Annotated in this window: 54 protein-coding genes, 1 tRNA gene and 1 pseudogene (2 of these 56 cut by a window edge); 31 read left to right on the top strand and 25 right to left on the bottom strand. The window is 48.3% G+C overall.

What is annotated here, in order from left to right; genetic code table 11:
• From flgC to FMS18_RS02540, 7 genes are all read left to right on the top strand, one after another.
• Nucleotides 1–368: the 3' portion of a flagellar basal body rod protein FlgC gene (gene flgC / locus FMS18_RS02570; protein WP_163292188.1), read on the top strand. Its footprint begins 76 nt before the window's first position; the window shows 368 of its 444 coding nt (coding positions 77–444); the start codon falls outside the window, past its left edge; it ends in the stop codon at nt 366–368.
• Nucleotides 369–421: 53 nt separating this feature from the next.
• Nucleotides 422–748 (top strand): flagellar hook-basal body complex protein FliE, encoded by a 327-nt coding sequence (fliE, locus tag FMS18_RS02565; RefSeq protein ID WP_163292187.1) that lies wholly within the window; start codon nt 422–424, stop codon nt 746–748.
• A 241-nt stretch (nt 749–989) separates the two neighbouring features.
• The gene (gene fliF, locus FMS18_RS02560; RefSeq protein ID WP_163292186.1) at nt 990–2,597 is read left to right on the top strand and encodes a flagellar basal-body MS-ring/collar protein FliF; all 1,608 of its coding nucleotides are present in this window, start codon (nt 990–992) and stop codon (nt 2,595–2,597) included.
• 1 nt (nt 2,598) lies between these two features.
• Nucleotides 2,599–3,600, top strand: a complete 1,002-nt coding sequence (gene fliG, locus FMS18_RS02555) for a flagellar motor switch protein FliG (protein WP_163292185.1) — start codon at nt 2,599–2,601, stop codon at nt 3,598–3,600.
• Nucleotides 3,587–4,324: a FliH/SctL family protein gene (locus FMS18_RS02550; protein WP_163292184.1), complete on the top strand. Its 738-nt coding sequence runs from the start codon at nt 3,587–3,589 to the stop codon at nt 4,322–4,324. Before fliG ends, FMS18_RS02550 begins: the two co-directional genes overlap by 14 nt.
• Before the next feature lie 2 nt (nt 4,325–4,326).
• Nucleotides 4,327–5,640 (top strand): FliI/YscN family ATPase, encoded by a 1,314-nt coding sequence (locus FMS18_RS02545; RefSeq protein WP_163292183.1) that lies wholly within the window; start codon nt 4,327–4,329, stop codon nt 5,638–5,640.
• A 155-nt stretch (nt 5,641–5,795) separates the two neighbouring features.
• On the top strand, nt 5,796–6,665 hold the full coding sequence (locus FMS18_RS02540) for a transporter substrate-binding domain-containing protein (protein WP_163292182.1): 870 nt from the start codon (nt 5,796–5,798) through the stop codon (nt 6,663–6,665).
• Here the strand turns inward: FMS18_RS02540 and FMS18_RS02535 are convergent.
• From FMS18_RS02535 to FMS18_RS02525, 3 genes are all read right to left on the bottom strand, one after another.
• A complete protein-coding gene (locus FMS18_RS02535) occupies nt 6,662–7,855 on the bottom strand; it encodes a fused response regulator/phosphatase (RefSeq protein ID WP_163292181.1) in 1,194 nt (397 codons plus the stop codon). The genes FMS18_RS02540 and FMS18_RS02535 overlap by 4 nt on opposite strands.
• Before the next feature lie 144 nt (nt 7,856–7,999).
• Nucleotides 8,000–8,230, bottom strand: coding sequence for a hypothetical protein (locus FMS18_RS02530; protein ID WP_163292180.1), 231 nt, complete (start codon nt 8,228–8,230; stop codon nt 8,000–8,002).
• 514 nt (nt 8,231–8,744) lie between these two features.
• Entirely contained in the window at nt 8,745–9,587 is an 843-nt protein-coding gene (locus FMS18_RS02525; protein WP_163292179.1) for a ThiF family adenylyltransferase, read from the bottom strand.
• A gap of 124 nt (nt 9,588–9,711) precedes the next feature.
• Here FMS18_RS02525 and cysQ point away from each other — a divergent pair, with 124 nt between their 5' ends.
• From cysQ to FMS18_RS02510, 3 genes are read left to right on the top strand one after another with little or no spacing between them, the layout of a single operon-like run.
• Nucleotides 9,712–10,458 carry a 3'(2'),5'-bisphosphate nucleotidase CysQ gene (gene cysQ, locus FMS18_RS02520; protein ID WP_239060919.1) on the top strand — a complete coding sequence of 249 codons (747 nt, stop codon included), beginning with the start codon at nt 9,712–9,714 and terminating at the stop codon, nt 10,456–10,458.
• A gap of 12 nt (nt 10,459–10,470) precedes the next feature.
• Nucleotides 10,471–10,734, top strand: a complete 264-nt coding sequence (locus FMS18_RS02515; protein WP_163292177.1) for a hypothetical protein — start codon at nt 10,471–10,473, stop codon at nt 10,732–10,734.
• 9 nt (nt 10,735–10,743) lie between these two features.
• Nucleotides 10,744–11,169 carry a hypothetical protein gene (locus tag FMS18_RS02510; RefSeq protein WP_163292176.1) on the top strand — a complete coding sequence of 142 codons (426 nt, stop codon included), beginning with the start codon at nt 10,744–10,746 and terminating at the stop codon, nt 11,167–11,169.
• 25 nt (nt 11,170–11,194) lie between these two features.
• Here FMS18_RS02510 and FMS18_RS02505 read toward each other — a convergent pair whose 3' ends face one another.
• Nucleotides 11,195–12,679 carry an ATP-binding cassette domain-containing protein gene (locus FMS18_RS02505; protein ID WP_163292175.1) on the bottom strand — a complete coding sequence of 495 codons (1,485 nt, stop codon included), beginning with the start codon at nt 12,677–12,679 and terminating at the stop codon, nt 11,195–11,197.
• A gap of 233 nt (nt 12,680–12,912) precedes the next feature.
• Here FMS18_RS02505 and FMS18_RS02500 point away from each other — a divergent pair, with 233 nt between their 5' ends.
• The 4 genes from FMS18_RS02500 to hypF are packed head-to-tail and all read left to right on the top strand — an operon-like array spanning nt 12,913 to nt 19,041.
• Nucleotides 12,913–14,388 carry a sulfite exporter TauE/SafE family protein gene (locus FMS18_RS02500; protein WP_163292174.1) on the top strand — a complete coding sequence of 492 codons (1,476 nt, stop codon included), beginning with the start codon at nt 12,913–12,915 and terminating at the stop codon, nt 14,386–14,388.
• Nucleotides 14,385–15,728, top strand: coding sequence for a hypothetical protein (locus FMS18_RS02495; RefSeq protein WP_163292173.1), 1,344 nt, complete (start codon nt 14,385–14,387; stop codon nt 15,726–15,728). Before FMS18_RS02500 ends, FMS18_RS02495 begins: the two co-directional genes overlap by 4 nt.
• Nucleotides 15,718–16,650: a DUF362 domain-containing protein gene (locus FMS18_RS02490; protein WP_163292172.1), complete on the top strand. Its 933-nt coding sequence runs from the start codon at nt 15,718–15,720 to the stop codon at nt 16,648–16,650. The genes FMS18_RS02495 and FMS18_RS02490 overlap by 11 nt, the downstream gene beginning before the upstream one ends.
• Before the next feature lie 39 nt (nt 16,651–16,689).
• Nucleotides 16,690–19,041: a carbamoyltransferase HypF gene (gene hypF, locus FMS18_RS02485; protein WP_163292171.1), complete on the top strand. Its 2,352-nt coding sequence runs from the start codon at nt 16,690–16,692 to the stop codon at nt 19,039–19,041.
• A gap of 156 nt (nt 19,042–19,197) precedes the next feature.
• Here hypF and FMS18_RS02480 read toward each other — a convergent pair whose 3' ends face one another.
• The 11 genes from FMS18_RS02480 to FMS18_RS02430 all read right to left on the bottom strand — a co-directional run bounded on the left by FMS18_RS02480 (nt 19,198) and on the right by FMS18_RS02430 (nt 29,943).
• Nucleotides 19,198–19,386, bottom strand: coding sequence for a hypothetical protein (locus FMS18_RS02480; protein WP_163292170.1), 189 nt, complete (start codon nt 19,384–19,386; stop codon nt 19,198–19,200).
• On the bottom strand, nt 19,383–20,177 hold the full coding sequence (locus tag FMS18_RS02475; protein ID WP_163292169.1) for a hypothetical protein: 795 nt from the start codon (nt 20,175–20,177) through the stop codon (nt 19,383–19,385). Before FMS18_RS02475 ends, FMS18_RS02480 begins: the two co-directional genes overlap by 4 nt.
• 405 nt (nt 20,178–20,582) lie before the next feature.
• Entirely contained in the window at nt 20,583–21,011 is a 429-nt protein-coding gene (locus FMS18_RS02470) for a response regulator (RefSeq protein ID WP_163292168.1), read from the bottom strand.
• Nucleotides 21,012–21,047: 36 nt separating this feature from the next.
• Complete coding sequence (locus FMS18_RS02465; protein ID WP_163292167.1) at nt 21,048–21,680, bottom strand: HAMP domain-containing histidine kinase; 633 nt, start codon at nt 21,678–21,680, stop codon at nt 21,048–21,050.
• 23 nt (nt 21,681–21,703) lie between these two features.
• Entirely contained in the window at nt 21,704–22,057 is a 354-nt protein-coding gene (locus tag FMS18_RS02460; RefSeq protein WP_163292166.1) for a response regulator, read from the bottom strand.
• A gap of 3 nt (nt 22,058–22,060) precedes the next feature.
• Nucleotides 22,061–23,797 (bottom strand): sensor histidine kinase, encoded by a 1,737-nt coding sequence (locus FMS18_RS02455; protein WP_163292165.1) that lies wholly within the window; start codon nt 23,795–23,797, stop codon nt 22,061–22,063.
• 24 nt (nt 23,798–23,821) lie between these two features.
• Nucleotides 23,822–25,036, bottom strand: coding sequence for a response regulator (locus tag FMS18_RS02450; RefSeq protein WP_163292164.1), 1,215 nt, complete (start codon nt 25,034–25,036; stop codon nt 23,822–23,824).
• Between the two features lie 12 nt (nt 25,037–25,048).
• Complete coding sequence (locus tag FMS18_RS02445; RefSeq protein WP_163292163.1) at nt 25,049–27,184, bottom strand: SulP family inorganic anion transporter; 2,136 nt, start codon at nt 27,182–27,184, stop codon at nt 25,049–25,051.
• 13 nt (nt 27,185–27,197) lie between these two features.
• Entirely contained in the window at nt 27,198–27,791 is a 594-nt protein-coding gene (locus FMS18_RS02440; RefSeq protein WP_163292162.1) for a TetR/AcrR family transcriptional regulator, read from the bottom strand.
• A gap of 362 nt (nt 27,792–28,153) precedes the next feature.
• A complete protein-coding gene (locus FMS18_RS02435; RefSeq protein WP_163292161.1) occupies nt 28,154–28,612 on the bottom strand; it encodes a hypothetical protein in 459 nt (152 codons plus the stop codon).
• A gap of 191 nt (nt 28,613–28,803) precedes the next feature.
• Nucleotides 28,804–29,943, bottom strand: coding sequence for an alanine--glyoxylate aminotransferase family protein (locus FMS18_RS02430; protein ID WP_163292160.1), 1,140 nt, complete (start codon nt 29,941–29,943; stop codon nt 28,804–28,806).
• Nucleotides 29,944–30,415: 472 nt separating this feature from the next.
• Here FMS18_RS02430 and FMS18_RS02425 point away from each other — a divergent pair, with 472 nt between their 5' ends.
• The 3 genes from FMS18_RS02425 (at nt 30,416) to mltG (ending at nt 35,639) form a co-directional block, all read left to right on the top strand.
• A complete protein-coding gene (locus tag FMS18_RS02425) occupies nt 30,416–33,958 on the top strand; it encodes an FAD-binding and (Fe-S)-binding domain-containing protein (RefSeq protein WP_163292159.1) in 3,543 nt (1,180 codons plus the stop codon).
• Between the two features lie 230 nt (nt 33,959–34,188).
• The gene (ruvX, locus tag FMS18_RS02420) at nt 34,189–34,596 is read left to right on the top strand and encodes a Holliday junction resolvase RuvX (protein WP_163292158.1); all 408 of its coding nucleotides are present in this window, start codon (nt 34,189–34,191) and stop codon (nt 34,594–34,596) included.
• A gap of 14 nt (nt 34,597–34,610) precedes the next feature.
• Nucleotides 34,611–35,639 carry an endolytic transglycosylase MltG gene (gene mltG / locus FMS18_RS02415; RefSeq protein WP_163292263.1) on the top strand — a complete coding sequence of 343 codons (1,029 nt, stop codon included), beginning with the start codon at nt 34,611–34,613 and terminating at the stop codon, nt 35,637–35,639.
• A gap of 76 nt (nt 35,640–35,715) precedes the next feature.
• On the opposite strand, the gene FMS18_RS02410 is transcribed toward mltG, so the two are convergent.
• Genes FMS18_RS02410 through FMS18_RS02395 form a run of 4 tightly spaced genes read right to left on the bottom strand, consistent with a single transcriptional unit; the run spans nt 35,716 to nt 40,777 of the window.
• On the bottom strand, nt 35,716–36,435 hold the full coding sequence (locus FMS18_RS02410) for a response regulator (RefSeq protein WP_163292157.1): 720 nt from the start codon (nt 36,433–36,435) through the stop codon (nt 35,716–35,718).
• Nucleotides 36,436–36,472: 37 nt separating this feature from the next.
• Nucleotides 36,473–38,503 (bottom strand): ATP-binding protein, encoded by a 2,031-nt coding sequence (locus FMS18_RS02405; RefSeq protein ID WP_163292156.1) that lies wholly within the window; start codon nt 38,501–38,503, stop codon nt 36,473–36,475.
• Nucleotides 38,500–39,705, bottom strand: a complete 1,206-nt coding sequence (locus tag FMS18_RS02400) for an ABC transporter substrate-binding protein (RefSeq protein ID WP_163292155.1) — start codon at nt 39,703–39,705, stop codon at nt 38,500–38,502. Before FMS18_RS02400 ends, FMS18_RS02405 begins: the two co-directional genes overlap by 4 nt.
• Nucleotides 39,706–39,712: 7 nt before the next feature.
• Nucleotides 39,713–40,777, bottom strand: a complete 1,065-nt coding sequence (locus FMS18_RS02395; RefSeq protein WP_163292154.1) for a hypothetical protein — start codon at nt 40,775–40,777, stop codon at nt 39,713–39,715.
• A gap of 247 nt (nt 40,778–41,024) precedes the next feature.
• Between FMS18_RS02395 and FMS18_RS02390 the strand changes: the two genes are divergently transcribed.
• From FMS18_RS02390 to FMS18_RS02370, 5 genes are all read left to right on the top strand, one after another.
• Entirely contained in the window at nt 41,025–41,411 is a 387-nt protein-coding gene (locus tag FMS18_RS02390) for a response regulator transcription factor (protein ID WP_163292153.1), read from the top strand.
• Nucleotides 41,412–41,421: 10 nt separating this feature from the next.
• On the top strand, nt 41,422–43,188 hold the full coding sequence (locus FMS18_RS02385; RefSeq protein ID WP_163292152.1) for an HD domain-containing phosphohydrolase: 1,767 nt from the start codon (nt 41,422–41,424) through the stop codon (nt 43,186–43,188).
• Nucleotides 43,189–43,249: 61 nt separating this feature from the next.
• Nucleotides 43,250–44,488 (top strand): ABC transporter substrate-binding protein, encoded by a 1,239-nt coding sequence (locus FMS18_RS02380; protein WP_163292151.1) that lies wholly within the window; start codon nt 43,250–43,252, stop codon nt 44,486–44,488.
• Entirely contained in the window at nt 44,485–46,986 is a 2,502-nt protein-coding gene (locus FMS18_RS02375) for an ATP-binding protein (RefSeq protein WP_163292150.1), read from the top strand. The genes FMS18_RS02380 and FMS18_RS02375 overlap by 4 nt, the downstream gene beginning before the upstream one ends.
• Before the next feature lie 211 nt (nt 46,987–47,197).
• Nucleotides 47,198–47,635: a putative molybdenum carrier protein gene (locus FMS18_RS02370; protein ID WP_163292149.1), complete on the top strand. Its 438-nt coding sequence runs from the start codon at nt 47,198–47,200 to the stop codon at nt 47,633–47,635.
• Here FMS18_RS02370 and FMS18_RS02365 read toward each other — a convergent pair whose 3' ends face one another.
• Nucleotides 47,636–47,947 carry a hypothetical protein gene (locus tag FMS18_RS02365; protein WP_163292148.1) on the bottom strand — a complete coding sequence of 104 codons (312 nt, stop codon included), beginning with the start codon at nt 47,945–47,947 and terminating at the stop codon, nt 47,636–47,638. It abuts the gene before it with no gap.
• Nucleotides 47,948–48,167: 220 nt separating this feature from the next.
• Here FMS18_RS02365 and FMS18_RS02360 point away from each other — a divergent pair, with 220 nt between their 5' ends.
• The 5 genes and pseudogenes from FMS18_RS02360 to FMS18_RS02340 all read left to right on the top strand — a co-directional run.
• Nucleotides 48,168–48,554 (top strand): metalloregulator ArsR/SmtB family transcription factor, encoded by a 387-nt coding sequence (locus tag FMS18_RS02360; RefSeq protein WP_163292147.1) that lies wholly within the window; start codon nt 48,168–48,170, stop codon nt 48,552–48,554.
• A complete protein-coding gene (locus FMS18_RS02355; protein WP_163292146.1) occupies nt 48,555–49,730 on the top strand; it encodes an SO_0444 family Cu/Zn efflux transporter in 1,176 nt (391 codons plus the stop codon).
• 28 nt (nt 49,731–49,758) lie between these two features.
• Nucleotides 49,759–49,911, top strand: a complete 153-nt coding sequence (locus FMS18_RS02350) for a hypothetical protein (RefSeq protein ID WP_163292145.1) — start codon at nt 49,759–49,761, stop codon at nt 49,909–49,911.
• Nucleotides 49,904–50,437, top strand: a complete 534-nt coding sequence (locus FMS18_RS02345) for a hypothetical protein (protein WP_163292144.1) — start codon at nt 49,904–49,906, stop codon at nt 50,435–50,437. The genes FMS18_RS02350 and FMS18_RS02345 overlap by 8 nt, the downstream gene beginning before the upstream one ends.
• Before the next feature lie 12 nt (nt 50,438–50,449).
• Nucleotides 50,450–50,602, top strand: a pseudogene (locus FMS18_RS02340) ((2Fe-2S)-binding protein); the annotation flags it as partial.
• A gap of 161 nt (nt 50,603–50,763) precedes the next feature.
• On the opposite strand, the gene trpS reads toward FMS18_RS02340, so the two are convergent.
• From trpS to FMS18_RS02320, 4 genes are all read right to left on the bottom strand, one after another.
• The gene (trpS, locus tag FMS18_RS02335; protein WP_163292142.1) at nt 50,764–51,759 is read right to left on the bottom strand and encodes a tryptophan--tRNA ligase; all 996 of its coding nucleotides are present in this window, start codon (nt 51,757–51,759) and stop codon (nt 50,764–50,766) included.
• A gap of 27 nt (nt 51,760–51,786) precedes the next feature.
• The gene (locus FMS18_RS02330; RefSeq protein ID WP_163292141.1) at nt 51,787–52,425 is read right to left on the bottom strand and encodes a site-2 protease family protein; all 639 of its coding nucleotides are present in this window, start codon (nt 52,423–52,425) and stop codon (nt 51,787–51,789) included.
• Nucleotides 52,426–52,461: 36 nt separating this feature from the next.
• Nucleotides 52,462–52,538: transfer RNA gene (locus FMS18_RS02325), tRNA-Trp, on the bottom strand.
• Nucleotides 52,539–52,691: 153 nt separating this feature from the next.
• Nucleotides 52,692–53,051 carry a response regulator gene (locus tag FMS18_RS02320; protein WP_163292140.1) on the bottom strand — a complete coding sequence of 120 codons (360 nt, stop codon included), beginning with the start codon at nt 53,049–53,051 and terminating at the stop codon, nt 52,692–52,694.
• A gap of 321 nt (nt 53,052–53,372) precedes the next feature.
• On the opposite strand from FMS18_RS02320, the gene FMS18_RS02315 reads away from it, so the two are divergent.
• From FMS18_RS02315 to FMS18_RS02300, 4 genes are all read left to right on the top strand, one after another.
• Nucleotides 53,373–53,570 (top strand): MoaD/ThiS family protein, encoded by a 198-nt coding sequence (locus FMS18_RS02315; RefSeq protein ID WP_136674482.1) that lies wholly within the window; start codon nt 53,373–53,375, stop codon nt 53,568–53,570.
• Nucleotides 53,571–53,574: 4 nt separating this feature from the next.
• On the top strand, nt 53,575–54,513 hold the full coding sequence (locus FMS18_RS02310; RefSeq protein WP_163292139.1) for an ATP-binding protein: 939 nt from the start codon (nt 53,575–53,577) through the stop codon (nt 54,511–54,513).
• Nucleotides 54,510–55,529, top strand: a complete 1,020-nt coding sequence (locus FMS18_RS02305; protein ID WP_163292138.1) for a glycosyltransferase — start codon at nt 54,510–54,512, stop codon at nt 55,527–55,529. Before FMS18_RS02310 ends, FMS18_RS02305 begins: the two co-directional genes overlap by 4 nt.
• Nucleotides 55,530–55,702: 173 nt before the next feature.
• On the top strand, nt 55,703–56,968 hold the full coding sequence (locus tag FMS18_RS02300; RefSeq protein ID WP_163292137.1) for a phosphatidylserine decarboxylase family protein: 1,266 nt from the start codon (nt 55,703–55,705) through the stop codon (nt 56,966–56,968).
• 86 nt (nt 56,969–57,054) lie between these two features.
• On the opposite strand, the gene FMS18_RS02295 is transcribed toward FMS18_RS02300, so the two are convergent.
• Nucleotides 57,055–57,671, bottom strand: partial view of an aminotransferase class IV gene (locus tag FMS18_RS02295; protein WP_163292136.1) — the 3' portion only. Its footprint extends 145 nt past the window's final position; the window shows 617 of its 762 coding nt (coding positions 146–762); its start codon lies off the right edge, out of view — the gene reads right to left on this strand; the stop codon is at nt 57,055–57,057.

Here is a 57,671-nt window from a genome sequence, read left to right as displayed (position 1 = left end):
TGAACATGGCTAACGCCAGGACTACACGGACAGCCGAAGGCGGCGCTTACCGCCGCAAAAGTGTTGCCATGGAGTCCAGCCCCGTACTCTCACCTTTTGAAACCGCCATGGATCAACAGCTCAACCAGCAGCTTCGGGGCGTAACAGTCAGAGGCGTAGTCTCCGACACCCGTCCTTTTAAAGAAGTGTATGAGCCGAACCATCCTGACGCCAACTCAAAAGGAATCGTCAAATATCCGGACATTAACGTTGTCGAGGAAATGGTCAACATGATCACCATCAGCAGATCTTACGAAGCCAACGCGCAATCAGTAGACTCCGCCAAGAGGATGTTCAACCGCGCACTGAGAATCGGAATGGGACAGTAAGACCCGGCTGATTACAACCGACGGATTTCCGACACACGAAAAAGGAGCAAAACATGTCCATCAGAAACGTAGCAATGAATGCATACAGCAATGCAATCCAGAACCAGCAGAAGTTCGATAAAAAGTTCGACAAGACAATGGATCTTCATAAGGCCGAACCGAACTCTTTTTCCGAAACCCTCACGGACTCCATCAAAGGCGTCAACGAGCTGCAAGGTCAGAAAAAAGCTATGATCGAGGAATTTGCTTCCGGAAAAAACCAGAACGTCCATGAGTTGATGATCTCATTACAGAAGGCCAGTGTTGCCATGACCATGACCAGTACTGTGCGTACCAAAGTTATGACTGCTTATCAGGAAGTCATGAAAATGCCTTTCTAATCAGGTAGATCAATTTGCTCCGACTACCATCTTAGAAAATACAGCTGCCATAAGAGGGTCCTAAACAGGCTTCTTTTATGGCGGCTTTTACTCGTCTTAAGTCCGGACATTTTTTTGTCACCTGCTCTCGCCGCCTAAGACCTCTCTCAAAACAACCGCGATAAACTACTAATTTCAATAAACAACTTTACGTTGGACTGCATATTGCTTAAACAAATGAAAAATCGTCAGGAGTTTTAGTATGCCAAATTTCATCGTTGAGTATCTGGGTAAATTTCAAGGTTTCTGGTCTGACCGCACAGTTTCACAGCGGATCATGATCGGCGGACTTGCGGCCACAGTCGTAATCGCATTCATTCTCATGGTATTCTGGCTCAACCAGACTGAGTACAGAGTTCTTTACACCAAACTTTACGCAGAAGACGCATCCCGCGTTGTTTCCATCCTGCAATCTACCAAGGAGCCTTACAAAATTGAGGACAACGGTTCTACAATTCTGGTTCCCGCAGATAAAGTCTACGACCTGCGCCTGAAAATAGCCGGGGAAGGAGCTCTTCACGGACAGGGAATCGGCTATGAAATTTTCGACGAGGTTCAAATCGGACAAACTGACTTCATTCAGCGCATCAACTACCAGCGTGCCCTACAGGGTGAACTAGCACGTACAATCACCGAATTTCCGCAGGTTGACCGCGCCAGAGTCCATCTGGTGATGCCTTCCAAGTCCCTGTTTATTGAAGAGCAAATTGACCCTTCAGCTTCCGTAGTCCTTAAGCTCAAAGAAGGGGAAAAGCTTTCCGATAAGCAGATCAAAGGTGTATTAAATCTCGTAGTCATGTCTGTTGAAGGTTTGAAACCTGGGCACGTCACTATTACTGATATGCGCGGACAGGTCCTCTACCAGCCCGAAGATGACGGCGGACTGGGACTGAACATCACCAACAGCCAGCTCGAATACAAATCCGGCCTCGAATCCAAGATTGAACAGCGCATCCAGCGTCTGCTCATGCCCATCGTCGGACCGGATAAAGTCATCGCCAAAGTTAACGCAGATCTCGACTTCAGACAGCGCACCATCAAGACAGAAGCATACGACCCTGACGGTCAGGTGGCACGCTCCGAACAGACCAGTGAAGAAACAACACGCGGTACCGCCAATGTTGACGGCGGCGTACCCGAGGCAAACTTTCGCGGCGACGGTTTCACCGGAACAGCCACTACTCAGGACTCCACCCGTGAAACCCGCACCACCAACTATGAAATCAATAAAGAAGAACAGCAGATCATCGTTCCTGTAGGCGAGCTCAAACGCCTCAGCGTAGCGGTTATCGTTGACGGAACCTACACCAAAGACCCTGACACCGGCGAAATGACCTACGTCCCCCGCTCTGAAGAAGAAATGCAGCGCATCCGGGAACTGGTAAGCTCCGCAGTCGGTTATGACGAAGTACGCGGCGATATAGTTGAAGTCTCCAATATGTCCTTCGGCATGCAGGATATGTTCGGTGACGAAGGCCTCATGCGCACCATGCTCGAATACGCACAGCGCCTTGGCAAGCCTTTCCTCAACGGCCTCCTGATCTTCCTCTTCCTGATTCTGGTTGTACGTCCGGTAGTCATGGCTCTGATCAAACCCCGTGTTACTGAAGATGAAATTGACGAAGTTGCAGGACTGCCCGAAGCAGGTGAAAGACTCGCAATTGATGAAAGCGACCTTGACGAAGAGGCTCTTGATACGGCACGTAGACTGGAGAACGCCAAGGCTCAGGCTCTGCAACTCTCGGAAAAGAACATGGATCAGGCTGTGCAGGTGCTAAAGAGCTGGCTGAAGCAGCAGGAGGCAGCTTAAATTGTCAACGCCGTTCACCGGTAACCAAAAAACAGCAATCGTACTTCTCGCCCTCGGGGACAAGTTTACCGCTGAAACCTTCAAACGCATGAATCGTCAAGAAATTGCCGAAGTATCAAAAGCCATGCTGGAGATGGATTCAGTCCCCAAGGAACAGGTTTTGGAAGTACTTAAAGAGTTCAACGAAACTCTGGCTTACGGTGCTGAACTTCTCATGGGCGGAGCTGATCAGGTCAAAAGGCTGCTCAGTAAATCCCTTGATGAAGAAACCGCAAAATACATTCTGGATAAACTCGACCTTGAAAGCGGCCCAGCTCCTTTTCAGGAACTCCAGAACGTCAGTCCCAAGATTCTGGCCCAGATTCTCAGGAACGAACATCCGCAGACACTGGCCCTTATCATTGGTCACCTGCACCCGGATCAGGCAGCGGATCTTATATCCAACCTGCCCGGCGGCGTAAGAGCCGAAGTGCTCATGAGACTGGCCAAACTGGAAGCGGTTGCGGAAGAAATGCTCATGGAAGTGGATCGGGTGCTTCAAAGCCAGCTGATCGCCATGGGCGGCAAGGAAGGAAAGAAAGTGGGCGGCGTCCCCGCAGTAGCGGAAATCCTCAACGCCGTGGACCGCTCAACAGAAGAGGAAGTTCTTTCAGAAATCGAGGAAGAATCCACCCAGATGGCCGAAGAAATCAGGAACCTCATGTTCGTTTTCGAAGACATCAAAGGGCTGGACGATCGCGCGATCCGCGAACTGCTCAAGGAAGTTTCAAACGAAGAGCTCACCACCGCACTCAAGGGTGCATCTGACGATTTACAGGAGCTTTTCTTCAAGAACATGTCCGAACGAGCTTCCAATATGATCCGCGAAGACCTCGAAATCATGGGACCTGTGAAACTTTCCGATGTGGAAGGTGCACAGCAGAATATTGTAAAGAATATCCGCCGCCTCGAAGACGAAGGCCGGATAATGATCAGCAGAGGTTCAGGAGATGTCTTTGTCTAAGGCTGAAGAAGACAAGTTCTACACCGGTAGGGTCATCATGGGTCTTGATTCCAACAACAAGACTCAGGAGATGACGATACAGGAAATGGAAGGCAAAAAGAAGCCGACCTGGAACGACGACACTGACCGCGAATATTATGAGCGGGTCAAGGCTAAAGCCCAGAACATGGCCAAGGAGATAATTGCCAAAGCCATGACTGACGCGGAAGCCATCAAGGCCAATGCGCAGGCGGAAGGATATGCCGCCGGACAGGCTCAAGCCGCTCAGGACGCTGAACAGCAGATGATAGGCTTCAGCCAGCATCTCGGCCAGACCTTGCAGGCAATTCAAGACCAGTCACACAATGTGATGATGGCCCAGTCAGCCGATGCCATCTCACTGGTCTTCATGGTCATAGAGAAAACATTGGCCGTGGAAATGGAAAGCCGCAGACAGGAAATCCTTGCAGCCCTGCTTGACGATGCCCTGAACCGCATAGATTCCATGACCCAGCTGGTGATTAAAGTATCCCCGGATGACAGCGGAATCATAGGCCCCCTGCTTGAGCAGGCCCAGACCGAACACCCCGACCTTGCCAAATGGCGGATCAAGGCTGATCCCGCCATCGACAACGGAGGAGTTATTGTCGAAGCCGCCGATGCTATGATCGAGAATACCGTCACTTCCCGCTGGGAAGGCGTACAGGCAATTCTCGGACAGCTCGCGCCAGGAACGGGAGAATAACCATGGCCGACATGAAAGGCTGCACACAACTCCTTTCCGCACTGGACCCCTGCCGCAGCTACGGCCGGGTAAGCAAGGTTGTCGGGCTGATTGCCGAAGGAAAGGGCATCAAAGCCCCCTTGGGTTCAGTCTGTCAACTCATACCCGAAGAAGCAGAATCCCCCATCGCCGCTGAAGTCGTCGGCTTCAGGGATGGTGCCTGCCTGTTCATGCCTTACGGGGAAATGCATGGCATCAGTCCCGGCAGCCTGATTGAAAACTCCAGAACTCCGCCCAAGGTTCCTGTAGGCATGAACCTGCTGGGACGTGCTGTTGACGCCTTTGGCGAACCAATTGACGGCAAAGGCCCTATCATACCCGAAGCTTACAACCCCCTGCATCGCGACCCTCCCAACCCGCTGGAACGTCCACGCATCAATGAACCGCTTGACGTCGGTGTCAAATCTATCAACGGCCTGCTGACCATCGGCAAAGGCCAGCGCATGGGTATTATGGCCGGATCAGGGGTCGGAAAATCGACACTGCTCTCCATGATGGCCCGCTACACTGTGGCAGATATCAACGTTATCGCTCTGGTCGGCGAGCGTGGTCGTGAGGTTGTCGAATTCATAGAACGTGATCTCGGACCGGAAGGACTGGCCCGTTCAGTGCTGGTCATCGCCACTTCCGACAAAAGCCCGCTTATCCGTATGCGCGCAGCATATACTGCCACCGCCATTGCCGAATATTTCCGTGACCTGAACAAAGACGTCCTTTTGATGATGGACTCGGTAACCCGCTTTGCCATGGCCGGCCGAGAAGTGGGCCTAGCCGCTGGCGAACCGCCGACCCGTGGAGGTTACACACCTTCAGTGTTCGCCCAGTTACCCAAACTGCTGGAGCGCGCAGGAAAGAATCAGCACGGGTCCATCACCGGAATTTACACAGTACTGGTTGACGGTGACGACTTTACCGAACCCATTGCCGATGCCGTGCGTTCAATTCTTGACGGACACATTGTACTCACCCGCGACCTTGCCGACCAGGGACACTACCCCTGCATCGACGTACTCAAAAGCGTCAGCCGTGTACGCGGAGATATTGTACAGGGTGATATTGTAGCCGCCGGACGCAAGGTCCTCGGCCAGTTGGCTACCTTCCGAAAAGTTGAAGACATGGTTAACATCGGAGCTTACCAAAAAGGTGCCAACCCGGAAATTGACACCGCCATAAAAATGGTTCCGGTCATCAACGATTTTCTGCAACAGCTGGTCGAAGACAAGCAAACCATTGAGGAAAGCTTTGCCAAATTAATGGAACTTGCCGCAGCAAGTTAACCCACCTGCGTAATGGCCTTCTGCACGCCTCACCGAGAATTATTTCTATACTAATTTACAGTTATAAATATTTATATGGATTACCCCAGCTCTTGCTGCTAATAATATATTTTGCAAGCAACACATCAAGACACAAAAAGATAGCTGTGGCAAAAATGACAACATCCATAAAACACATCTTCGCCACCATTGCCGCGGTATCAATTATATTAACGGCAGAAGTTGCTACTTCTTCCCCCCTTATCGTAACTCACTCCTCAAGCATGCCTCCGCTCGCTTTTATAAATAATAAAGGTAAGCCGGACGGGGTACTTATTGATTTATGGAAAGAATGGTCCGAGCAGTCCGGGACGGAAATCAAATTCAGGCTTCAGCCCTGGAAAACTGCCGTGCAAGATACAATAAGCGGTAAAGCCAGCATTAACGGAGGCATGTTTTATTCAAAAAGCCGCGCAGAAAAAATGCTCTACGGAGATTACATTTTTCATTTCAAAGGCGGACTTTTTGCTGCCCGGAACATTAATGAAAAAACGATATTAAACGGAGGTGAAAGCTGCGGAGTAATCAAAGAAGGCTACGCGAAAATTTTCATGGAACACCACCACCCATACACCCCGCTTATGCTTTTTGATTCGGCGCATGCAATGTACACAGCCGCAGCTGAAGGGCGGCTAAAAATATTCGTAGCCGACTGCCCGGTGGCTCTCTATCAGATGAATAAATTTGGGATAACGGACTTATTCAAAAACGTTCAGGAACTTTATACCAGAGAGCTTTACCCCACAGTAAGCAAAAATAATCCTGGGCTGGTCAAACTTATCAATAAGAATATGGCTGCCATTCCTCCGGAAAGAAAACGAACCATTATAAACAAATGGCTTGATCTGCCGGACAGAGAACAAAATCATCACAAAACAGCAGACATCACTGTAACCCTTGTTCTCCTGCTCATGTCGTATTTATATCGCAACGAAATAAAAGCAGTGCTAAATGCCTTCAAGAACAAAATTACAAAACAGACCTAGGATGCCGTAGAGCCAACCCAATCGATTGAGAGTGCGGTTACATCATCATCAAAAACCGGCCGGAACCCGGTTTTCTCCTCAAGTATATCTTCAATTGAATCAAGATGCAGGGAATTATCGAGCATTAGCCCTTCAGCTATTTCCACAAAAGGCTCAAGGCTGAAAAAGTCATCATTCATGCGCCATTCATAACATCCGTCAGTAAACAGAAACAGACGCAGAGAAGATGAAAACCGACATTCCGAAAGAACACTGTCCACCGGAAAAAAACCTAAAGGAGGAACTTCCGCCACCAGCGGATCACTCATTTTTCCATCCAGCATAACCAAAGCCGGACAATGCCCCGCGCTCATGTATTTCATTACGCCCTGATTAAAATCAATGTCAGCGGCAAACAAGGTAACAAAATAACTGTCTTTGCCGATCAGGTCGAGAAGATGCTCGTTGATTTGCCCGAGACTGTCGGCAAGATCATTATGATTCTCCCCGTCTGCCTTGAAAAGAGTACGCACGATAGCCATGATGAATGCCGCCTGCGGGCCATGCCCGGAAACATCAGCCATAATTACCCGGACGACCCCTTCTTCCAGCCCGAAAACATCGTAATAATCTCCACTGGCTCGACCGGACGGGCGGTACATACTTTTAATATCAAGCCCGTCAATAACCGGAACAACAGTGGGCAGCAATTTATCCTGAAGCCGGGCCACAAGCTTAACTTCATCATCAATTATGTCGTAAGCACGTTGCAGACTTGAGTTAGCTGCCTGCAATTCCCGGGTAAGCATAACCTGTCTGATAGCGACACCGACCCTAGCCTTCAACTCTACAACATGAAAGGGCTTGGTCAGATAGTCGTTGGCTCCGCTATTAAGGGCGCGGGCTTTAATTTCCTGTTCGTCCTGACCGGTAAGAACGATAATGATGACTTCCTGATCGTTGATCACATTACGAACTTTTTCAATAACATCAAAACCGTCCATTCCGGGCATAAGTAAATCAAGCAAGATGACACTAGGCCGAACCTTCATGTATTGAGTAATGCACTCAACTCCGTCGGAGGCTGTTTCAACATCATAATCATCTTCAAGTACACGGGTTAAAAAATTCCTCATGGTAGCAGAGTCATCTACCACCAGAATTTTAGGAATCTCTTCACCCGACTTAACATCAAGATCACTTTCACTCACCTGAAAACCTCCGGAAACATTCACGCTGCTGCGAATTCAGCCGACCAATACAGGACAATAAACCTTCATTGCGAAGTTGTTTTTACTTTTCGCTCTCACATTACCACAACTCAGATCCATTATGTAGTATAAACAGGCCCATAATTAAGAATCACACGACTCGCTACTTCCTGAGCACGGTTCTGAACCGATTCCCCAGCAGGATTCAGCAACACCGGAAGACTTTCGACCCAATAATCTTGTCAAATATGCCAATCCGCATGCGTTAACAGATTTTCCCTCCGCAGAAAGACACTCGATAGATTCACTTATAAATTCAAGAGCAGCAGAAACATTGTTAATTTCTACGACAACATCCTCAAAATGCTTATTCATATGTCCTCCTTTGATACAAAACAGGATCGGCACTCACCGACACAAATGCAGGATTATATATAAAAACACATTTTGTCTACATAAATATGATATTTTCCCAATAGATTCACCTATTTGCATTGCTATTTTCATTTTTATATTTTAAAAAGATTTATCTGAATAAAAACCAAAACAATAATATTATAAAACAACAAACCATCCATTGTTTAAAAAAACAAATTTTAAATACAATCGATATAAAATATTAAGTACAATTTTTCACATAAGCACTTAACAATAAAATTCCCCTCATACAAATAAAATTATATACGAATATCATTGCAATCAAAACGTTATACAACATGAGACGCAAGCCAAATTCACTAACAGAAACTATGCTGCCACTTTTTAATTCTTTCTAAGTCTTCCGCACAAAAAAAACCGAGGCATTTTTTTATTATGCCCCGGCTTCCTATATAATATATTTATCAACTCAGACTAAAACGAATCTCCAAACAATGTATCCATACTCACATCAAATAGACACCGTATCAAAATATAACTTGGAAAGATCAAACATAAGAGCCTTTCCAGCAAGAGCGGGGTCTTTTCCGCTAAGTACCTTTAAAATTTCACCGCTTTGAATCCCCACAGCAGTGGATATAGCTGGAACAGGAGTTCCCAGCTCTTCTTCAAGGCCGTTGTCGGAACCGAAAAAATCAGCCGGAGAATTGTTACCCGGATAGACAGTAGAAACGATCCCGGACCAACCTGCTACGGATGCAGTCACCATTGGAATACCCATATTTGCTGCAGCTTCCTTGAGCTTTGTTCTGTACGCAAGACCTCCCAGACAGTCCGCCACAAGATCCGCTCCTCTGATAAAAGATTCAAAATCATCTTCAATAAAATCTGAACGTACATCCAGAAAGACCGCAGGATTAACTTCCCTGATCATTTCAAATGCGGCCTCACTTTTCTTACTATATAAGGAATTTTCAACCGCGAATCTCTGCCTGTTCAAATTAGACGGTTCAAAGCAATCACCATCACAGGCAGTAATATGCCCCACCCCGACACGGGCCAACGATTCCAGAAGATGACCGCCAAGACCGCCGATCCCGACCATGGCAACTTTTGAAAAAAACAATTTTCGCTGCTCAGCTGCTGTAAAAGTACTGAGATTACGCACATATCTTTCCGGCACAGCCTCGTGCGAAAAAACAGCCCGCTCAACACAGTTCACATCAAGCCCCAGCTCCCGTGAAATTTCACGGACAACAGCATGCGGGGCAATTCGTACCTTTTCCCCGGAAGCATAAATTTTCTCAGTAAACCGTCCGCTGAGCATTTCAGAAACCCTGATATCTATCTTCATAATCCCCCCTGTAGAACACACAAAAGACAAGCTCCATATGTGGGCAAGTCAAAAATATCAAAGCAGAACTTATCAACAGATGACACTTTGCAAAACCTTTGGTACAGCTTGACCCATGAAAAAAATGATCAAAAACTTATCACATATTGCCCGTGAAGCCGGCGCAGCCATAATGGCTGTCCGCAGCAAAGGATTTGACGTAACCAATAAAGACGACAAATCCCCGGTTACAGAAGCTGATATTGCTTCCAATAAAGTCATATTTAAATATCTGACCGACCTTTATCCCGAGATTCCCATCCTATCCGAAGAAGGTGCGAAAATACCATTCGAGGAAAGAGCACAATGGAAAGAATTCTTTCTCGTTGACCCCTTGGACGGAACGAAGGAGTTCATCAAGGATAATGGAGAATTTTGCGTCTGCATAGCCCTGATGCATAAAAACCGTCCGGTTCTGGGGGTAGTTTATGCTCCCACACAGGATACTCTCTACACCGGAAGCATTGAAACCGGGGCACAGGTCAGCAGAAATAGCGAAGCCCCAGCCCCCATTACCACTGCACCTCCCGCAAAAGATGAAGGACTGAACGTGGTCGGCAGCAGGTCGCACCCCGCTCCTGAACTGGAAGATTACCTGAAAGACCTGAATGTGGACAAAATGACTCCGGCAGGAAGTGCCATTAAATTCTGCCTTGTTGCAGAAGGCAAGGCCCACCTCTATCCCCGCTTCAACCCCACAATGGAATGGGACACCGCAGCAGGACAGGCAATCGTAGAAGCAGCCGGAGGGTCTATGCTCGGGCTGGACGGAAAAGAGTTTCCCTACAACAAAGAAAACTTAAGAAATGCGGGCTTTATTGTAAAAGCCTGATAAGGTTAAAAGATGAGATATATAATCCTGACAGCCTTGCTGCTACTTGCAGGCTGCACATCATGGCAGAACCCGACCCTTGATATGTCCGTAAACAGAAGCGAACGTTTTCAAGCAGACCGCGACCAATGCCGGGAACGGGCCCAGAAAAGAACCCACGCGGCCCCGGATAATGACCTGCCTCGAAGGACCTACAGTCACGACCAGAGCCGATCCACCGGTGAAGCCAAAGTATTTCAGCGCTGCATGAGCGCAAAAGGCTGGGTGAAAAAATAGGAGCGACATATGAAAAAATCTCTGTTTCTGTCATTTCTTATTTTGTTTACTGTTCTGCATGGCCAAGCATACGCTGACTCAAAAAAGGTAAGTTCCAGTAAAAAAATCGGGGAGTCAAGATTCTTTGCCGTGTGCAATGTAAAGATTAATCAGAAAACATGGAATGGGCGTTGGATCAGCCATGAAACATCTATAAAGCTAGGAGGCAGCAATAAATACGACTGGTCATGCAAGAGTAAAGGCATCAAACTAACAGACCTGTCTTACACCCATGAATGTACGTTAACATCAAAAGAAGAAAACGATTTAAAGCTCTTCAATGGAAAGATTTCCTTTCCCCTCACATTTGGAGACCAAAACGCTTATGCCATTGTCTGCAGGAGCCTCCTCGAAAGGATGAGTATGGAAGACAGACATTATTCCACCAGAGACTAAAACTCGAAATGCATTTCACTCATTACTAGGCTTGAAGCTTAAAATAATCTTCCTTTGTTCCCCGAAAGGACACCCTGCCCTCCACGATTTCAAGAACATGTGAGATAGACGGGATAAGTTCCTCGCGATGATGGGTCACGTAAACCATGGCCACCCCGGCCTTGGCTAGCAATTCCAGCAACTGATAGATTTCCCGGCGCGATTCCTCGTCCACCCCGGCCAAAGGTTCATCAAGCAGCAATACGTCCGGCCCGGCTATTAAGGCACGGGCAATAAACGCCTTGCGAAGCTGCCCGTATGAAACCTGCTCCATGGGTCTTTCTGCCAAATCTTCAATGCCGAAAAAGCGCAGCCACTCCCATGTTTTCTCACGCATCTCATCGGAAAGCTCATCCAGAATTCCCGCTGAAGCAAAAAAACCGGAAATAACCAGATCAAATACAGGGATAGGCTTACCCACAGCTTCTCCGAACGAAGCCTGCATGGAAGCGGAAACCATCCCCATGCGCCCGCGTGCGGTCCGCAAGCTATCCGCCCTTTCGGGCAACCGTTCCATCTCATCTTCAGCAGCATAAGCTGCGGCGTCTCCGTAAAGCAAACGTAGAAGCGTGGACTTCCCGGCCCCGTTACGCCCAAGTACGGCCCAATTCTCGCCACCTTTCATTTCCCAGTCAACATTATGCAGAACGGTCTTGCCGAGAAAAACTACGCTTGAATCTGAAAGGCGAAACAGATTTCTACCTGCTTCAATACTATTTACTTCAGGAGGAGTACGTTTCAAAACCTGCTCTGTTGCGCAAGCGACCTCCTGCCCCTGCCCATCCTGACAATGGTCAATCTTACCATCGCGAATATACAGGGTTTTATTAACACAGGAAGGAAGCTCCTCCTTGCGGTGAGCGGAACAGATAATTGTGGTACCGTTGGCGGCGGCAATATCAATTGCCCGGATCAATTGCTCACGGGACTGCTGATCAATACCTTCAAGGAACTCATCCAGAATCAATATTTCCGGCTCAGCCATCAGGGCGCGGGCAATGAGAATCTTGCGCCCTTCCCCGCGCGACATTTTAACCATGCTGCGCTTAGCAAGATCGAGCATGCCCAACGAATCCATGAAATCACGAACCCGCACATATTCTTCATCATCAGCCAGACGGTATAAAAAGGGAGTATTATCCTTTCCTGCAAGGACCACTTCCTCCCCGGTAACGTCCCAAGCCAGCTTTTCAAAAATATCCTGATGCTCAGGCGAAATCATGCGGTAACGTTCCAGCGGCTCCAGCGGGCTGTTGACCATCCGGCCCTCAACATCGAATTCACGGGTCATTTCATCATCCGGCCAGACTTCCCCGGCAAGTATCATCATCAGGGTAGTTTTACCGGCTCCGTTAGGTCCCAGAACAGCCCAGTGTTCACCGGAACAGATGTCCCAATCGATACCCTGCAATACGGGACCACGGTCCAGTGTGAGTGAAAGATCCTTCATGGAAACCAATTTACCGCTCATGATAACCCCGCTTCGCCTTATACTTAAGCTTTTAAAATATAAACCAATATTTATGATCAGGGCTAAACTTCTACTACTTAAAAAACACAAGTGCAAGTTGTCCTCCGAATAAAGAATGGAAAAACTTGCAGAAAATTTTACCTCAAAATATCTTTTGAGAACAGGTGGTTGATATATTTCCAGATTGTTTTTATATATAAACAAACTATTTACTTCATCAGGCAGGGAATCAGATGAAAAAACCTTCCGGCCGACTCACATTTCTACTCATAAGTGCAGCGTTTCTATTGCTCTGCCCGCTGCTCTTGAATGCTGCGGATATCAAAATCCCTGAATATCTTGGAAGAGCCAACAATCCCTATATCCTGCCGGACGAAAACGGTCCGGGTTTTTTCCAGTGCACAGCCATCGGACTGGTCACCGGAATGCTCAGTGCGGTAATCGGCGCGGGCGGCGGGCTGCTGGTTGTCCCGGCACTCATGACTGCCGGGGTCAGTGGAATTTATGCTGTTGGGTCAGAATTGTTCAGGCTGTTCATTTTCAGCACTATCCAAAGCATACGCATGGGCGTCAACAGGCGCATCAAATATACGTTAGCACTCATCATGACCGTGGGAACAACCTTGGGAGGAGTCGCCGGTTACGCTCTATGCAAAACAATTTTCATCGCCGATCCAGCGGGTCACGACATATTTATTTCATCCATGATAGCCCTCTGGCTGATAGTTTATACATTCATAATAATCCCCGATTTCCGCGAAGCTGCCGGAAAATATGCCCTTGAACTGCTGCGCAAAGAGCAGGAAGAGAAAAATGAAACGGAAGCAGTAAACACTCAGCCTGAAGCTCCTGCTGAACAATCCAAAAGCGAAGATAAAAAAACGGAAGGTCAGACCGAAGCTGCCTCTGAAGACAAAAAAACAGAAACAAAACAGGAAAAAGTACCGGAGTCGGAACCAGAACCGGAACCGCAATTCGAAGATGAACTCTACCCGGACGAAGAGCCTTGGGAAATTGCCAGCAGTATGCGCAGTATGAAACTGCCCCCGTATATTAAATTTCCTTCCACCATAAAAAAAGAAGAAGATGAACTGGAGCCTGCTGAAATGAAACGGGACGGGGAAGAACCTGATCTGGACAAAGAAGAGGATCAGGATAAAACGGAAAGCATTCCCATCCTGCCAATTTTTTTCCTGACCGTAGTCGGCGGGTTCTTCATGGCCATGACCGGATCAGGAGGAGTAATCCTCACTTTTACGGTCATGACTAAGGGATTCGGCTGTGTTGCCGCCCTTGTGGCCGGAACTGATCTGGCAAGACTGGCCCTCTCCACCGGCGGATTGAGCATGGGCACATACGGACTGAACGGATTCATCAATATCTACTGCATTACCGGGCTGGTATTCGGAACCATCAGCGGATTGCATCTGGGCAGCAAGGCCTTGAAAAATATCCTGCCTTACCGGGTGAAGGGCTTGGTAGCCCTGCTGGTAATCTCGGTCATCATCAACCGCCTGCTTGCTATCCCCGCCCTGCTGCGCAAGGCAGGGGCCTCAATTGATCCGGGTCTGGTTTCTACCTTTGATTCCAGCGGAGCATACATTCTGCTCATCGGAACCGGTATTTTCGGATGCTGGATGCTGTTCGCCTTTCTCAGTGGAATCTACAAAGCACTGCAACCAGTTGAGGATAAGGAGGAAAGCAAATGACCTATTCCTTTAAAACCCTCACCATCGCGGCTATGCTTTTTGTCTCCAGCATGCTCATTGTGGGAGCAATGCATCTGCCTTTTTTCAACGGCGCAGATGGCTTTGAGGCCATGGAATCCACCTTTAACTCCCTGCGCAAAGGCGTAAAACCGCCTTTCCAGGAAATCGAAACAGAAAACAATCAATATCTCGGTAAAAATTTCAGGACGACACTCACCTTCAGGGACAACGACGAAGCCCGCATTGCCACGCTCATGTTTCTGCGCAATAAACTGACCGTGACCCCCAAAGGACGCAAGGTCAATATTCAAGGCGACCTCGGCTACACCCTCAAATTTTTCATGAATGACATCCACCTGCTCTACATGAACAGATTTGAGCACTTGGAACGCAGGTATTCCATGCCTGCCACCCAAGCCATGTACTACCTTGACCGCATATTGCAAAAAATGACTGTTGCCATGGCTTCGCAAAAAAAAGACGCACAGGAAAAACTGATCAAGAAGATTCGCAGTAAGCTGCTCATACCAGCCTACAACCTACGCGAGGCCCTTCCCATCAGCGAGACATCAGGTTTCACCTATCTTTCGCTGGGAACACTGGGGATACTGGTTTTTGCAATTCTCTGGGATATGTCTAATTTCCTGTTTTTCGGAACCCTTGCTTCCGATGATTTTATGAAAAGCGTACGCATCAGGCTGGGCCGGGAATTATCTGATGCCCAGAAAAAAGCCCTAGCTGCTAAGAAAAAGAGAATCGCCAAAGCCAAGGCCCTGAAGAAGAAAAAAGAACAGGGCAAAAAAATCAAGAGCACCAAAACCAACAAGGACGGGCTGAAGAAAAAAGCCGAACCCAAAGCAAAACCGGACGATTCTGATTCAGCTAAGAAAAAAGCAGTTAAAAAGAAAAAAAAGATTCCTGAAGATGGAGCCAAACCACGAAAAAAGAAAGCTCCCACACCGGAAGGCGAAACAAAAAAAACAGTTAAAAAAGTTGTAAAGAAGAAAGCAACCGAGCAAAAACCAGCTATACAAAAAGATGCCACAGCCCCGGTAAAGAAAAATGCTCAACCCGATCAAAAAAAGAAACGTCCGGTCAAAAAAGACGCTAATGGTAAACCTGTTAAAAAATCCGCCAACAGTAAAAAAGTAAAAGAGGCTACTTCACAAACCAATGGCAAAAAAGTAATTACTCAGCAGGGGGGAAAAAAAGCTGTAGCTCAGCCCAAACCGGATGCTGCTAAAAAAATGAAAAAGAAGCCTGCTGCCAAGCCAGTGAAAAAGAAAGCTGGGCAGCCACCTCAAGCCGCCAAAAAAGAGATAAAACCAGATGAGCAATAGAACTCCCAAAGATCCTGTCGCCTTCTTCCGCATCCTTGAGTATGAATCCACATTTCTGGATACGGCAGTAGCCATGACCTTGGAGGAATGCAGGCTGAAGGTGAATCCCGGAACCAAGGTTCTGGTGAAGCCGAATCTGGTTTCCTCAAAGAATCCACTGGCCTGCACGCACCCCAATGTAACCCTGTCTCTGTGCCGTTATCTCAAGGATTGCGGAGCGCAGATAACAGTTGCGGATTCTCCGGGGTACGGCAGTGCAGCGCAGGTATCCAAAGCCATCGGCATGACTGACGGTTTGAAAAAGCTCGGTTTAAAACCCAAAAGTCTAGGCCGCCCTGCCCCGCTCAAACTTTCCTTTGGGGAAACCATCGGCATATCCCGCGATGCCCTTGAATCTGATATGATCATCAGCGTGCCCAAACTGAAAGCCCATGGTCAATTCGTTGTCACCGGGGCGGTGAAAAACCTTTTCGGTACGGTGGTCGGCTTCCGCAAGGCTTATGCCCACACCCGGTTCGGAGAGACTCCCGGATTGATGGAAAAAATGATTATTGAAGTGGTCAAGTCCATGCCCCTCGCTTTCAACCTCATGGACGCCATCTACCCCATGCATGTCAGCGGCCCCATAAACGGCAAACCTTACACCATGAGCTTGCTGGCCGGCTCCACCAACCCATTTGCCCTTGATACCGCCATTTACATGTTGCTGGGTCTCAGTCCCAAAAAGATACTGCTCTGGCGGGAAAGCACACGCCAGAAAATTTTCGGCCACGACCCAGACCACATCAAATACGTAATCGAACCGCCGGATGATTTTGACACCACGGATTTCATAATCCCGGAAAAACTGAATCCCATGGAATTTGAACCGGTCCGCTTTGTCAAAGGACGTATCAAATCCCTTTTCAGCAAATTCCTGTAAGCCCTCAAGTTGATCCTCTAAAAAAGAGATTTCCCACAGATGACCGCAAACAACATTTCCCGCAGACTGCTAACTGTTACCGGACAGGTGCAGGGAGTCGGTTTCAGACCATTTATTTACAGAACCGCCCTCAAGCACAAGCTCTCCGGCACAGTTCTCAACAGCCCGGAAGGGGTACTCATAGAGTTGCAGGGAAGTGAGGCTGCACTGAACGAATTCAATCAAAGTTTCAAAGATGATTTGCCCCGCTTGGCACGCATAGTTTCGCTGGAAAAAGAAGATTTGGAAGTGGTTGAAGGCGAGGAAAAATTCTGCATTCTGGCTTCAACCGCCGGAGAAGGCCATTGCGTACTGATCAGCCCGGACGTAGCAACCTGCCCGGACTGTTTCGCGGATATGAATGATCCGCAAAACCGCCGCTACGAATATCCCTTCACCAACTGCACCAATTGCGGTCCGCGCTACACCATTACCAAATCCATACCCTATGACCGTCCGGTCACATCCATGGCCTGTTTTCCTTTGTGTGACGACTGCCGGACTGAGTATGAAGATCCACTTGACCGCCGTTTCCATGCCCAGCCTAATGCTTGCGCTGAATGCGGCCCCAAAGTCTGGCTGACAGACAACAAAGGCAATGAGCTTGCCGGGCCGGAAACAGCCCTGCGTGAACTGGCAAAACTACTGGCTGAGGGAAAGGTTGCCGGAGTAAAAGGACTCGGAGGATTCCATCTGGTCTGCGATGCTTCAAATGGAAAAGCCGTACGCACTCTGCGTAAGCGTAAAAACCGCCCGGACAAACCACTGGCGGTCATGGTCCGGGATGTAGATGAAGCGCGCAAACTTGCTAACCTCACCACCAACGACATTGAATTACTGGAAGGCTTGCAGCGCCCCATCGTGCTGGCACCCAAAGGTGATCATTATTCCCTTGCCCCAGAGATAGCACCAGACACCGATTTTATCGGATTGATGGTTCCGTACACTCCGCTGCATCAGGTTATGCTTAAGTACTTTTCCGCGCTGAACGAATCGGACAAGCCGTTCGCGCTGGTCATGACTTCAGGAAACATGAGCTCCGCGCCTATCTGCATCGGCAACCGCGAGGCCCTGAAACGGCTGCCGCATATTGTTGATGTTTTTCTTTTCCACAACCGGGACATTCTCATCAGGGTTGATGATTCAGTGGCCCGTTCCGTACATGAATATACTAATGAGATAGATAAGGGTGAATCTCGCACAATTTTCATGCGCCGTGCCAGAGGCTATACACCTTCCCCGGTTTTCCTAGCGCAGGACGGTCCCTGCGTGCTGGGCACCGGACCGGAACTCAAGAATACCCTCTGCCTGACCAAGGGAGACCAAGCATTCAGCAGCCAGCATATCGGGGACATGCAGAACCTTGAGACCGCCAATTTCTGGAAGGAAATCCGGCTCCATCTACAATCCATCCTCAAAGTCAAACCGCAGCTCATAGTCCATGACCTGCACCCGGATTACCTGACCACCGGACTTGCCGAAGAAATTTCACTGGCTGAAGGTATCGAGACAACCGCGCTGCAACACCACTACGCCCACATCCACGCCGTACTTGCCGAGAACAAACATCAAGGTCCGGCACTTGGTCTGGCACTCGACGGAACTGGACTGGGCGAAGACCGCACCATCTGGGGCGGCGAGTGTCTGCTGGTGGATAACGAAAAGCTGGAACACAAAAGACTGGCCCGTTTCACCCATCTGCGCCTCCCCGGCGGGGAAGCAGCAGTACGCGAACCGTGGCGCATAGCCTACGCCGCAGCCAAGGAGTTCGGCCTTGATGCAAACGTGATCTCCATTCCCGAACAATTCCAATCCGGTCTGAAAATGTTTGATCAGGTCCTTGAAAAAAATATTAACTGTCCGCTGACCAGCAGTTGCGGACGGCTATTTGACGCAGTCTCGGCCATGCTCGGACTTTGCCCCGCCATATCTTACGAAGGACAGGCGGCAATCATCCTCGAAAAAGTACAGGATATGACTGAGACCGAAGCATACGAATGCCCCCTCGATCAATCCGCAGAATCATACGAAATCCGTACAAGTGAACTTTTCAAGCAGGCCTTTGCTGATTTCCGAAACGGAATTTCCCCGGCAAAGATCAGCCGCCGTTTCCATCGAGGCTTGATACTTGGTCTCGCAGATTGCGCCGAAGCCATCGCCAAGCAGACCGGAATCAAAACAGTAGGCCTGAGCGGCGGGGTAATGCAAAACCTGACCATCGCCGTGGAACTCCCCGAAGAACTCCAAAAACGCGGCCTGACTCCGCTGGTCCACCGCCATCTTCCTCCCAATGACGGATGTATCTCACTTGGGCAGGCTGTTTATGGGCAATTAGTGCTTAACGACATATAATTATTGAAACTATTGCTTTTGAATAGCAAAAACTATTGCTTCACAATAATTGTATTACAATAGTCAGCCAAACCACCTGATTTAACAAAAGAAAAAGCCTCCATCAAAACTGATGGAGGCTTTATTTGGCTATATAAATAAAATTTAAACACTAAATCAGACTTCACTATCGGGCTCAACTTCAAGCAGACAAACAATTTTCCTATTAGGCTTTTCCTTCACTTCTTCCTCTTTAAGGGAGCAATAATTACGAGCCTTTCTTTTAAGCTCTTCTCTGATCTTTTCTCTCTGGGCAAGGACCTCTTCGAATAAGCGTTCGTTCTCATTCTTTGTTACTGTTCTCATGCTGTCCTCCAATTGTTTTCAAAGTCAGAAAAAGAACCAAAAAATTGTTTTTTCAAAAATTGATATTCAATTAAAGTTTTATATGGGAAAATATTGTTTTCCATAAACTCCTGCATCTGTAACTCGTCAGTAAACACAGACTCATTATGAAATTCTACTGTCAAAAAGCCATAGATAAAACCATTTGATTCCAACTTACATCCTAGATACTGCTTGATTGTTTTGTGCCGCTTTGAGTTACCCTTCGCATAGCCATTTTTACTCAAAAGATAACAAGTAGAATTTCCCGATTTGATACATTTTACAGATTCATATTGTGCAAATTCCGGAGAATCAATCGGAATCCGCTTTGACTTCACCCAATCCCGTTTATAGTCGTGATGACATAAATAATTTAACACGCCTTCTTCCAATAAGTAAAGCGATATAAAAACATCTCTTTTAGATATCGTTACATCTTTAAAACACCGCTTCACATGTTCAGCAAGCGCTGCAACGATCCCACGAATATTACGGTCACAATCATGAAAACCGCTAAGCTTGCAAATATTCACAGGACCATCTTCTTCAAGTCGATTTAAATGATTTAAAATATCCAAATTCATAGTCTGAAGACATTCTGATATTTCGCTAGGGTCAATGTCTGAAGCTTGAAGAACAGGACAATGGTCGACAATTAAGTTACCTAATTTGATAAGAATTGCTACAATTAAAACAAAACCAGCTATCCAAAAATATGCTATAATAAAAGGCTCTTTGAAATACTCCTCCATTGACCTAGAAATAGACATGCCAAATAATTTTTTTTGCTAGAAGATAACTTGACGCAACAAGTATTATTATCTCTGAAAAAAGCCTAACCTTACCCTGAAAATATTTAGCAATAAAGCAACGAATTTTTATCCCACAACTCAATGTATCCCCCTCACATCAAAGTTTAACACAAAGCAAAATCTAACTTCCAATTTTAATTAAGCAGATAGGTACATGAATGCCTATATATAGCTACATAAAATAACCACATTAAAAAAGTAGAACTCTACGGCAGCGCAGACCTTACGGTTTGTTACCAATAGTTGAAACTAATCCTTTCCAAACATAACAGCGCAACAGTCAGACAAACCATCTTATTTAAATAAGCAAAGCCCCTGCTCATAACGAACAGGGGCTTTAATATTTCGAAATAAAGTTAGTTTCTACCAGCCCTTATGGCTCAGAATATCCTTAACTTTTTCTTCGGTCTTTTCTTCAACGATGATCATTTTCTTGGCCTGTGCTTTTTTAATCTTATCGGTAAGCACGTTGATATCGGCGGGTTTTTCAACGAAATCCATTGCGCCGAGCTTCATGGCCTCGATGCCTTTTTCTACGGTTGCGTGACCGCTGAGCAGGATAACCTGCATTTCCGGTCTTGTCTTTTTGATGTGCTTAAGAGCCTCAATACCGTCAATACCGGGCATCTGAAGATCAAGCACGATTGCGTCAAAACCTTCAGCATCTACTTTGTCGAGGGCTTCCTGTGGATTGGTACATGCTGTTACGTTCATACCACGCAGTTCCATGCGTTCAGCCAGACCTTCAACAAATTCTTTCTCGTCATCAACCAGAAGTACTTTTTCTGCCATCTTTTTTCTCCACCTGCATGATGCAGTTTAAAGTAATTAAAAATTTAAAATTAATATATTGTCCTGCCGGACATATGCGGGTTTGCCGCCCGCTTTTACGGAAATTGATTCAAGCTCAGCCAGCTGTTCTTCAGGTATTACTGCACTCAATCCTGAAATCGTCAGTACATTGACTCCATCTGCGGTGCTTAACTCGATACAAAGTTCTCCATCCCTGCCGGCACTGTCCATGGAATACTCAAGCGCTTTTGCAATGAGCATCTGGATGGTGAAAGGATCACCCTTGCCGTTGACCTGTTCGCCCTCTTTAAGGGTTACCGTGACACACTTGCGTGAGGCCATGCGGGTCAACAGGGATATTACCAACGTTGTGAGTTCGCGGAAATCAACATCGCATACCGGGAGGTCCACACTGTGGGCGAACCGGTTCATGTTTTTGATTATTCCATCCCCTCTCTTAACCTGACCCTGAATTTTTTCCGCCAGTTTAACCAGACGAGGCGGGTCAAGTTCCATGCCCTGCGCAGCCATGAGTGAAAAATCCTGCAACAGGCCGGCATCTTCATTGATGATTGCCAGGACATTTTTGAGGTCATGGGAAATGACCGCGCTTACCTGCCCGAAAAAGCAGAGGCCGTCACGATCTTTCTGCAGTGCTGATGCTCCCATGCGATACTCCTTGTGAATGTTATTTAAGATTCCAGAGCCAGATTGATCTTTTCCACCAACTCTTCAATCTTGACGGGCTTGACCAGATAGCACTCCGCTTCCGCTGCTCCCGCCTTGTAATCCTCTTCCGAACCGTGCCCGGAAAGGAAAATATACTTCATACCAGAACGAATCTTATTCAGTTCGCCCCGCAATTCCAGTCCGCTCATGCGCGGCATTTTAACATCCAAAACCGCGAGGTCGTATTCATTCTCTTTGACCTTATCTATTGCATCTGCTCCAGAACAGGCCCAGTCAGCATCAAAACCGCGAAAGGAAAGCCTTTCCGCAAGAGCTGAAACCAGTTCGGATTCATCATCCACCAATAAAATCTTCATCGACTAACTCTCCCCGTTCATATTGGGTACAACAGGCAGTGAAAAACTGAACTCAGTCCCTTTACCCAAACGGCTTTTAACTTTCATGTCCCCGCCAAGATCCTGTACCAAACCGTAGGTAATGGACAATCCCAGACCGGTTCCGCCTGATTGTTTCTTTGTTGAATAAAACGGTTCAAAAATTCTTTTCAAGTCTGATTCGGGAATACCGCACCCGTTATCCTTGACTGAAAAAAGCACCTGCCTGTCTCCACGCTCTACCCTGACCAGCAGAATACCCCCGTCTTTCATGGCCTGAAAGGCATTGTTAATCAGGTTCAACAAAACCTGCTCCAGCTTGCCGCGATCAGTTACCACTTCATAAATTTTGTCATCCACATCCACACTGACATCAATGCATCTGTATTCCGCTTCCTTATCCAGAAAACTGAGTACGGTATCGATGACCTTGCGCGGATAAACCGGACGTAATTCCATATCCGTCTGGCGGGAAAAACCAAGTAACCGTTTAGTGATACGTCCGCAACGTTCCACAGAACCGATCACGGAATCCACAAGCCCCAACACCCGTTCATCAGCATCATAAGCCTTGCTGAATGTAAACAGATCTTTGAGCAACCCGGCCTTTTCATTAATGATAGCCAGCGGGTTGTTAATCTCGTGGGCCACCCCGGCAGCCAGTCGCCCGATAGAGGCCATACGGTTGTGGTGCTCCATCTGCTGCAAGGCCTTGGAGCGGGTCATATCCGCCATGTAAATACGTTCTACAAGATAAGAAGCCACCGCCCACATGACCAGAATAATGACGGCAATACTGACAATGGTGAACCAGGTCACCGTATCGCGAGAGCTCTGCCAACCGCCCATATACTCCTCCTCTGTTTTCACATAGAGCAGCACAAAGGGGGTGTTTTCAAGGTAGGCATAACCAACCATGGCCGGAGCACCCTTGCGATAAGAAATTTGTTCAACTTTGGTACGGAAAGATTTTTCCGGAAGCTCGAAACCAACCTTGGAAAAAATGTTTCCGTTCCATTTGGATGGTGTCTGCAACACCCCGTCCCTGTTAACCAGAAAAGCGTCTTCACCTATCGACAGATCAAGGGAGGACAGGATGCCGTTAAATTGTGTTGTGTCCAAAGTGGCACGCAAGATCTTGAAATGATTCTTTGTCTCGTCCAGCATATGTTTTACAGCAATAACAAGATGTGGACTGTCACGAAATCCGAGAAAGACCTCGCTTATGTAAATACCCTGCTCAACTGTCTGCTTGAACCAATCCTGCCCGGCGTACTCACGCCCTTCAAGCTTATAAGGACCAACATAAGCGACCTGCCTGCCTTCATTATTAATTACACCAAGATCGATGAAACCGCCGAAACTGTTCTTAAGGGACTTCAACATCTGAGACAGTTTTTCCCGATCATCGAAGGAGCGGAAATCATGCAGTTCAACCAGCAGCTGTAATGCTGATTTCCGCTCCTCCAGAAAGTAGGAAACCGAACGGCGGGTATTGGACGTAGTCCTTGCCGCCTCCAGTGTATTCTCAGATATGATCGCTCCACGGGTTACACTGAAATCAATGGAAGCCATGATCAGGATGGGAACAAGGGAAACCGCAACAAGGATACCGATACAAAGCTGCCAGATGCGCTTGTAGTCAAACAGCTGCTTGTAAGGTCCGGCAGACTTGGGGTCCGCATCCCAAAATTCCGGCTTGAATATTCCCTTTATGTTCATGGCCAACCCCGGAGAGTTTATTAATTAAGAGTTACGCACCTTGGCGTAAGCATCCTTGAGAGTCTTGCTGAGTACATCGATATCCACAGGCTTGTTCAGGTAAGCGAACGCGCCAAGATCCATACAGGTCTTGCGGTCATCTTCAGAGCCGTGACCGGTAAGGATGATCACTTCGATGCCGGGACGGTCAGATTTAACCCGGCGCAGAACCTCGATACCGTCGATGCCGGGCATCTTGAGGTCGAGGATCATTACTTCAGGCTCATCATCCTGCACAACATCAAGAGCGGATTCACCGTCGTAAACCACTGCGGAACCAAGGTCACGCAGCAACAAGCGTTCGGACAGGGTCTTAACAAATTCACGCTCATCGTCAACCAGCAATACGCGGGACGGCAGTTCGAAATCCATGCGGCGATAGATATCAGCCTCATAGAATTCTTTACCGAAAGTCACATCCACGCTCTTTACACCATCAAGAGGCTCGGCGATTTCGCGCAGATCCTTTTCAAGACGCTCAACCATGAGCACCTTTTTATTGATGGCGAGGGTTACTTTGCCTTTTTCAGCACGGACAACAACGTTGTGTCCCTTGGCGACCAGAGCAGTTTCAACTCTGGCAGCAAGCAGGAAGTCCTGTACGGCCTGTTTGGAAGCATCAGTAACTTCAACAGCGGAATTAACCAGCTGTTCCTTAATCAGGGCTACAGACTCATCCACGCCGGTTTTGTCAGCGGGTATGACCATATCGTAAAGGGAGGTAGCCCAGGGATCATTATTCCCGGAGACTTCGCGAACCCATACGGTACTTTCCTCATCGCTCTGCTGGATTTCCTTTTCAGCCTCGCCTTCGGAAAGCCCGGACTCATTGCGGGCAGTCTCCATGCGCTTCTGAAGGTCATCGATAATGCAGACCTTGAGGACATGGCTGATTTCCTGAGAAAGGAGCTGGGTGACCATACCGGAAACCAGCAGGGCCTGCCCTTCAGCCAGTTTATTGGCAAGAGCCAATCTCAGCCAGGAAACAGCACGTTCCTTTTCATGACTGAATTTATTGAAGATGGAAGTCTTGGGAGAAAAAGCCTTGGCTATGGCCTTTTCGCTCATTCCGCCAAGAACAGCAGCATCGGCCACAAGGTCTTCATCAGTGACCAGCTTGAAATCGGTGTCATCCATCAGACGCTTAACAATAGCATCCGCCTGACAGAAAAGACCGCTAAAGAGAAACAGATCAGACATTAGAAACCTCCACTAAGCGTTACCGCTGAGACGGCAGTGAGTTGTGAGCGGGCAATCAGGCTCGGTTCCATCTTTGTGAGCCAGAGCGTGAGTCTTGCAGAGAGCGTCCTCAGTATCGGCATAAACATGATCACGACCGATCTTTTCAAGCAGGTGGGTGCGTTCAAGCACTGCCATGACCGCTTCATTCACACCGGAAAGGGAGATGTCACGGCCACCGCTTCTTACGGTATCAACGATCAGGGAAAGAGCTTCCTCGCCGGATGCATCAATGTCGTTAATACCGTTGCAGACCAGAATGATGTGCTTCAAATTAGGCATATCCATAATGCGATCGGTGATCTGGTCTTCGAGGAAACTTGCGTTTGCGAAGAACAGGGGACCGTCAAAACGGACAACCGCGATGTGGTCGCATTCACGCAGGCCATGGATGCTGGCGTCACGAAGGACTTCATCCTCACCCTTGGACAGAGCGGCAACACGGGGACGCATGCTCTTGTAGAGGAATACGCCAAGCGAAAGTGCCACACCGATCATGATACCCTTATCAAGGTGCGGTGCAAAGGCCAGAGTTGCAATAAATGAGATAATTGAGATAGCTCCGTCATATTTCTGGGCCTTCCATGCGTGGATGAAACCGGAAGCGTTGATCAGCCCGATAACAGCCATCATGATAACAGCAGCCAGAACAGCCTGCGGCAGATGATAAAGGAGCGGGGTGAAAAACAGCAGGGTGACGGCCACGATGGCGGAGGTAAATACACTTGAAAGCCCGGTTACAGCACCCGCCTGCAAGTTAACCGCGGAACGGGAGAAAGAACCGGAAGCCGGGTATGCGGAACCGCAAGCACCAAGCATGTTGGCAAGGCCCTGACCGATAAGTTCCTGGTTAGGATCAAGTCTCTGTCCGGTCTTTGCTGCCATGGCCTTTGCAATAGAGATCGCTTCCATGAAACCGAGCAGGGAAATGATGATCGCAAAGGGGAAGAGCTTAAGGATGACCTTGAAGTCGAGAGAGGGAACTGCAATTGCGGGAAAACCGGAAGGAATGGTTCCGACAACCGCGCCGCCGCCCATCATTCTCAGGGAGGTAGTGTCGAGGATTTTATTGCCCACTTTTACACGCCAGGTACGTCCGTCAGTGGTAACCCCTTGAGGAGCTTTCCCCTGAACATAGAAAGCCATGGTACCGTCAGCCTGCTCCACACCATCAAAAAGGGTGTGACGCAGTTCAGCGCGCAGTTCATGGGACTTATGCTTAAGCAGCTTAACCTGATAGTTAACTACGGCAATATCATGCTCGGCATCATAATAACCGATCTGGTTCTTGTCTGCCTTGGCTTGGTCTTCAAGAGCTGCAATCTCCGTACGCTTGGTCGCCAGATCTTCAATTCCGGTTACGGACTTATTGAAATCGGCGATAAGAGTCTGCACTTCCTGATCTTGAATCGCAGCGACATTAACATTGGTGTCATGGTTGAAACCGGTGGCCCATGAGAGCAGCGTGGTAATAACAACCGCGCAAAGTACGTTTGGAATTTTCGGGTTAACCCGCTTCAATCCAACCATGATAGCAAATGCAAGGACCCCCATACCTAATGTTGGTAAATGGGTGTAGTGAATGGCCCCCTTGAAAACTCTCATAATGGTTTCAAAATGCAGTTCGGCCTTGTCTACGTAGACACCGAACATCTTTGAAAGCTGTGAGGAGGCAATAATGATGGCCGCTGCGTTGGTGAAACCGTTAACAACCGGATGAGACAGGAAGTTAACAACCAGACCGAGGCGAAGTACGCCGAGCAGGAACTGGAAGATACCGACCAGCAAGGCCAGCAGCAGAGCATAGGCAATGTAGCCTTCGCTGCCTGCGGTTGCCAATGGTTCAAGGGAAGCTGCGGTCATAAGGGATACAACAGCAACGGGACCGGTAGCGAGCTGACGGCTGGAGCCGAACAGAGCTGCCACCATGGGAGGAAGCAATGAGGCGTAAAGACCGTAATAAGCAGGCATGCCCGCCAACTGCGCATACGCCATGGACTGGGGAATAAGAACCAGAGCAACGGTCAGGCCGGAAATAATATCCGCCCGGAAAGCTACTCCGCTGTACTTTTTGAACCAGCCCAGAAAAGGAAAAATTCTAGTAAGCATGAGATAAACACCCCTAGTTAGGTTTCAACATCCTGCGGATGGACTCGATCAATTCATTGAACAAAGCACCCGCATCGTAGAGATTAAAATTCTTGAATCTCACTAAACCATCGACCATCGTGAATATGATGAGTGCGCTTTTCCGGGGGTTGACCTCGCCGATGGAGCCATCATCCAACCCCTTCTGGATAGCCTGTTCAAAAAGGATGACCAGACAGTTATAGATGGCTTCGAGGTTTTCCCGGAATTCAGGTCGGCTTTCGGCGAACTGATAAAGGAAATGTCGGTGCAAAAGAAGAAACTGATATTCCATTCGTCCGGCCAGAAGAAGGTAAAACGCAACCACCTCTTCCATCTCTTCAATCCCTGTTCCCGGCTGATGGTGATCCATGTGAGCCTCGAACTCCTCAAGTATACGTTCCCTTGTTGCCTCAAGGATCGTTAACAAGAGATGCTCCTTGTTCTTGAAGTGATAAAAGATGGTTCCTTCCGCCGCCCCGGTCATCTTGGACAATTCCTGCATGGAAGTGTCGGCAAATCCCTTGTTAGCGAAAAGGATGGTGGCAGCCTCCAGAATTGCCGCCTTCTTTTTGGACATCTTGGTCATTTGTTCTCCTTTCTAAAAAACCGACTGAGCACTCAGTCGGAATAAAAAATAATCTGAATCAGGGTTCAATGTCAACCCGTCCTTTTTTTCACAAATACAACCTAAATAACAATCTAACCATCTGTTATATATACGTATAGCATCAGACAAAACGCTAAAAATGCCATGATATTTTTTTCACATATCTCATATTTAGCCCATAAACTGAGTCAGCACTCGGTTTTAATTGACAAATTTTTTTTACTTTTGCAAGAAAAACTGAGTGTGCACCACAAAAAATATTCATTTTAAGCTTCATAAATAATAAACCCCGGCCCCGCTTTTGCGGGGCCGGGGTTCACAAATCAAACTCTGCACACTTCTTAAAATGGCATCCCATTATTCACAGGAACAGAGTATCCTCTATTAGAACTTTCACGCCAGTTGGCCCAAGACACAAGACCAACAACGTCGTCATCATATTCTTTATTCACCCACTCAATTACAGCATAGCCATAATCAGACTCAGTCGTTCCAGTGCCATTAATTTTTAAATTGACTGTCTTACCTGCCCCAATTTCAGTATTATTATTCTGAAAATTCTTATACTCGATACCTGACAGAAAAATTGTCGAATCCCTATTATACACCGTCACCTTAACTACAAGATCATGCTGGGTAATATTAGTAATAAATATATTTGATGACTGCGCATTGCTTTTTCCATAGTTCACTGCCAGCCAATGCGGAACAATAGCCTTCCCACTCCCAGCAAAGGCGGCAGAACAACTCAGCGTAGCGATAATGCAAGCCAGTAAAACAATCCTAAAAATCTTCATCATGAACTCCATGGGTTAAAAATTAATTCAATAATTCGTGCCTCGTCTCCCATAGTTCGGTGTCTTCTAGAAATACTTTAGAGATAATGCTAGTTATATTATTTGATGTACAAATAAGCGTTATTGCACAGCAAAAAACCCTGATCCACACACGCGGATCAGGGCTATCAAAAACCGTCTAAAAGAATATCCGTTTACTTAAATCCCTTCAAAACTCCACCAAGCACCTCAAGATATCCCTCAAGCATCTCCGGCTGAATATCAGCCATGTGCCCTACGCGAAAGATGGGGGATTCGCCCTGCTCTGCAAGCTCCTTGTTGATCTTTCCGTAACCGGGATCAAAAAGGTAGCCGTGCCCGCGCATGAGTTCTTTAACATCCTTAAGCTTCTCAATAGTCATGTGCGCCGGAGTCTTGAAGGTGGTCAGGCTGGGGGAACGATGCCCTTCCTGTGCGAAAAGTTCGTAGCCGTCCATGCTCTCGACCCATTTGTGGGCAATGGCCCGCATATCTTCATGACGCTTAAAGCGTCCAGCAACAGTCTCATCATTAACTATATAGTCCAGCTGCACACACATCTGGTTCGCCAACGTTCCGTTAGGAGTGGTCAGAGTCTGATTAAGCTTAGCCTTGCCCATCTGGGCGATAATATCGGTGGTGTAACCCCTGTTTGTAACGGACTCAGCCTTTTTCAAAGCTTCTTCGCAAACAAAACCGATCCCGAAACCGGCGGGCAAGCCAAGGGATTTCTGGGTGGAAGTGCAGTACATGAGCGGCTTGCACTCATCTATTAAAGTAGGTGCCCCGCCAAAGATTGATACCGCATCAATGATCGGAGCGGCCCCGTGGGCACGGATCATTTCGCAAACCGCAACAACATCATTAATCACCCCGGTGGAAGTCTCGTTGTGGGTAAAAGTAACAACATTCGGATTGTGCTCCTTGAGAGCATCTTCCAGTTTTTCCAGATCGATAGCTTTGCCGTAAGGGAATTTAAGCTGCACTGCATTCTTACCGTTAAGCACGGCAAGCTTGTGATACAAATCACCGAACGCGCCTACGGAAACATTGAGCACCTTATCGGAATCCGCAACCAGTGAGCGGATTGAGGCTTCAAGCACATTTGTACCGGAACCATTAAATATGACAGGAGTGTATCCTTCAGGATTTCCGGCAATAGTGTTGAGATTGCGCATGATTGGTTCGAAACGCTTGGGATTCTCTGCATCCCGGTGTCCGAATTCAGGAAGAAGCCCGGCTTTACGCACTTCCTCACGCAGAAGAATGGGACCGGTTATAAAAAGTTTGAGTTCTGCAAAATCGTCACCGATCATTTATAGACCCTCTCTTTTTCAAATTTATTAAATTTTGAGATTTATATTACGAATTTCGAAATGAAGTTTATAAAACTATCAATTGTGAGAAATGTGAAGGCCGAAATAATCATTCAAATTCACCATTTCTGTCAAGCTTTAAGAGCACACAGAGCTTTACAATCGGCGGGACCATTATTATAGGTGTTGGTGAACGGCACTTTTTTATAAGGCCCGCGCTCATGGCGCAAAGTTAATGCCTTTTGCCGTCCAATCAAAAACAATTTTGCATTCCTTAATCCTCTGCACTCACAAAATAGATCAATTAATCCAGAGAATTAAACAATCAGATCTTAAATAAAATTCTGATAAAAATCATCATTTTGCAAAATAGTTGCTTGATTTTAACCACGGTGGTCACTATATTCCCTTTTTCCTTCACAGGAGGGTGTTCTGCCCCCTGTAAAACAAAAACAATTCACGGTAAGATATTATGCCTCAATTAGGTCCTCATATTTCCATTCCCGCCGAAGCCCTGCTGCAACGGGTGCTCGGCCTTGATCCCTTTGAATTTAAAGGCTGGCCCGAAGATGTGCGCACTCTTGCGGAAAGCATCGCAGCTGAACTTTTCCTTGTGCGCTACAATCCGTTCATCGATCCTGAACTGGTACGCAAGTCAGTGTCCCGCACCCTGACCCTTGCCCGCCCGACTCTTTCCGGCGAGTACCCGCAGCGTTTGACCCGCTCTGTGGAAAATTTCTGGCTCAAGCAGGATGCAGACACGGAATTCCGCGACAGATTCGTTGAAAAGATGAAAGAAATCCTGCCCGAACACTGTATCGGGCTTGATCCGCATACAGTTGTGCAATCCGCAACCGACGCCACAGACCTGCGTATTGAGCTGCCCATCGCGGTTCTCTTCCCAGAAGATACCGAGCAGGTCCGGGCCATCGTGCGCCTTGCCAATGAAATGCAGTTCGGCCTGATCCCGCGCGGCGGCGGAACCGGAGCCACCGGGGGTGCAATCCCGGCCCTTGACCGCACCGCAGTGCTTTCACTTGCCCGCTTCAAGAAAATCCTGTCCGTTGATACCGACGCCATGACTCTTTGCGCGCAGGCCGGGGTCATCACCCTTGATGCCATTAATGCTGCGGACAAGAAAGGCGTGCTTTTCACCGTGGACCCGGCATCCAAGGCCGGATCATCGCTGGGCGGAAATATTTCCGAAAACTCCGGCGGTCCCTTTGCATTTGAATACGGCTGCACCATCGATAATATCATCAGCTACAAGATGGTCATGCCCAAAGGCGAACTTATCGAAGTACGCCGCAAGGGCCATCCCGGTCACAAGATTTTCGCCAACGAAGACGCATCCTTTGAAATTTATGATTCCAAAGACCGTCTTATCGATACGATTGAACTTACCGCCGAAGAAATCCGCACCACCGGACTGGGTAAGGACGTAACCAACAAATATCTCGGCGGGCTGCCCGGCGTGCAGAAAGAAGGGGTCGACGGCATCATCACTGAATGTTGCTTCGCACTTTACCCCAAGCCGAGCATTTCCCGTGTACTCTGTCTTGAATTCTTCGGTCGCTCCATGCGCAATGCCATGCTGGTCATCAAGGACGTAGTCGCACTGCGCGATACCATCCGCGAAGAAGGCGACCTTGTAAAAATCTCCGCCCTTGAGGAGTTCGGTCCCAAATACGTACAGGCCATCAAATACGTAGCGAAATCCGAAAAATACGAAGGCGATCCCATTTCCGTACTCATCCTGCAACTGGATTCCGATGATGAAGCTGCCCTGCAAAGCGCGGTGGACACCATCCTTTCCATTGCCCAGCCCTATGACGGAGTGGACATCTTTGCTGCCCGCGATGAAAAAGAAGCGGAACTCTTCTGGGAAGACCGCCACAAGCTTTCCGCCATTGCGAAACGCACTTCCGGCTTCAAGGTCAACGAAGATATCGTTATCCCCCTCGAAGTTATCCCGGATTTCTCCGACTTCCTTGAAGACCTGAACCTGATCTATCTGGCAAAAATCTACCGCCGTTCCCTGCTCTCCATCAAGGAGCTGCAAGGCTTTCCCATTGAGGAACCCAAAGTTGAACTGGCCCTTGAGAGGACTACCAACATCCTCAAAGGCAAAATCACCGGCAAGGACATGAGCGATCAGGAACTGGAAGGACAGGTTTACTACCTCTTTCAGGAACTGCGCGACGAATTCCCCAAGCTGGATTCCAAAATCAACAAGATCCTCAAGAAGCTCAAGGAACAGCGCATCATCATCGCCAACCACATGCATGCCGGTGACGGTAACTGCCATGTGAACATCCCGGTCAACTCCAACGACCCGGATATGCTGCACAGTGCCCACGAAGCAGTTGATGATGTATTCAAGAAAGTACTTGAACTCAAAGGTGAGGTTTCCGGTGAACACGGTATCGGCATCACCAAGATCGATTACCTTTCCGAGGAAAAAATCGAGGCCATCAAAGCATACAAGCTCAAGGTGGACCCGCTCAACATCCTCAACCCCGGCAAGCTGACCCGCAGGAATCTTCCTTCTCCGGCATACACTTTCTCGTTCAACAGGCTCATCAATGACCTGAACAAGACTGCCATTAAGGATAAGGAACACCTGATGGAGCTGCTCCAGAACATCCAGACCTGTACCCGTTGCGGAAAATGCAAGCAGGTCTGCCCCATGTTTTTCCCGGAGCAGGGACTCATGTACCACCCGAGAAACAAGAACATCGCTCTCGGTGCGCTCATTGAGGCCATCTACTATTCACAGGTTCAGCGCGGTGAACCTTCCCCGGATCTCATGACCCGTCTCAGGAAGCTCATGGAACATTGCACCGCCTGTGGACGCTGTACCTCAGTCTGCCCCATCAAGATTGACTCCGCCGGAGCCGCACTCCAGATCCGTTCTTTCCTTGAATATAAAGGAACCGGAGGCCATCCTATCAAAAGCGCGGCCCTGAACTTCATTGCCAAGGACCCGCAGGGAAGGCTGCCCAAGGCCGCAAAATTCCTGTCCCTCTCCGCAGGGCTGCAATCCAAGGCCATCGGACTCATCCCCGGTCACTGGCGCAGGCGCATAGAATCGCCCATGATCTCCAGCAAAACCCCGGCCATGGATTTCAAGAACCTGTCCGAGACCATCAATCTCGATAAGGGTTCCATGTTCCTTCAGAACACCCCCGCCCCGGACAGTGTATACTACTTCCCCGGCTGCGGCGCGTCCCTGTTCTCCAAGGATATCGGTATGGCGACCCTCTACCTGTTGCTCAAGTCCGGCGTGAATGTGATCATGCCCGCCAAGCATCTCTGCTGCGGTTATCCGCTGCTGGCAAGTGGCTGTGTGGAAGCATACAACACCAACCGCCACCGCAATATCAGCGACATTCAGTATCGCATCGCCAAGGCGTCCATTGCGGGCATGAAGGTTTCCACCATGATTACTGCCTGCGGAACCTGCCGCGAATCTCTTGAATCATACGAATTCAAGGAACTGGGTTACGATATTCAGCGCAAGGATGCCATGCAATACCTGCTCAACAATCCGGGCAACCTCAATTTCAACACAGCCAATGCGGCGCGGGATGTGATTTACCACGCCTCCTGCCATACCGAATGGACCGAGGTAAAAAAGAACAAGGCCCCGGAAATGTACCGCAAAGCAGTTGCGGACATGCTCGGTGCTGAGGTAACACTCTCTCCCGGCTGTTGCGGCGAATCCGGTCTCGGTTCCATCACCAGCCCTGAAATCTACAACAAGCTGCGCGACCGCAAAGGCGGACAGCTCAAGAACGATCTTCAGGGGCATGATAAAACCACCCCGGTTCTGGTGGGTTGCCCATCGTGTAAGGTAGGTATCAAACGCAACATGCAGACCCTGAAAAAGCAGAATCGCGTACTCCACACCGTGGAATACATGGCCGAGCTTATCGGCGGACCCAAATGGCGCAAAGATTTCAAAAAAGAACTTGAGCGCGCTACCCGTCAGGATGAACTTGTTTTAATTTAGATATGATGCGCTAACGCGCTATTTGATAGATGGATTTCGCCTCCGGCGGCTTAAACCCTTTTCCAAAAGGGTTTAAGAATCCCAAAACGTTTTAGTAGAGTTATTACGTCCTCCTACGGACAATTTTGCATTTAAAACGGCGAAGCCCTACTAAAAGTTTTTGAAGAGTCCAGAGAAACTTTTTCCAAAAAGTTTCTTTGGCCCTCGGAGAGCCCGCCGGGAGGCATCACATGAAAGCATTAGGCATAGATTTCGGGACAAAGCGTGTGGGTCTGGCTATTACTGACCCGGAAAAGATTTTTGCTTTTCCGTATAAAGTAATGGAACGCACAACCCGCGACGCGATGTTCTCGGAGTTGCTTGAAATTATAGAAAATGAAAAGGTCGGTGACATTGTCATCGGCCTTCCCTTATCTCTAGACGGGGAAGACACTTTGACTACCCGGCAGGTGCGCAACTTTGCGGCCTCGCTGGAAAGAAGGGTTGACTTGCCCATTCATCTTGTTGATGAAAGACTCAGCTCAATTGCAGCGGAAGACGAACTAAAGGAGGCCGGACTTTGGGACCGGAAAAGAAAAAAGAATCTGGACAGTCAGGCAGCGAAAATAATTCTGGAAACGTGGCTCGCCCGAGCATAGTCATACGCTATGTAATGCCCACCATAGCCTTCGGGTGTATGGCTCTCATGCTGGTGGCGGGCTGGTTCATGTACCGTAACTGGACTTTTCTTAATCTTCCCCCGGAACTGGAAGGGCGCGAGATTCTTTTTACCGTGGAACCGGGCCAACCGCTGTGGACTGTTGCCAGCGACCTTGCCAAGGCCGGACTGATTACCGACGTTAAACAGTTCCGCGAATACGCACAGGCACAGGGTATGGCTTCGAAAGTCCGGGCCGGAGAATTCAGCCTTTGGTCCAACATGACAGCCCCGCAGGTTCTGGAAACCATTACCTCCACTTCCGGTATTCTGCACAAATTTTCTGTACGTGAAGGTCTTACATGGTGGGCTACTGCTGAAAAAGCGGATAAGTCCGGGCTGACCGATTACGCAGCATTTAAGAAAGCAGTGTCTGATCCGGCTCTGCTGACGAAATATAAAATCCCGGCTAAAAATGCTGAAGGGTATCTTTTCCCGGAAACATATTTGCTGACCCGGCCCAAGAACGAAACCGGAACAGTCATGGTGGAAACTATGCTCAAGGAGTTCCGCAAGGCCGCCAACAAGGCTTGGAACGGCAAATTGCCCTCCCCGCAAGAAATCCACGAAACCGTGATCCTTGCTTCCCTGATAGAAAAGGAAACCGGGGATGTAAGCGAACGGCGCACCATTGCCGGAGTCTTCGCCAATCGCCTGAGCAAAGGCTATTTGCTGCAATGCGACCCGACCATAATTTACGGACTGGGTGAAACTTTTGACGGCAACCTGCGCAAAAAGCACCTGACCGACAAATCCAACCCCTACAACTCGTACAAACACCGGGGATTACCCCCCGGCCCCATCTGCTCACCGGGTCTCGACTCACTCAAGGCGGCCCTCAACCCGGAAAAGCATTCATACCTATATTTCGTTGCCAAAGGGGACGGCTCACACTATTTCAGCAAGTCCCTCAAAGAACACAACGCGGCTGTTAAAAAATATCAGTTGCGTCGGAACCGGGATACCTATCGGTCGTATAATTAGATCAAACAAATCTCATAAAAAAGAGGCCCTGAGTTACAAACTCAGGGCCTCTTTATCTTTAAGAACAATCTCTGCGCTACCGGCGAAGCCCTCCCCGCGCCTCCGCTTCAGTTTCATAAACAGAAGCCATCTGGGTGATCCCCATGGAATGGAGTACGGAACGGAAATTCTCGGAAAGTCCTGCTATGTGCACCCCGCATCCACGGGTGCGGGCCTTTTCCACCAACTTGAAAAGAGAATCCATGGCTGCTCCGTTAATAGAAGATTTTTCTTCAAAAACGAGCAGGAAATTACCTTTGGCAGTGGCAAGGGCTTCATCAAAAACATCCAGCAACAACCCTTCAGACTTGGAAGTCAGATTTCCGGTAATGTTGATTACCGCCAAATCATCTTCAAGGGTCAGACTGATATCCTTCTGCCTGCTGCGGGCAAATTTGATCCTGTCAGCTGAAAGCTGCAAGGCCTTTTCAAGCTCTTCACGCTTAACCGGCTTATTTAGAAAATCCGTGGCATCAAGATTGAGTGCTTTAATGGCAAGGTCCATATCTCCGTGCCCGGTAATCACGATAACCTCGGAATCCGGTGAAATAGACTTGATTTTCCCGAGCACCTGCAAGCCGTCCATGCCGGGCATCTTTATGTCGGTCATGACCAGATCGGGCTTTTCGGTATCAAAAACACTGATCCCTTCCTCACCGTTTTCAGCAGTAAGGACTTCGTGACCATATGCACTCAGTAGCATCTTGAACATGTTCAAGGTTGCTTTTTCATCATCAATTACAAGAATTCTGCTCACGCCCAACCCCTGGATAACTTTATATTAAACTTAAAAACTATCTTTCATTCGGAGCAGCCGGAAAACTGATTATGAAAGAAGTTCCGTTTCCGGGTTCACTCTCAATATCAATGCTGCCCTTATAGTCTCTGACTATGCCATAGGTGATGGCAAGGCCCAAGCCCATGCCATATCCTACCTCTTTGGTACTGAAAAACGGCTCAAAAATTTTGTTGCGCACTTCCTCGGTAATACCTGCTCCGGTATCGGAAACACGCACACAGACCAGTTCTCCATCTTCATAAGTATCTATGTTGATGTAATCATCGCTGTCCAGTCCCAGGTTTTCCCGTTTCTCCGCAATGGCATCACGGGCATTATTCACCAGATTGAAGAATACCTGCTGCAAGCGGTTATCCTCGGCAACAATCCTCGGCAGCCCACCCACAAGATTGAGGCGGATAAAAATATTCTGCAACTCAAACTGCTTGGTCACCAGCGTTAAAACACTGCGCACCGGTCCATTGATATCCACCTTGTCGGTCTTGAAGCCGGATTTACGCCCGAAAGCCCGCAAAGCACTGATAATTTCGGCTGCACGGTCCACCTGATTACTGACTTCTTTAGCCACTTCCTGCAACTGAGCAGCGGGAACATCGCGCCCCTGCTCAGCCATCAGCGCGAGGTATTCACTGCCCATCTTAATGGCGTTAAGCGGCTGGTTGACCTCATGCGCCACCCCGGCGGACATCTCACCAAGAGATTTCATTTTGGCAGCCTGCACCAACTGGGCATCCTTCTCAATGATCTCAGTGATATCGTTTACCGCCACAATAATGGACGGCTGACTCCTGTAAGTGATGGGACAGGCGTGCATGTTCACATACACCGGACTACCACCCTTACGGTAATGGATGATCTTCGGAAAATAAATACAACCGGAAGGACCGCCGTACTCCTCGAAAGCCTTGATACATTCCTCGTTGGATTCCGGCCCCAGCCTGATAAACTGCTCCCCGATAAGTTCACTGCGCGAATAACCATAAAGTTCAGTAACACGGGGGTTGGCATCAATTATGGTGAAATCAGAACAGGATATTACCAGAACCGGGTCCGGCCCGCTGTCGAACAGGGATTTGTATTTCTCCTCGGACTCACGCAACTTGCGGCGATAGAGCTTGATGGACCAGACCATATTGCGGAAACTGTCCGCAAGCTGGACCACCTCATCACCATCACGCTTGTAATAAAAATGGCAGTCCCGGCATTGTTGACGGTTGGCCCTTCCATCCTGTTCACGGTTATCGCCAACGGTGGAAAGATCAAAATGCCAGCACGGAAAATCCGTATTATGGTAGGCCGGACAGGAAGAAGCATTCCAGTCCGTACCCTCTGCAAGCAGATCCAGACTGATATCAAAATTGCCCTTTGAAAGTTCATCAGACACACGGGTCAAAGTACTGACCGGACGGGTAATGTACTTAGCCAGCCGATGACTGATCACAAAAATGATAATAACAACAAAGGAAATAAATCCCAAAAAGGTAAAACGAAGCGTGGAAACAAGTTCGTCAATGTGGATTTTGTTAAGTCCCACATGCACCGTTCCGATGCGGTACAAACCTTCCTTGATGGGGACGGCAATATCGTATGCAGATGTTCTGCCCAGATCGATGAGCCGCAGGGACTTATCCTCTCCTTCAGGAATAGGGTTGGCCTCGGCCAGCTTTCCGGGAAACGGCTTGGTGAAAGTATGGCACAAGACCTTGCCATCCTTGCCCAGAATATAAATGTAGGTAATCAAATGCTGCCGTTCGCGCAGTTTTGCTTCCTCAAAAGCCAGGCTGAGCAGCCGGGGATAATCCTTATCCAGAATATATCCGGCCCCGCGCTCGGCAATGGAATAGGCGATAGCCACACCACGCAACTCCAGCTCCTTGGTCAGGGAGGAAACAAGAATCCAACGGGCCAGCAAAGCGATAATGGCACTGATGATCAGGATAACCCCGAGAGTGGAAAAAAATATTTTATTCTTGAGAGTCAGCCCTGAAAAACGCTCCACAAGATCCTGCTTTGAAAAATAACTCATTTCAAAGCCCCCTTCTTAAGGTCGGCCCAGTCCCTGATCAGCTCAAACCTGCCGTTTTTAAAACGGGTAAAATAAACTTTATCCATGCCCTGATGATCTTGTTCACCGTATGAAACAGTGATCCCCGGCGCAATTTCATATTTATTCATGGATTCAATGGCCCTGATAAAAACTTCCCGGCTTAAATTACGCCCGCTGCGTTGCAACCCTTCCACGAGGATACGGGCATTGAAAAAACCTTCCAGCCCCACAAGGTTGGGGGTATCGTCGGGATAATATTTTTTGAGCAGCCTGATGTAACTGGCAGCTTCGGAACTGGAAAGATCCCGGTCGTCCGCAAACGGGGGTACCACCTGCGACATTATGACCAGCTCCTTATTCGACTTCAGCTTGCGGGCAAATTCACGCGCTCCCATGAATGATACTGTATAATAAACCGGACTGACCCCTTCCGCATCAAGACGATTCATGAACTTTATGCACGGCGCACTGGTCCCGATCATAAATACTGCCTGCGCCCCGGAATCCTTGATCCGCTCTACACCTTCACTCACATCTAAGGAACCACGGGTATATGATCCCCTTGCCACAGGCTCAAGATCAAACTCTTTCAAAGCCAGCTCAGTTCCGGTGAGTCCGTCAAAACCGAATGCATCATACTGATAGAAAACAGCAATTTTGGTAATCCCAAGGTCCTCAACCATATGGCGCATAGCTTCACGGGTTTCCTGATAGTAGGAAGGCCGGATATTTATCACGTAGCGGTTAAACGGCTTGCGCAATGCATCCGCCCCGGTGAACATACCCAGCAGAGGGATGCGGGCATCCTCCACCAGCGGCAGAACCTCCACCGTAGTAGGGGTTCCCACATAGCAGAACAGGGCGAAAATATTATCCTCAATAATCAACTTCTGGGTATTGATCAGACATTTGGGTGGATCATAGGAATCATCATAAGTAATAACTTCCACTTCCCGTCCATGAACCCCGCCCTGTTCATTAATATGCTTCAGGTAGGCAAGAGCACCGTGAATGGTCTGGGTTCCCAGATAGCTGGCATGCCCTTCAAGGGCGAGGGATGCCCCAAGGACAACCCTGTCGGGGTATATTCCTGCGTTGCCGTTTTCTTCAACTTCAACTGAAACCGAACGTTCGCAAGCAACAAGAACCAGAAACAAGACCAGTAATAATATCTTTTTCATAAACTGCTTATTCTCTCTCAGGATTGGCCAGACTCATAGCCATTACCGCCTGCCCTTTGAACAGGGTACTGCGTTTACGGGGAGGGATCTTCAGACTGCGCATAAACTGAAAACTGAGCCGGGTCATCCCCTTGCCCATGGAACGGGCCGCCCGTGCTTCAGCATAGATCAGGTGAGGCTGAAAAGCCTTGCGTGCAGGCTGGTAAATCAGCATACATAAAAGAACCTTGTCATTGCGTGAAATAACATTCCCGCCAGCCCTGAAAGTTCCGGTTAAAGCAATTCCGCCCTTGGAGATATCCAACACCTGCGGAACAGACGCATTGGGAGTATGGAACTTGCGGTTGTCAATTAAGATATCCGGCTCAGTGTTATCCAAGATAAAATCCACATCATAATCCTCGGATTCAAGCCGCCAGATTTTAATCTTAATATACCGCTGATCCGCAACCTTGCGCCGGGCAAAGACCCTGCGCTTGATGAAGCCAAAGGAAGAACGGCGGGTCAGAACCATGCCCTTATCCTCAGACTTGCTTTTCACCAGTCCCACAAAGGCGTTGACCTTTTTCTTATCCCGCACCATTTCTGGAAAAATACATTTAACCTGAGTTCCGGGAATCAAAAGGCCTTCGCTGACTAAATCCTTAAAAGTCACCACCACATCAAGACTTTCCACCCCGGCAGCATTAACCACAGCAGCAAGTGAACGCTGACCGGAACGCTCCACAAGAACATCCACCTGACTCCGGCTCATGACCAACTTATCAAGTATGTCCTGATCACTTGAAACCTTCCATGGCTCACCATTGCGGGCAACATTCTTGGGTAGACCTTTTCCCCGACCTTCGCTCTCCTCATCTCCGATGTGAATTCCCAAAGGTGTTTTTTTCAGTAAATCATAAATAAGTTTCTTTACACCGTACTTTTTTAACCAATACCCAATCAGGAGCAACAAAAGAGCAGCTCCAAGAAACATAAAAAAGTTCTTTACCGGCCCCGGCATGGGCGGCAGACCGTGGAACGAATCCTGAATTGTTCCCAGAAATCTCGAATCGACTTTAGACTGTATCATATAACCAATTCTGTTACATATATAATCGAATCAACACGCCATTACTGACGAAGGCCTCAATTCAAAATATATTATTTTAAACAAAACGTCATCACTGCATTGAGTGAGTATTCCCCTGCTTTCTCAGTAATTATATACTACATTAGCAATAAATGAATAAATTTTTAATTTCCTAAGACTAACCCTTGCAGACTTTGAACACAATATGTAAATATGGTCGCAATTTGGCAACAGATAGGGAGGGCACATGGTCGGAAAGATTCTAGTTGTGGATGACGAAGTCCACATCAGGATGCTTCTTGAACAGACTTTGGAAGAACTGGAAGATGACTACGGAGTTGAATTGCTGACGGCCGAGAACGGAGAGGAAGGGCTGGACTGTATTCGCGAAGAACGTCCGGAGCTTGTTTTTCTGGATATTATGATGCCGTATATGAACGGCTACGAAGTCTGTCAGGCTGTACGAGAAGATCCGGAGCTTTCTGGTGTTAATATCATTCTGCTGACCGCAAAGGGGCAAGAGGCTGACCGCAAGCACGGCCTTGAACTGGGAGCGGAACGGTATATGACCAAGCCTTTCGACCCGGACGAGATTCTTGAAGTTGCAAAATCCATCCTGAACATTGAGGACTGATTCCCACGCCATGAACGCAGGACTGAATCCGGAAATCCGGTTAAAAAAAATTATCAAACCCAAAAAGCTGAAGTCGTTCCTGCAAAAGGCACTTCCGCTACTTCCCGAGGGTTCGGTACTCTGTGTTTATATTGACGGCACCCCTATTTTTTGTGCCCAGCCAGTGCGCCACTCCTTTGAAGAAACAATTCTCAGCCCGGTTAAAAATCCCGCAGGTGACAATCTCTGCCTCGGGGCATTCATACTTAATCGCGGCAATCTTTCCGAGCCTGAACTACAACACATCAAATCTGTTTTAGAATTCACCTCCTTTTCCATAGCGAATTACATTGAATCTGAAACAGCCAGAAGGCTCATCGGCGAAGAAACTCTTTCCAAATACAGGGAACTAGCATTGCTGCACCGCTCAATTGTTGAGCTGAACAACTCCCTGCGCCTCAAAGATGTAATCACCGCCCTGACCAATGAGTGTAAAACTTCGGCCCTGCCTGCGGAAATGGGCGCGGTCTACCTGCCGGAAGAAGAAGGATTCAGAATTTTTGACAGCTTCGGCAATTTCTCCGCCGAAGAATCACAAACTCTTGTGGAATGCTCCCTTTTCAAGGATGTTATTTCCAGCCTGCGCGGCGAAATAATAAACGATGTGGCTAAAGACAGACGCTGCCAGAACAAACTTTCCGCCAACATCCGATCCATGCTGATAATGCCTATCCCCTCACCCAATGTATGTGAGGGAGTGCTGGTGCTGACTTCATGCGGTACAAATGTATTCAACGCCGCCCATCTTAAACATGTCAGCACACTTTCTTCTGTAGCCGGGATTTCCATCAGCAATGCTTACAATTTTGAATCCATCCGCGTAATGATGGACGCTCTGCTTAAGGCACTGGCTGAAGCAATTGATGCCCGAGACCCATTCACCGCCGGTCATTCCGACCGTGTGGCCCATCTTGCGGTATCCTTTGCCAGACAAATTTCACAGGACGACGCAAAATTCGGAAACATAGATTTTTCTGATGAACAGCTGCGGGAGATTTTTTATTCCGGCATTCTCCACGACATCGGAAAAATCGGCATTAAAGAAGAAGTCCTGACCAAAAAAACCCGTTTGCCGAAATCCATGGTGGACGTAATCGGCATGCGCTTGAAGCTTTTCGGCATTCATCACATGCATGAATGGGAAGATGACTATAAACGGATCAAACAGATCAACAGTTCCCTGAGCCCGGACCAAGAAGACCTCGACTTTGTTAACAACATCAGTGATGTAAAATTCAAAGTCAATGGATCTACCATCCACATGCTCCAGCCCACTGAAAGAGAATGTTTAACCGTACGCCGCGGCAACCTGACCTCGGAAGAACGTATGGAAATCGAACGGCACCCGGCAGAAAGCAGGCGCATACTGGAACACATCCCCTTTCAGGACGATCTCTCCCAACTCTTAACCATCATCGGGCAACACCATGAAAGACTCGACGGATCAGGATACCCTGAAGGTCTTTGCGCTGATGATATTCTTATCCAGAGCAGAATTCTGGCCATTGTAGACATTTACGATGCAATTACTCAGGAACGGCATTACAAGCCCGCGACCCCAAAAGAGAGGGCCTTGAAAATTCTCTCTCTGGAAGCAGCTGAAGGCAAACTGGATCATGATCTGGTAAACCTGTTTATTGACAATATTTCTGACATTGAAACCGGGGCGGAATCAATTGACATTGATCGTCCGGTATCAACGAGATTCTGCAAAATATCTCGTAACCACATGAACTAATGCCGGACCTGCAAGCTCTTGTTTTATGAGGTACGGCTGTAAAACCCCCGGGGTTTCCGGTATGTACAAAGCCTTATCCACGCTGGCATTGCTCCTGCTCACCTCCCTGCTGTTATGCCCCTCAGCCGCCGCAGAGAAACAAAAACCTTTTCTACTCGGAATGTCCGCAGCATTCACAGGCCCCAGTAAGGGGCTGGGCATAGAACTTTACCGGGGATCAAAAGCATATTTTGATCAAATCAACGCAAAAGGCGGAATCAACGGACGCAAGATTGTCATCAAATTCATGGATGACGGCTACAACCCCGAACCGGCAATCCGCAACACAATCAAACTGGTGGAAAAAGACCATGTTGATTGTCTTTTCAATTATGTGGGCACCCCTACCGTAACCCGCGTACTTCCGGTCATCAAACATTTCAATTCAAAAGAACCGGAATATCTGTTCTTCCCGTTTACCGGAGCCCAGCCGCAAAGAGAATTTCCTTACGAAGAATACGTATTCAACCTGCGGGCATCCTACCGACAGGAAACATGGGGACTGGTTCACAATCTTTATATGGCCGGGCGTCACCGTGTGGCCGTATTCTATCAGGCTGACGCATACGGCAGAAGCGGATGGGACGGAATCAGAAAGGCCCTGCGTGAAAAAGGGCTGAACATTGTTGCAGAGGCCACATACAGACGCGGGACCTCATTCAGCGATTCCATGCATGAGCAGGTGGAAATCATCAAAAAAGGTAAACCGGATGCAATAATTTCCGTGGGGGCATACGAAGCCTGTGCGGCTTTCATCCGTGATGCACGGGATGCCGGAATAGGCGACCCCATCTGCAACCTCTCCTTTGTGGGCAGTGAGAACATGCTGGAGCTGCTGGACGGACTAGGGCGAACAACAGGGAAAAACTACACTACCGACCTGATCAATTCCCAGACAGTGCCCAGCTACGAAGACACCAGCCTGCCCGCCGTGCAGGAATACCGTAAAGCCATGACTGAAAACCCGCCCGCACCGGAAGGATTCGGCAAAGGATACACTCCCCAGAAATTCAGTTTCATCAGTTTTGAAGGATTCCTAAACGCAAAAGTCATGACCCGGATTCTGGAACAGGTCTCCATGCCCCAGTATCAGGGCAATATTTATGCCGCAACCCTGTCCATCCGTAATCTGGATATCGGTATAGGTACGGATGTCAATTTCGGACGCGGGAAGCATCAGGGACTTGACGAAGTGTACTATACAACTGTCTCGAACGGAAAATTCGTCCCTCTCAAGGACTGGAAGAGGTGGAACAAATGAAAATGAGAATGTCCAAAATATTCCAGAAAACCCTGCTCCTGAACTTCATTCTTTTCGGGGTCATTTCCACTTCCATGTCCCTTGTTTCGGCCCTCACCCTGCACAACCATATGGTGGATGAGTATGTGAGCAAAGGCAAAGCCATTGCCAGCAGTATAGCCAGCTCCAGTGTGGAAATCCTGCTCAACAGAGATGCCTCAACCATCCAGTCCATGATAGATCAGTTTAAGGACAGCGATGGAGCCGCCTACGTTTACGTGCAGGATTCAAACGGTGACATTGTTTCGCACACATTTGTACCGGAAGTACCGGAAATTCTGGGTGGAACAAGCATCCATCCCAAATCCGTATCCATACGTGAAATGGACGTTCCCGGCATGGGTGATGTTATTGATATAACCAAGCCCATCCTCGCCGGAATGGCCGGGTATGTTCATGTGGGCATGGATAAAGGCATTATTAATAAATATGTCTGGGCGGCCATTGCAAAATTACAGGTGGTCATGTTTTTCATCTTCTGGGGAAGTGTGTTTATCCTCTATATGATGGTCAAAAGAATTTCAGAGCCGCTCAATCAGTTGACTGAATATGCAAAAAAACTTTCCGCCCACGACTTCACCGCAGAAATCGAAATTACATCCAATGATGAAATCGGGTTGCTCGGCGGGACCATGAAAAACATGGCCGATGAATTGACCACCCTCATCTCAGGTCTGGAACGGGCGGTGGGCAATGCCACCAGTGAGTTACAGGATACCCTGACTTACATGGAAGTAATTATGGACAATCTTGCTGACGGATTGCTGGTTGTTGATATCAGCGGCAAAATATCCGTCACCAACCCGGTTCTGGGGGATCTCTTCGGCTTTACTGAAAATGAAGTTCGAAACAAAGATATCAAAGCATTTTTCCCTGATGAAATGACTGCCCTTTTTGAGCTGGTCAAAGGATGCGAACACGAAGTCTACTCTTCCGAAATTGAACTTTCCGGACGCAGAACCGGCAAAGCTGTAGCCACCCCCATCCACAAAACAGGTGAGACAGGTGACAGCAATGTCTGCCTTGGGGCAGTTATTCTGGTGCGTGACATTACTTATGAAAAGGAAGTGGATAACCTTAAGACGGACTTCATTTCCACAGTCTCCCATGAGCTACGCACGCCCATGACATCGATTCTCGGCTTTGCAAAGATCATCAAGAAAAAACTGGAAAAATCAGTCTTCCCCGTCTGTGAAGCACCGGACAAAAAAACCCAACGGGCCATCAATCAGGTGCAGGACAATATCGGTATCATTGTTTCCGAAGGCCAGCGGCTGACTGAATTGATTAACGATGTTCTGGATATCGCAAAAATGGAGTCCGGCAAAATCGACTGGAAAAAGGTTCCCATTGAGATTTCAGAAGTTATTGAAACCTCGGTCCAGACGACCACTCCTCTATGGAAAGCACAGGATCTCGAAATGGTTATTGACGTGGATGAAGACATCCCAACCATGTACGGTGACCGGGACAGAGTCATGCAGGTGCTGGTCAACCTCATTTCCAATGCCGTAAAATTCACAGACTCCGGCTACATCACCTGCACGGCACGATCCCACGATGATGAAATCATGGTCAGCGTCAGTGACACCGGTAGCGGAATTTCACCTGATGACCAGAAAAAAATCTTCGAACGGTTCAAGCAGGCCGGTGACACCCTGACTGGAAAACCCAAGGGAACCGGGCTTGGACTGCCCATCTGTAAACAGATTGTAGACCACCATAAAGGCCGCATCTGGGTGGACAGTAAGCGAGGAGAAGGAAGCTCATTCCATTTCACTCTGGCAATTGACACACCTGAAGAAAGTACTCCGATTCCCACTCCGGTGGCAAAAGCAGTACCCAGAAATGCCGTGCATCCCGGAAGTTCCGACAGCCCGCTGATTATGGTTGCGGACGACGACCCGGCACTGAATGAATTCCTTTCTCAGGTACTTGAAGAAGAAGGATACAGAATCATAACAGTTACCAACGGGCAGGAAGCGGTGGAAACAGCCAAAACCCGTCTGCCGCAATTAATCACTATGGACCTGAAAATGCCGGTCATGGACGGGGCGCAAGCCATTACTGTCCTGCGTCAGGACCCGTCTACACGGCATATTCCTGTACTTGTCATCAGCGCACTGGCTGAAGGTCAACAAGCAGGGGGAGACGCGGCTCTGATCAAGCCCATTGATGAAAAGAGACTGGTGGAAACCATTCACGGCCTGCTTTCGGAAGACCTGATCATGACTGATCCCTGTATGGTTCTGGGCAAGGAAGATAATCCGCCCACAGAAAACCTGCTGGTAATCTGCCCCGGAAAAATCAATTACTGCCCGCCTGCGGATCTATGGACGCGGGTATCTTCAGGATTCAAGGGGACAATCTTTATCACTGCGGAACTGAGTGCCAACCTTGATTTGGACAGATTATCACAAATCCCCGAAGTACAGATTGTTATTTTACCAGAAAACTGATATTTCCATTCCTATGGAAAGACCAACAGAATACGGAACCAGAAAATTCGCCAGTTGTACAAAGTGTTCGTGGACAGGACCGCTTGAATCTTTTGAGAGACGAGCGGCCCTGATCCAACACAAAATAAAATTAATCTGCCCGCAATGCGGCGGAGAATCGGATATACAACCCAGTACATTTCCGAAAGGAGCGGATTCACTTCCTCAAGACATGACCTTCGTATCCGGAGGGCAGACCGGAGTGGACCGCGGCGCACTGGACGCAGCAATAGAACGTAATTTAGCGCATCGGGGCTGGTGCCCAAAAGGGCGCAAGGCTGAAGATGGCCCCATCCCGGCAAAATACAACATGCAGGAAATGGTAGACTGGCAGTACTGGAAAAGGACAGAAAAAAATGTGCTCGACTCAGACGGAACACTCGTGCTTCCCGGCCATACCGAGTCCAAAGGAACCGCGCTGACCATCAGACTGGCCCGCAAGCATGGGAAACCCATAGCTGTAATCTCTCTGGACAGGCGGGATGCGGCACAAACAATCAGAGCATGGATTACAGCCCACAATATAAAGGTAATGAACGTAGCCGGACCACGGGAAAGCGGTGCTCCGGGCATAAACCAAAAAACGCGGGAACTGCTAATAGCACTTTAATCATCCAGCAGGAATAAACGATGTCTCTTTCAAAAGAATCTTCAACCTGCCGAGACTCTGCAGCAACTCCCCACTATCCTGCGCAACCACAGCCTCCCGCAAGGCCGTTAACTCCTCGGCATATGCTTTGAAACCGAAGGTCAAGGCCGCCCCTTTGGAGGAATGTATTTTTTCCCGGAAATTTACATAATCCTGTTTTCCCATACAACTGACCATTTCCTCCAGTTCCGCTGACAAGGAGTCAATAAGAACAGGAACCAGATCATAAAGATCAGGGTCAATATAAACTATGTTTCGGGAAGTATCTGCCACGCCATGCTCCTTGCAGAAATATGATACCAATTTCCACCACTGGTGGACACAATCAATTTCATTATCTTAAATAAATACCAACTGAAATTAAATTATATATTTTCCACATAGTACAATGATCAGAGAATATTGAACGCGACAGACTTTTTCAGCTTGACTTCTCATTTGCTGAGCTTAATATATGAACAGTTGTTCACATATTAACATATCGAGTTTAATCATGACAAATAATTCCGCATGTTGCACTGGACACAATCCCACACCGGGAGCAGTGGAACAAGTCAACAAGAAGAGTTGTCCCGAAGAAACACTGGATGACCTGGCTGCAACTTTCAAGATTCTCGGGGAACCGGTCAGGATTAAAATCCTGCACGCTCTCTCCATCAGCAACCTCTGTGTTTGCGACCTTTCTGATCTTCTGGGAATGACCCATTCAGCAATTTCCCATCAGCTGAGAATCCTTAGAACGGCACGCATGGTCCGCTTTAAAAAAGACGGACGCAGAGCAATTTACAGCCTTAACGATAAGCATGTGGAAATAATTATGCAGACCGCCCTTGCGCATATGCAGGGAGACGGTTGTGAAATTCCTCAAGGAGATAAATAAATGTTAGATATAATTCTGACCATCGGCCACGAATCATGGGAGGTTCTGCTTCAATCTGCACCTTTCATGCTATTGGGTTTCTTTATCGCCGGACTGCTCAAAGCATTTGTTGGCCCGGAATTCATTTCAAAAAACCTCGGTTCCGGCAAAACTTCCGATGTGTTTAAAGCCTCCATTCTTGGCGTGCCCATTCCACTTTGCAGCTGCGGAGTGATCCCGGCAGCAGCGCAACTTCGCCAACAGGGAGCAAGCAAGGGTGCTACAACCTCCTTCCTGATTTCTACACCTGAAACCGGAGTGGATTCCATCGCTGTTACCTATGCCCTGCTTGATCCGGTAATGGCTGTTTTCAGACCATTTGCCGCATTCTTCACCGCTGTGGTAGCCGGTATAATGGTAGACAGGCATGAGAAAAAAAACGGAAGCAACAAGGAAGCACCCAAACTTATCCCTGACGCTGTACTGCTTCCCAAAATGGAAGATGCGCTGAAATCTTCAGGTTGCGGGTGCGGTTCCCATGACAATCATGACCATGATCACATAAGCTGCTCAGATTCCGGCTGCGGGTGCGGACACAGCCATGATGATGAACGCCCTGAATCATTTTCAGGAAAAATGGTCTTCGGCATGCAATACTCCTTCGGCAACCTGCTTCAGGATATCGGACTCTGGTTTCTCGGCGGGGTCCTGCTGGCCGGGATATTCGGTGCGCTTATCCCGGACGGCTTTATTGAAAAGAACCTCGGTGACGGTTTCCTGCCCCTGCTGATCATGCTGGCGGCGGCTATTCCGCTTTATGTTTGCGCTACCGCCTCCACTCCCATTGCAGCGGCACTTGCCCTGAAGGGTCTTTCCCCCGGAGCAGCACTGGTTTTCCTGCTGGCAGGTCCGGCAACCAATGCGGCCTCATTCACTGTGGTTGCCAAGCTGCTGGGCAAGCGATCCGCATTTATCTACCTCGGCTCCATCATCGGCTGCTCCCTTGTTCTGGGTATGTTTGCCAACTGGCTATACTACTCACTGGGCCTGAGCATCTCTGACTGGGTCCAGTCCGGTCAGGAAGATGTGCATGGGTTGTTCTTCACCGTCTGCGCACTCATTCTGCTTGCCTTAATCGCTGTTCCCAAGGTAACAGCTTTGGTGAAAGGTGAATCATTGCACGGACATTCACATTAACTGCAATTGAGGTTGCACGGGGGATAAAATGACTGGTGAAGGCGTCGAAGCAATAATTATCATGCTGGTCATCGTATTTGCCATTTTTAAAATGGTGAAAAAGGCCGGAAACGGGCTGGGACAATCCCATCTCCGTGACGAATCAAAATCTGAGAAAAAAGAGATGAACAGCAATGAATAAAAGCACTGCCGGAATTGAAGCGCAGCTTGAAGAGTTGCGCGGATCGGAAAACTTTATCGGATTTTGCGCCTTCGACCTTTTCCTTGATGACGATGAATCCAAGCGCAAGGACGGGGTGCTGAAAATATCGCGCCACAACCTGACTCCCGAAGCCGGATTTCTCAAATTCACATTCATCGTGGATGTCTACGGCGACAAGCTGATCCGCAAACAGGTGCTTGAGCTTTTCGCCCGTTTTCATGACAGTGAATTAAAATCCGAAACCGACCCGGACTTCATGTACATCAAGCCCCCGGAACCTGCTACACAGAAAGACCGGGCATGGTTCATCGGCGAAGTTTTCTTTCACTTTGATTCAGCCAAGGGAGCTTCAAAGGAAAATGTATATCGCTTTTTCCTGCCCTTTTTGACCCTGCGTTTACCCCTCGAATTCAGCGACCTGCAATGGTGGAAAACTGATGAAGTGAACGAAGAAAAAAAGTCAGCCATTCAGGCTATCACTGAATTTATTAAGAATAAATTCTAAGCGAGAACTAAAATGTCACAGCTCATTTGCCATTGCTTTGGGTATACCTCAGATGATATCAAGGATGATGCAGCCAAAAACGGAAAATCGACAATTTTTGAGCGCATCATGACTGAAAAGAAAGCTGGTGGATGCAGGTGTTCAGACGAAAATCCTAAAGGGCGCTGATGCATCCCGGAAGTCCGCCAGGTGGTGGAACAGATATTACAGACAAAAAACGTCAAACTATCCACTGAAAACAACCCATTTGAATAATTTAATAAAACGGAAAAGTCCCCTGCTGCATCTGCAACAGGGGACTTTTTAATGTCTTCTACAAAAAAATCTTAGAACTTAAAACCGATCCTTTCGCGGATCTCTTCCATATTCTCTTTGGCCTTGGCCTGCGCCTTGGCAGTGCCTTCGTGGAGAATATCCCAGACAAGCTGGGGGTTTTCATCCAGATGACGACGACGTTCCTGCATGGGCTCAAGAAATTTAGCCATATTTTCGGCCAGCAACTTCTTACATTCCACACAACCGCGGGTTGCGTTACGGCAGCCTTCCTCAATCTCAGCACAAGTCTCAGCATCGGTAAGCAGCTTGTGGTAAGGATAGAGGTTACAGACTTCAGGATCACCCGGATCGGACTTGCGAAGCCTGTTCTTGTCGGTGAGCATGGACATAACCTTGGGCTTGACCTCTTCCATAGGCTCGCCAAGATAAATGCCATTGTTGTAACTCTTGGACATCTTACGACCGTCCAGACCGGGAAGCTTTGCGTCCTCGGTAAGCATGGCGTTAGGTTCGGGGAAATATTCACCGTTCAAGTGATTGAAGCGGCGGGCGATTTCGCGGGTAAGCTCCAAATGGGGAAGCTGATCCTGTCCTACAGGAACAAGTGAAGGCTTATACATGAGGATATCAGAAGCCATGAGCACGGGGTAACCGAGGAAACCGTAAGTGTTCAGTTCCTTCTGGACCAGCTCCTGCTTGATTTCCTTGTAAGTAGGGTTCCTTTCCAGCCAACCCAGCGGGGTCAGCATGGACAGGATCAGGTGCAGCTCAATGTGTTCCTTGACCTGAGACTGGTGAAAAATCACACACTTTTCAGGATCAAGTCCTGCGGCAATCCAATCCTTGACCAACTCGGGAACAAAGCCCTGAATCTTGCGGGGATCGGAATACTCACTGGTCATTGCGTGCCAGTCGGCAACGAAGAAATAACACTCGTTGTCTTCCTGAATCTTGACCCAGTTGACCAGAACACCGAAATAATGTCCTAAATGCAACCTACCGGTGGGCCTCATGCCTGAAACTATGCGATTGTTTGTCTTACTCATTTTATAAATCTTGTATGCTTGGCGGTCCTAATGGACCAGAAAATTATAGAAAAAACCCATGGCCGGACTGATTATCCTGCCGAGCAATCCGAGCATTGCCAGCACGATTACTATAACGAATCCGTACCGGAACGACATAAATTTGAATGCAGCCTCACGGGGCAGAAATCCGGCCAGAATCTTACTCCCGTCCAGCGGTGGGATGGGCAGCAGATTGAAAAAACACAAAGCCAGATTGATTATGACACCCGCATTAGCGATCATCACCGAAGGCTCAAGAACCTTGAGCATAAGCGGCGAAAGACCATTCATATTAAGTGAAAGGATTACCTTTACGACAATTGCAAACATTACCGCAAGTGTCATATTTGCCGCCGGACCGGCCAAAGCGACAATCATCATATCCCGTTGCGGATTCTTAAAATACATAGGATTGACCGGAACAGGCTTAGCCCAGCCGATCATGCGGGTCAGCACAAGGGCGAGGGTTCCCATTGGGTCAAGATGTTTTAGCGGATTAAGAGTAAGGCGTCCGGCCTGTTTAGCCGTAGGGTCGCCAAGAAGATATGCTGCAAAGCCGTGCGCGGCTTCATGACAGGTAATCGCAAGAAGAAAGGGTAAAGCAAGAATGCTTATTTCTTTGATTGTATTGGCAATGTCGAACATGGATTATGAGCTTGTTCGCTTTTTAGAAGTGATAAATGGCAGGCCAGGAGGGATTCGAACCCCCAGCATTCGGTTTTGGAGACCGACGTTCTAGCCGTTGGAACTACTGGCCTGCATTTATGGTTTGCGACATCTCTGCCGTCAAAACCAAGCGGGTTCTAGCACCCTCATTTTACTTTGGCAAGTAAAAAAGGAATCTATTTTCATAGATTCCTTAAAAAAGTTTAATTATTTTACTACTCAGCCAACACATTAACTGCGGAGAATCAGCTTAAAGCCTGCTCCACTTTTTCCTTCAACTCGCTCAAATCAACGGATTTCACCACATAATGATCAGCCGCAATGGACTTCATGTCATGCTTGAAGCTGTCATAGGCGGTACTGAGGATAACCGGAAGTTCCTGATCTTCCTGCCTGATCTCCTGCAACAGGTCCAAACCGGAACGATTGATACCGAGTTTGATATCAAGGACAACCAAATCAGGATTCTCCCGCCCGATAACTGCAAGGATATCTTCAGTACCGTCAGAAGTGGCTACTTTGTAGCCTCCGGCTTCCAGCTCTTCTCTGTAGAGCATCCGTATATGCTTTTCGTCGTCAACGACTAAAATTGTCTTCTGAGCCATATGCAACTCCTTGAAAGTCGTTTTTCATTATTACCAGTTTAGTTCAATATTCAAGCTCGGGTCAACATTTATAGGCTTTTTTTTGCTTTCATCCGTCATACGGATTGCATACCTCTAATTCATATTTTAAACTTAACACATATTAACAGCGTTTTCCTGTTCTGGCTGCTTTTTTTTGCACTTTTCCTAGATTGTAACCTCCAGCCACAAAAATTCTCCCTCTCTCCAGTAGGAAAAGCTTGCCGAAAACGCACTTAAACGCTAAAGCCCTAAGCCTCGGACATCATCTTATCATATTTATAAAGAAAAAGGAGTCTGCCCATGGTAATTGTCAAAATCGAACCTGAAGGCCAGACAGTAGAATACACAAAACTCAAGACCGTCCTGCAACTACTGAACAAGCAGGGACTTCATCACACCGACACACTCGTCATCCGAAATGGTGAGCTGCTCACGCAGGACGAATGGATCAATCAGGGTGATGAAATAACACTCAGAAAAGTAATTTCCGTAGGGTAATCATATGAAATGCAAGGTATGCAAAGAAAAAGCATTTGTTGCACTGCCCAGCCACAACGCCGCGTTCTGCAAAGAGCATTTTAATGCTTTTTTCATGAAGCAGGTTGCTCAGGGTATCAAAAGACGCAAGCTTCTCGAGCCTGATGACAAGGTGCTGGTCGCCCTTTCCGGGGGCAAAGATTCTCTCGGACTCATGTACGCTCTGGCAGAACTGGGCTACGATGTAACCGGGCTGCACATTGATCTGGGAATTTTCGAATCCTCCATCAAGGCCCGCTCCGTGGTGGAAGATTTCTGTAAGGATAAGGGCTATCCGCTGCGCATTGTGGAACTTGAAAAAGAAGGTGTGCCCATGCCTTTGATCAAAAAACACATCCGCCGTCCCATCTGCGCCATCTGCGGAAAGTTCAAACGCCATTATTTCAATAAGGTTGCCATTGAAGAAGGCTACACAGCCCTTGCTACCGGGCACAATCTTGATGACGAAGTAGCCAGACTTTTCGCCAACACCCTGCGCTGGGATCAGGGATATCTTTCCGATCAGGGTCCGGTGCTGCCTGCGGAAAACGGCTTTGCCAAGAAGGTAAAACCCCTTTTCCGGCTCACTGAATACGAAAGTGCCATATTCTCTTTTCTGGCGGATATTCCCTATCACCACCTGCCCTGCCCTTACAGTTCCGGGGCCAGTTTCACCGGACACAAGCTGCTTTGGCGGGATATGGAACTTCGCAGTCCCGGCACCAAACGAGCTTTCTACAAAGGATTCCTTGATCGTGGTCGCCCCGCATTTTCCGCTTTGGAAAAAGAAGAAAAAGATTACGAGATCGCACCTTGTACCGAATGCGGCTACCCCACATCTGCCGGAAAATGCAGCATTTGCAGGCTTAGAAGCCAGTTGCAGGACTCCCTTAAACAAGAAGCCATGGAAGCAACAAAAGCATGAGCAGCCCCAAGGTTTCGGTAACCATGCCCTGCTACAATTGCGAATCCACTGTGAGAGCGGCAATTGAAAGCATACTCGGGCAGACCTTCGGCGACCTTGAGCTGATAGCAGTGGATGACGGTTCAACGGACAACACCGCTGAAGTGCTTAAAGAATATGCAAGCCGTGATTCACGATTAAAACCGCTATTCCTTGAGCATCAGGGAGTGGTCGGCGCAGCCAATGCAGCCATAGAGGCTGCTTGCGGAAGCTACATCGCACGCATGGACGCGGATGATCTTGCCCTGCCACAGCGTATTGAAAAGCAGGCAGGACTACTGGACCGCGACCCGGAAACCGGACTTACCGCATGTAAGGTCGGTTTCGGCGGGGATCGTGATAAAAACGGCGGCTACGCCCATTACGTGGACTGGATCAACACTTTGGTGGGTACGGATGAAATTTCTCTGAACCGCTTTGTGGAATTTCCTTTTGCCAACCCGTCCATCATGATGCGCAAAGAACTCATTCAGGAACACGGCCCATTCCGGGACGGTGATTTTCCTGAAGATTACGAACTGGTTCTGCGTTGGCTGGAAGCCGGGGTAAAAATGCGCAAGGTGGATGAAGAGCTGCTCATCTGGAATGATCCGCCGGACCGATTATCGCGCAACCATCCCAAATACACAGTTGAAGCTTTCTACCGCATCAAGAGTAGTTATCTCTTCAATTGGCTACAAAATCGTCTCGGTTCCAATCCCAAGGTGGGTGTAATCGGTTCCGGGAGAACTTCCCGCAAGCGTTACAAGATGCTGGAAAACTTGGGTGTGGAAACGGCCTTCTACGTTGACGTGGACCCACGCAAGGTCGGCATGTTCATTCACGGCAAAAAAGTCCTTCACCGCGATGAAGTGCCTCCGGCGGGAAATACTTTTCTGCTCTCCTACGTAGCAAGCTGGGGCGCGCGGGATGAGGTAGCACAGTTTCTGGATGCGCGCGGCTATGTGATGGGGCGGGATTATTTGCTGGTTTCGTAAAATACAAACACCACAGGAAATCAAACTTTCTGCTGAGGGCGGGCTTGAGTCAGAGAACTCAGGTCCGCCTTTTTTATCGTCAACCTTGGCAATATTCCTTCCCGTAGGCTATAAGACGGATAAGAATCTAATCTGACTCCATCCATCAATAATTTAAATGGGAGGTCCGGCAAATGACTGGTAATCGATATTGGACAAAAAGAATTGCTATCTGTTTAGGCAGCCTGATCCTGTGCCTTGGACTTGCTGTATCAGCGAACAGCGCGTCACAACCAACGGTTTCAAACGATACAACGCAACTTCTGCCGGTCGTACAGGAATTCAAGGAACTGATTGAAAACGACCCGAAACTTTTTATGCTTTTTACAGAGATGTTCGAGATGGTCCCCGACACACCGGAGTTCAAGAACGACCCGGCAGGCAATCCTCAAATCCGCAGCTACGTTCAAATGTTGCAAAAAATAAGTGAAATTTCGCAGCAGGCACCGGAATTCAACACAACCGCTATGGTGGGTTTTCCCATCAATTCTATTTTAAACTGGCCCATGGGCACCTCAGCCGGAACAAGTGCTTTTCTTGACAGCCGGGTTAACGCGCAACTGAAAAAGATACTCAACCAGTGGGCTGTATTCCTCGGATCTCCGGACTCCCGCTATGTACTCAGCGACGATCCCAAAAAAGGATGGTTTGGGCGTGATGCTCAAAAGGCAATGCCGGGATTTGCAAAAGACTTCATCTGCGACCCGGACAAGCCATACCACGGATTCGTTTCATGGGACGACTTTTTCACCCGCAAATTCCGCAAGGGACGCCGCCCGGTTGCCGCCCCCAACGATAACTCCGTCATCGCGAACGCCTGCGAATCCGCCCCATTCAATCTGGCGAAAAATGTGAAATTAAGGGATGAATTCTGGATCAAGGGCCAGCCGTATTCGCTCTACCACATGCTCGACGGCGACCCATTGGCTCCCCGCTTTGCAGGTGGCACCATCTATCAGGCCTTTCTGAGCGCACTCAGCTACCACCGCTGGCACAGCCCGGTCAGCGGCAGAATTGTAAAGACAAAACTGATCGACGGGTCCTATTATGCCCAATCACCCACGGTAGGATTTGATCCGGCCAGCCCCAACGGCTCTCAGGGCTACATCACCCAAACTGCAGCCAGAGGCCTGATCTTCATTGAAGCGGATAATCCCGACATAGGTCTGATGGCAATCATGTTTGTCGGTATGGCGGAGGTTTCTTCCAACGAAATCACGGTATATGAGGGTCAGCATGTAAACAAAGGCGATCAGCTGGGCATGTTTCATTTCGGCGGTTCAACACATGTGCTCATCTTCCGCCCCGGTGTTAATCTGGAATTCGACCTTCGCGGCCAGAAGCCCGGACTCGAGACGACTAATATTCCGGTACGATCCCGCATAGCCACTGTCCGTTAGATATTAAAATCCCACCCAGAATTCTTACAAAACTCAGCCTCGGCGCATTTGTGCCGAGGCTGAATATATTTGATCTTGCTGCAAAATTACCCCAGCACCAACTGACTCACCCGTTCCGCCGTATCAAAATCAGCCTCAAATCCCACATCACCAATGGCAGTAATCGGAATCATCCCGCCCAGAGAATTGAGGGCATAGGCGTGATCAAATTGCTCAATCTGAGCGAGATTAATCTCCGCTCCCGCAATTTCGATATGCCGGGCTGCAATTACCTGAGCCGTGCCGGGAAGTTTGTACACTGTCTGTGGCTCAAAAAAAGAATCACCTTTTCTGAAAAGCAGGGAAGCGAAAGAGGATTCCAGAACATTACCATCAAAATCCTGAAGCAGTGCATCATCAAATCCAGCGGCTAAAGCATCCTGCCACGCATTAAGATAATCCATGCGGTTGGTGGATTTATGAGCCATAAGGGGGGAAAGAAAAACATTCGGGCAGGGTCTGAGGGTCCAAGTGCGATTCGGGATGTGCTCAAAAGGGACCGCACAAACTACAGGCAAAGTAATGCCCTGTTCAACCGGAAAAAATATGTTCACCCGTGCAAATTCATTCTCCAGCCCGTTTGCTGCCACCACATCCCGAATAATCGCGTCATAATCCAGCGGCTCTTCGGTAATATTAAATTCAGCAAGGCTTTTACGCGCCC

Source organism: Desulfovibrio sp. JC022, assembly GCF_010470665.1.
Lineage (GTDB): Bacteria > Desulfobacterota > Desulfovibrionia > Desulfovibrionales > Desulfovibrionaceae > Maridesulfovibrio.
Note: the sequence above shows the minus strand (reverse complement) of the source record. Positions and strands in the feature narration are given on the sequence as shown.

Coding starts and splice junctions, on each gene's coding strand:
- FMS18_RS02400 (WP_163292155.1), bottom strand. CDS start 39,705: ATGAAAAAGATATTATTACTGGTCTTGTTTCTGGTTCTTGTTGCTTGC.
- FMS18_RS02330 (WP_163292141.1), bottom strand. CDS start 52,425: ATGTTCGACATTGCCAATACAATCAAAGAAATAAGCATTCTTGCTTTA.
- FMS18_RS02530 (WP_163292180.1), bottom strand. CDS start 8,230: ATGAATAAGCATTTTGAGGATGTTGTCGTAGAAATTAACAATGTTTCT.
- FMS18_RS02425 (WP_163292159.1), top strand. CDS start 30,416: ATGCCTCAATTAGGTCCTCATATTTCCATTCCCGCCGAAGCCCTGCTG.
- FMS18_RS02475 (WP_163292169.1), bottom strand. CDS start 20,177: ATGTCTATTTCTAGGTCAATGGAGGAGTATTTCAAAGAGCCTTTTATT.
- fliF (WP_163292186.1), top strand. CDS start 990: ATGCCAAATTTCATCGTTGAGTATCTGGGTAAATTTCAAGGTTTCTGG.
- FMS18_RS02455 (WP_163292165.1), bottom strand. CDS start 23,797: ATGAACATAAAGGGAATATTCAAGCCGGAATTTTGGGATGCGGACCCC.
- FMS18_RS02495 (WP_163292173.1), top strand. CDS start 14,385: ATGACCTATTCCTTTAAAACCCTCACCATCGCGGCTATGCTTTTTGTC.
- FMS18_RS02515 (WP_163292177.1), top strand. CDS start 10,471: ATGAGATATATAATCCTGACAGCCTTGCTGCTACTTGCAGGCTGCACA.
- FMS18_RS02435 (WP_163292161.1), bottom strand. CDS start 28,612: ATGATGAAGATTTTTAGGATTGTTTTACTGGCTTGCATTATCGCTACG.
- FMS18_RS02385 (WP_163292152.1), top strand. CDS start 41,422: ATGAACGCAGGACTGAATCCGGAAATCCGGTTAAAAAAAATTATCAAA.
- FMS18_RS02480 (WP_163292170.1), bottom strand. CDS start 19,386: ATGAGAACAGTAACAAAGAATGAGAACGAACGCTTATTCGAAGAGGTC.
- FMS18_RS02305 (WP_163292138.1), top strand. CDS start 54,510: ATGAGCAGCCCCAAGGTTTCGGTAACCATGCCCTGCTACAATTGCGAA.
- FMS18_RS02320 (WP_163292140.1), bottom strand. CDS start 53,051: ATGGCTCAGAAGACAATTTTAGTCGTTGACGACGAAAAGCATATACGG.
- hypF (WP_163292171.1), top strand. CDS start 16,690: ATGACCGCAAACAACATTTCCCGCAGACTGCTAACTGTTACCGGACAG.
- FMS18_RS02505 (WP_163292175.1), bottom strand. CDS start 12,679: ATGAGCGGTAAATTGGTTTCCATGAAGGATCTTTCACTCACACTGGAC.
- FMS18_RS02375 (WP_163292150.1), top strand. CDS start 44,485: ATGAAAATGAGAATGTCCAAAATATTCCAGAAAACCCTGCTCCTGAAC.
- FMS18_RS02440 (WP_163292162.1), bottom strand. CDS start 27,791: ATGACCAAGATGTCCAAAAAGAAGGCGGCAATTCTGGAGGCTGCCACC.
- FMS18_RS02470 (WP_163292168.1), bottom strand. CDS start 21,011: ATGGCAGAAAAAGTACTTCTGGTTGATGACGAGAAAGAATTTGTTGAA.
- FMS18_RS02360 (WP_163292147.1), top strand. CDS start 48,168: ATGACAAATAATTCCGCATGTTGCACTGGACACAATCCCACACCGGGA.
- FMS18_RS02510 (WP_163292176.1), top strand. CDS start 10,744: ATGAAAAAATCTCTGTTTCTGTCATTTCTTATTTTGTTTACTGTTCTG.
- FMS18_RS02310 (WP_163292139.1), top strand. CDS start 53,575: ATGAAATGCAAGGTATGCAAAGAAAAAGCATTTGTTGCACTGCCCAGC.
- FMS18_RS02460 (WP_163292166.1), bottom strand. CDS start 22,057: ATGAAGATTTTATTGGTGGATGATGAATCCGAACTGGTTTCAGCTCTT.
- mltG (WP_163292263.1), top strand. CDS start 34,611: ATGCCCACCATAGCCTTCGGGTGTATGGCTCTCATGCTGGTGGCGGGC.
- FMS18_RS02370 (WP_163292149.1), top strand. CDS start 47,198: ATGACCTTCGTATCCGGAGGGCAGACCGGAGTGGACCGCGGCGCACTG.
- FMS18_RS02490 (WP_163292172.1), top strand. CDS start 15,718: ATGAGCAATAGAACTCCCAAAGATCCTGTCGCCTTCTTCCGCATCCTT.
- FMS18_RS02450 (WP_163292164.1), bottom strand. CDS start 25,036: ATGTCTGATCTGTTTCTCTTTAGCGGTCTTTTCTGTCAGGCGGATGCT.
- FMS18_RS02395 (WP_163292154.1), bottom strand. CDS start 40,777: ATGATACAGTCTAAAGTCGATTCGAGATTTCTGGGAACAATTCAGGAT.
- trpS (WP_163292142.1), bottom strand. CDS start 51,759: ATGAGTAAGACAAACAATCGCATAGTTTCAGGCATGAGGCCCACCGGT.
- ruvX (WP_163292158.1), top strand. CDS start 34,189: ATGAAAGCATTAGGCATAGATTTCGGGACAAAGCGTGTGGGTCTGGCT.
- FMS18_RS02550 (WP_163292184.1), top strand. CDS start 3,587: ATGTCTTTGTCTAAGGCTGAAGAAGACAAGTTCTACACCGGTAGGGTC.
- FMS18_RS02345 (WP_163292144.1), top strand. CDS start 49,904: ATGAATAAAAGCACTGCCGGAATTGAAGCGCAGCTTGAAGAGTTGCGC.
- FMS18_RS02525 (WP_163292179.1), bottom strand. CDS start 9,587: ATGAAGATAGATATCAGGGTTTCTGAAATGCTCAGCGGACGGTTTACT.
- cysQ (WP_239060919.1), top strand. CDS start 9,712: ATGATCAAAAACTTATCACATATTGCCCGTGAAGCCGGCGCAGCCATA.
- FMS18_RS02300 (WP_163292137.1), top strand. CDS start 55,703: ATGACTGGTAATCGATATTGGACAAAAAGAATTGCTATCTGTTTAGGC.
- FMS18_RS02405 (WP_163292156.1), bottom strand. CDS start 38,503: ATGAGTTATTTTTCAAAGCAGGATCTTGTGGAGCGTTTTTCAGGGCTG.
- FMS18_RS02465 (WP_163292167.1), bottom strand. CDS start 21,680: ATGGGAGCATCAGCACTGCAGAAAGATCGTGACGGCCTCTGCTTTTTC.
- FMS18_RS02350 (WP_163292145.1), top strand. CDS start 49,759: ATGACTGGTGAAGGCGTCGAAGCAATAATTATCATGCTGGTCATCGTA.
- FMS18_RS02315 (WP_136674482.1), top strand. CDS start 53,373: ATGGTAATTGTCAAAATCGAACCTGAAGGCCAGACAGTAGAATACACA.
- FMS18_RS02445 (WP_163292163.1), bottom strand. CDS start 27,184: ATGCTTACTAGAATTTTTCCTTTTCTGGGCTGGTTCAAAAAGTACAGC.
- FMS18_RS02500 (WP_163292174.1), top strand. CDS start 12,913: ATGAAAAAACCTTCCGGCCGACTCACATTTCTACTCATAAGTGCAGCG.
- FMS18_RS02380 (WP_163292151.1), top strand. CDS start 43,250: ATGTACAAAGCCTTATCCACGCTGGCATTGCTCCTGCTCACCTCCCTG.
- fliE (WP_163292187.1), top strand. CDS start 422: ATGTCCATCAGAAACGTAGCAATGAATGCATACAGCAATGCAATCCAG.
- FMS18_RS02540 (WP_163292182.1), top strand. CDS start 5,796: ATGACAACATCCATAAAACACATCTTCGCCACCATTGCCGCGGTATCA.
- FMS18_RS02545 (WP_163292183.1), top strand. CDS start 4,327: ATGGCCGACATGAAAGGCTGCACACAACTCCTTTCCGCACTGGACCCC.
- FMS18_RS02355 (WP_163292146.1), top strand. CDS start 48,555: ATGTTAGATATAATTCTGACCATCGGCCACGAATCATGGGAGGTTCTG.
- FMS18_RS02390 (WP_163292153.1), top strand. CDS start 41,025: ATGGTCGGAAAGATTCTAGTTGTGGATGACGAAGTCCACATCAGGATG.
- FMS18_RS02430 (WP_163292160.1), bottom strand. CDS start 29,943: ATGATCGGTGACGATTTTGCAGAACTCAAACTTTTTATAACCGGTCCC.